49 protein-coding genes (1 of these 49 cut by a window edge) are annotated in these 44,810 nt (G+C 71.7%); 18 read left to right on the forward strand and 31 right to left on the reverse strand.

Annotated features, from left to right (window positions below; genetic code table 11):
• Both ACTMTF_RS37000 and ACTMTF_RS37005 read right to left on the reverse strand, forming a co-directional pair.
• Positions 1 to 282: the 5' portion of an ATP-binding protein gene (locus tag ACTMTF_RS37000; RefSeq protein WP_441114828.1), read on the reverse strand. The gene continues 2,721 nt to the left of window position 1, outside the view; the window shows 282 of its 3,003 coding nt (coding positions 1-282); the start codon lies at positions 280 to 282; the stop codon falls past the left edge of the window.
• An 81-nt stretch (positions 283 to 363) separates the two neighbouring features.
• Positions 364 to 2,352: a hypothetical protein gene (locus tag ACTMTF_RS37005; protein ID WP_441114829.1), complete on the reverse strand. Its 1,989-nt coding sequence runs from the start codon at positions 2,350 to 2,352 to the stop codon at positions 364 to 366.
• A 167-nt stretch (positions 2,353 to 2,519) separates the two neighbouring features.
• Here ACTMTF_RS37005 and ACTMTF_RS37010 point away from each other — a divergent pair, with 167 nt between their 5' ends.
• Genes ACTMTF_RS37010 through ACTMTF_RS37020 form a run of 3 tightly spaced genes read left to right on the forward strand, consistent with a single transcriptional unit; the run spans position 2,520 to position 4,813 of the window.
• Positions 2,520 to 3,176, forward strand: a complete 657-nt coding sequence (locus ACTMTF_RS37010) for a hypothetical protein (RefSeq protein ID WP_441114830.1) — start codon at positions 2,520 to 2,522, stop codon at positions 3,174 to 3,176.
• A complete protein-coding gene (locus ACTMTF_RS37015) occupies positions 3,176 to 3,823 on the forward strand; it encodes a hypothetical protein (protein ID WP_441114831.1) in 648 nt (215 codons plus the stop codon). The genes ACTMTF_RS37010 and ACTMTF_RS37015 overlap by 1 nt, the downstream gene beginning before the upstream one ends.
• Positions 3,824 to 3,826: 3 nt before the next feature.
• On the forward strand, positions 3,827 to 4,813 hold the full coding sequence (locus tag ACTMTF_RS37020; protein ID WP_441114832.1) for a hypothetical protein: 987 nt from the start codon (positions 3,827 to 3,829) through the stop codon (positions 4,811 to 4,813).
• Here the strand turns inward: ACTMTF_RS37020 and ACTMTF_RS37025 are convergent.
• Together ACTMTF_RS37025 and ACTMTF_RS37030 are read right to left on the reverse strand one after the other, a co-directional pair.
• Positions 4,803 to 6,062 (reverse strand): hypothetical protein, encoded by a 1,260-nt coding sequence (locus ACTMTF_RS37025; protein WP_441114833.1) that lies wholly within the window; start codon positions 6,060 to 6,062, stop codon positions 4,803 to 4,805. The genes ACTMTF_RS37020 and ACTMTF_RS37025 overlap by 11 nt on opposite strands.
• Positions 6,063 to 6,177: 115 nt before the next feature.
• On the reverse strand, positions 6,178 to 7,107 hold the full coding sequence (locus ACTMTF_RS37030) for an ADP-ribosylglycohydrolase family protein (RefSeq protein ID WP_441114834.1): 930 nt from the start codon (positions 7,105 to 7,107) through the stop codon (positions 6,178 to 6,180).
• Positions 7,108 to 7,307: 200 nt separating this feature from the next.
• Between ACTMTF_RS37030 and ACTMTF_RS37035 the strand changes: the two genes are divergently transcribed.
• Complete coding sequence (locus ACTMTF_RS37035) at positions 7,308 to 7,895, forward strand: helix-turn-helix domain-containing protein (protein ID WP_441114835.1); 588 nt, start codon at positions 7,308 to 7,310, stop codon at positions 7,893 to 7,895.
• 3 nt (positions 7,896 to 7,898) lie between these two features.
• On the opposite strand, the gene ACTMTF_RS37040 is transcribed toward ACTMTF_RS37035, so the two are convergent.
• The 11 genes from ACTMTF_RS37040 to ACTMTF_RS37090 form a co-directional block, all read right to left on the reverse strand.
• Positions 7,899 to 8,678: a methylated-DNA--[protein]-cysteine S-methyltransferase gene (locus ACTMTF_RS37040; RefSeq protein ID WP_441114836.1), complete on the reverse strand. Its 780-nt coding sequence runs from the start codon at positions 8,676 to 8,678 to the stop codon at positions 7,899 to 7,901.
• Positions 8,675 to 9,226, reverse strand: a complete 552-nt coding sequence (locus ACTMTF_RS37045; protein ID WP_397010977.1) for an RNA polymerase sigma factor — start codon at positions 9,224 to 9,226, stop codon at positions 8,675 to 8,677. The genes ACTMTF_RS37040 and ACTMTF_RS37045 overlap by 4 nt, the downstream gene beginning before the upstream one ends.
• A gap of 94 nt (positions 9,227 to 9,320) precedes the next feature.
• Positions 9,321 to 9,620: a DUF1416 domain-containing protein gene (locus ACTMTF_RS37050; RefSeq protein WP_397010979.1), complete on the reverse strand. Its 300-nt coding sequence runs from the start codon at positions 9,618 to 9,620 to the stop codon at positions 9,321 to 9,323.
• Positions 9,620 to 10,459 (reverse strand): sulfurtransferase, encoded by an 840-nt coding sequence (locus tag ACTMTF_RS37055; protein ID WP_397010981.1) that lies wholly within the window; start codon positions 10,457 to 10,459, stop codon positions 9,620 to 9,622. Before ACTMTF_RS37055 ends, ACTMTF_RS37050 begins: the two co-directional genes overlap by 1 nt.
• Positions 10,456 to 10,869, reverse strand: a complete 414-nt coding sequence (locus ACTMTF_RS37060; RefSeq protein WP_397010983.1) for a DUF4395 domain-containing protein — start codon at positions 10,867 to 10,869, stop codon at positions 10,456 to 10,458. Before ACTMTF_RS37060 ends, ACTMTF_RS37055 begins: the two co-directional genes overlap by 4 nt.
• Before the next feature lie 61 nt (positions 10,870 to 10,930).
• A complete protein-coding gene (locus tag ACTMTF_RS37065) occupies positions 10,931 to 11,014 on the reverse strand; it encodes a putative leader peptide (protein ID WP_350668905.1) in 84 nt (27 codons plus the stop codon).
• Between the two features lie 32 nt (positions 11,015 to 11,046).
• On the reverse strand, positions 11,047 to 11,424 hold the full coding sequence (locus tag ACTMTF_RS37070) for a TlpA family protein disulfide reductase (RefSeq protein ID WP_441114837.1): 378 nt from the start codon (positions 11,422 to 11,424) through the stop codon (positions 11,047 to 11,049).
• A gap of 363 nt (positions 11,425 to 11,787) precedes the next feature.
• Positions 11,788 to 12,654 carry a zf-HC2 domain-containing protein gene (locus tag ACTMTF_RS37075; protein ID WP_441114870.1) on the reverse strand — a complete coding sequence of 289 codons (867 nt, stop codon included), beginning with the start codon at positions 12,652 to 12,654 and terminating at the stop codon, positions 11,788 to 11,790.
• Entirely contained in the window at positions 12,654 to 13,166 is a 513-nt protein-coding gene (locus tag ACTMTF_RS37080; protein WP_441114838.1) for a sigma-70 family RNA polymerase sigma factor, read from the reverse strand. Before ACTMTF_RS37080 ends, ACTMTF_RS37075 begins: the two co-directional genes overlap by 1 nt.
• An 88-nt stretch (positions 13,167 to 13,254) precedes the next feature.
• Complete coding sequence (locus ACTMTF_RS37085) at positions 13,255 to 13,920, reverse strand: LmeA family phospholipid-binding protein (RefSeq protein ID WP_441114839.1); 666 nt, start codon at positions 13,918 to 13,920, stop codon at positions 13,255 to 13,257.
• 76 nt (positions 13,921 to 13,996) lie between these two features.
• A complete protein-coding gene (locus tag ACTMTF_RS37090; RefSeq protein WP_441114840.1) occupies positions 13,997 to 14,248 on the reverse strand; it encodes a MoaD/ThiS family protein in 252 nt (83 codons plus the stop codon).
• A 175-nt stretch (positions 14,249 to 14,423) separates the two neighbouring features.
• Between ACTMTF_RS37090 and ACTMTF_RS37095 the strand changes: the two genes are divergently transcribed.
• From ACTMTF_RS37095 to ACTMTF_RS37110, 4 genes are all read left to right on the forward strand, one after another.
• Entirely contained in the window at positions 14,424 to 15,116 is a 693-nt protein-coding gene (locus tag ACTMTF_RS37095) for a response regulator transcription factor (RefSeq protein WP_397010993.1), read from the forward strand.
• Between the two features lie 134 nt (positions 15,117 to 15,250).
• Positions 15,251 to 18,703, forward strand: a complete 3,453-nt coding sequence (locus tag ACTMTF_RS37100; RefSeq protein WP_441114841.1) for a tetratricopeptide repeat protein — start codon at positions 15,251 to 15,253, stop codon at positions 18,701 to 18,703.
• Positions 18,704 to 18,785: 82 nt separating this feature from the next.
• The gene (locus tag ACTMTF_RS37105) at positions 18,786 to 19,154 is read left to right on the forward strand and encodes a hypothetical protein (RefSeq protein ID WP_441114842.1); all 369 of its coding nucleotides are present in this window, start codon (positions 18,786 to 18,788) and stop codon (positions 19,152 to 19,154) included.
• Between the two features lie 27 nt (positions 19,155 to 19,181).
• On the forward strand, positions 19,182 to 19,781 hold the full coding sequence (locus ACTMTF_RS37110) for a dienelactone hydrolase family protein (protein WP_441114843.1): 600 nt from the start codon (positions 19,182 to 19,184) through the stop codon (positions 19,779 to 19,781).
• Here ACTMTF_RS37110 and ACTMTF_RS37115 read toward each other — a convergent pair.
• Together ACTMTF_RS37115 and ACTMTF_RS37120 are read right to left on the reverse strand one after the other, a co-directional pair.
• Entirely contained in the window at positions 19,765 to 20,310 is a 546-nt protein-coding gene (locus tag ACTMTF_RS37115; RefSeq protein WP_441114844.1) for an N-acetyltransferase family protein, read from the reverse strand. The genes ACTMTF_RS37110 and ACTMTF_RS37115 overlap by 17 nt on opposite strands.
• 11 nt (positions 20,311 to 20,321) lie before the next feature.
• Positions 20,322 to 20,954: a DedA family protein gene (locus ACTMTF_RS37120; protein ID WP_441114845.1), complete on the reverse strand. Its 633-nt coding sequence runs from the start codon at positions 20,952 to 20,954 to the stop codon at positions 20,322 to 20,324.
• Positions 20,955 to 21,149: 195 nt separating this feature from the next.
• On the opposite strand from ACTMTF_RS37120, the gene ACTMTF_RS37125 reads away from it, so the two are divergent.
• From ACTMTF_RS37125 to ACTMTF_RS37145, 5 genes are read left to right on the forward strand one after another with little or no spacing between them, the layout of a single operon-like run.
• A complete protein-coding gene (locus ACTMTF_RS37125) occupies positions 21,150 to 21,749 on the forward strand; it encodes a biotin transporter BioY (RefSeq protein WP_441114846.1) in 600 nt (199 codons plus the stop codon).
• Positions 21,750 to 21,756: 7 nt separating this feature from the next.
• Complete coding sequence (locus tag ACTMTF_RS37130; RefSeq protein WP_441114847.1) at positions 21,757 to 23,256, forward strand: class I adenylate-forming enzyme family protein; 1,500 nt, start codon at positions 21,757 to 21,759, stop codon at positions 23,254 to 23,256.
• Between the two features lie 43 nt (positions 23,257 to 23,299).
• On the forward strand, positions 23,300 to 24,424 hold the full coding sequence (locus tag ACTMTF_RS37135; protein WP_441114848.1) for a thiolase family protein: 1,125 nt from the start codon (positions 23,300 to 23,302) through the stop codon (positions 24,422 to 24,424).
• 35 nt (positions 24,425 to 24,459) lie between these two features.
• Positions 24,460 to 25,134 (forward strand): energy-coupling factor ABC transporter ATP-binding protein, encoded by a 675-nt coding sequence (locus tag ACTMTF_RS37140; RefSeq protein ID WP_441114849.1) that lies wholly within the window; start codon positions 24,460 to 24,462, stop codon positions 25,132 to 25,134.
• Positions 25,135 to 25,170: 36 nt separating this feature from the next.
• Positions 25,171 to 25,788 carry an energy-coupling factor transporter transmembrane component T family protein gene (locus tag ACTMTF_RS37145; RefSeq protein WP_441114850.1) on the forward strand — a complete coding sequence of 206 codons (618 nt, stop codon included), beginning with the start codon at positions 25,171 to 25,173 and terminating at the stop codon, positions 25,786 to 25,788.
• Between the two features lie 21 nt (positions 25,789 to 25,809).
• Here ACTMTF_RS37145 and ACTMTF_RS37150 read toward each other — a convergent pair whose 3' ends face one another.
• The gene (locus tag ACTMTF_RS37150; RefSeq protein ID WP_441114851.1) at positions 25,810 to 26,310 is read right to left on the reverse strand and encodes a MarR family winged helix-turn-helix transcriptional regulator; all 501 of its coding nucleotides are present in this window, start codon (positions 26,308 to 26,310) and stop codon (positions 25,810 to 25,812) included.
• A gap of 105 nt (positions 26,311 to 26,415) precedes the next feature.
• On the opposite strand from ACTMTF_RS37150, the gene ACTMTF_RS37155 reads away from it, so the two are divergent.
• Complete coding sequence (locus ACTMTF_RS37155) at positions 26,416 to 27,291, forward strand: EamA family transporter (RefSeq protein WP_441114852.1); 876 nt, start codon at positions 26,416 to 26,418, stop codon at positions 27,289 to 27,291.
• Between the two features lie 89 nt (positions 27,292 to 27,380).
• Here the strand turns inward: ACTMTF_RS37155 and ACTMTF_RS37160 are convergent, their stop codons facing one another.
• Positions 27,381 to 27,941 (reverse strand): LuxR C-terminal-related transcriptional regulator, encoded by a 561-nt coding sequence (locus ACTMTF_RS37160; protein WP_441114853.1) that lies wholly within the window; start codon positions 27,939 to 27,941, stop codon positions 27,381 to 27,383.
• The gene (locus ACTMTF_RS37165) at positions 27,938 to 28,435 is read right to left on the reverse strand and encodes a hypothetical protein (RefSeq protein WP_441114854.1); all 498 of its coding nucleotides are present in this window, start codon (positions 28,433 to 28,435) and stop codon (positions 27,938 to 27,940) included. Before ACTMTF_RS37165 ends, ACTMTF_RS37160 begins: the two co-directional genes overlap by 4 nt.
• Before the next feature lie 660 nt (positions 28,436 to 29,095).
• On the opposite strand from ACTMTF_RS37165, the gene ACTMTF_RS37170 reads away from it, so the two are divergent.
• A complete protein-coding gene (locus ACTMTF_RS37170) occupies positions 29,096 to 29,611 on the forward strand; it encodes a hypothetical protein (RefSeq protein ID WP_441114855.1) in 516 nt (171 codons plus the stop codon).
• Here the strand turns inward: ACTMTF_RS37170 and ACTMTF_RS37175 are convergent, their stop codons facing one another.
• Complete coding sequence (locus tag ACTMTF_RS37175; RefSeq protein WP_441114856.1) at positions 29,612 to 30,556, reverse strand: DNA polymerase domain-containing protein; 945 nt, start codon at positions 30,554 to 30,556, stop codon at positions 29,612 to 29,614.
• Positions 30,557 to 30,634: 78 nt separating this feature from the next.
• Here ACTMTF_RS37175 and ACTMTF_RS37180 point away from each other — a divergent pair, with 78 nt between their 5' ends.
• The gene (locus tag ACTMTF_RS37180) at positions 30,635 to 31,438 is read left to right on the forward strand and encodes a class I SAM-dependent methyltransferase (protein ID WP_441114857.1); all 804 of its coding nucleotides are present in this window, start codon (positions 30,635 to 30,637) and stop codon (positions 31,436 to 31,438) included.
• Position 31,439: 1 nt separating this feature from the next.
• On the opposite strand, the gene ACTMTF_RS37185 is transcribed toward ACTMTF_RS37180, so the two are convergent.
• The 9 genes from ACTMTF_RS37185 to ACTMTF_RS37225 all read right to left on the reverse strand — a co-directional run bounded on the left by ACTMTF_RS37185 (position 31,440) and on the right by ACTMTF_RS37225 (position 39,251).
• Positions 31,440 to 31,991, reverse strand: coding sequence for a DUF2690 domain-containing protein (locus ACTMTF_RS37185; protein WP_441114858.1), 552 nt, complete (start codon positions 31,989 to 31,991; stop codon positions 31,440 to 31,442).
• Positions 31,992 to 32,085: 94 nt separating this feature from the next.
• A complete protein-coding gene (locus ACTMTF_RS37190) occupies positions 32,086 to 33,267 on the reverse strand; it encodes a sensor histidine kinase (protein WP_441114859.1) in 1,182 nt (393 codons plus the stop codon).
• Entirely contained in the window at positions 33,264 to 33,908 is a 645-nt protein-coding gene (locus tag ACTMTF_RS37195; protein ID WP_441114860.1) for a LuxR C-terminal-related transcriptional regulator, read from the reverse strand. The genes ACTMTF_RS37190 and ACTMTF_RS37195 overlap by 4 nt, the downstream gene beginning before the upstream one ends.
• A gap of 164 nt (positions 33,909 to 34,072) precedes the next feature.
• Complete coding sequence (locus ACTMTF_RS37200; RefSeq protein ID WP_441114861.1) at positions 34,073 to 34,732, reverse strand: response regulator; 660 nt, start codon at positions 34,730 to 34,732, stop codon at positions 34,073 to 34,075.
• Complete coding sequence (locus ACTMTF_RS37205) at positions 34,729 to 35,220, reverse strand: sensor histidine kinase (protein WP_441114862.1); 492 nt, start codon at positions 35,218 to 35,220, stop codon at positions 34,729 to 34,731. The genes ACTMTF_RS37200 and ACTMTF_RS37205 overlap by 4 nt, the downstream gene beginning before the upstream one ends.
• Positions 35,221 to 35,344: 124 nt before the next feature.
• Positions 35,345 to 37,471 (reverse strand): carbon starvation CstA family protein, encoded by a 2,127-nt coding sequence (locus ACTMTF_RS37210; protein WP_441114863.1) that lies wholly within the window; start codon positions 37,469 to 37,471, stop codon positions 35,345 to 35,347.
• A 3-nt stretch (positions 37,472 to 37,474) separates the two neighbouring features.
• The gene (locus ACTMTF_RS37215) at positions 37,475 to 37,801 is read right to left on the reverse strand and encodes a hypothetical protein (protein ID WP_397011041.1); all 327 of its coding nucleotides are present in this window, start codon (positions 37,799 to 37,801) and stop codon (positions 37,475 to 37,477) included.
• 75 nt (positions 37,802 to 37,876) lie between these two features.
• Entirely contained in the window at positions 37,877 to 38,455 is a 579-nt protein-coding gene (locus ACTMTF_RS37220) for a hypothetical protein (RefSeq protein WP_441114864.1), read from the reverse strand.
• Between the two features lie 79 nt (positions 38,456 to 38,534).
• On the reverse strand, positions 38,535 to 39,251 hold the full coding sequence (locus ACTMTF_RS37225; protein ID WP_441114865.1) for a spermidine synthase: 717 nt from the start codon (positions 39,249 to 39,251) through the stop codon (positions 38,535 to 38,537).
• 132 nt (positions 39,252 to 39,383) lie between these two features.
• On the opposite strand from ACTMTF_RS37225, the gene ACTMTF_RS37230 reads away from it, so the two are divergent.
• Together ACTMTF_RS37230 and ACTMTF_RS37235 are read left to right on the forward strand one after the other, a co-directional pair.
• A complete protein-coding gene (locus ACTMTF_RS37230) occupies positions 39,384 to 40,967 on the forward strand; it encodes a peptide chain release factor 3 (protein ID WP_441114866.1) in 1,584 nt (527 codons plus the stop codon).
• 58 nt (positions 40,968 to 41,025) lie between these two features.
• Positions 41,026 to 41,619, forward strand: coding sequence for a DUF305 domain-containing protein (locus ACTMTF_RS37235; RefSeq protein ID WP_441114867.1), 594 nt, complete (start codon positions 41,026 to 41,028; stop codon positions 41,617 to 41,619).
• A gap of 3 nt (positions 41,620 to 41,622) precedes the next feature.
• On the opposite strand, the gene ACTMTF_RS37240 is transcribed toward ACTMTF_RS37235, so the two are convergent.
• Entirely contained in the window at positions 41,623 to 44,619 is a 2,997-nt protein-coding gene (locus ACTMTF_RS37240) for an MGH1-like glycoside hydrolase domain-containing protein (protein WP_441114868.1), read from the reverse strand.
• Positions 44,620 to 44,810 lie beyond the last annotated feature (191 nt).

The raw sequence follows: 44,810 nt of genomic DNA on the forward strand, positions 1-44,810 counted from the left end.
GGGGAAGAGCAACGGCTGCGGGCCGCCCGGCCGGCCGGGCGCGTCGTGCGCCCGGCGCGGCTGGCGCGGCGGTGACAGCGGCCCCGCGTTGGTGATCAGTTCGAGCGGCGCGCCGGAGCCCCGGGAGAGCCAGCCGATGACGAACGGCCGGTCGCGCTGCGCGGCCGAGAGCACGGCGGGCAGCACGGTGACGAAATCCCACTCTGCCGACGAGCTACGCGAGGGTGCGGCGATCGACTGGATTCGGTACCAGGGACCGCTCAGCGACACACTCGACTGCATTTCATCCCCCCACAGACGGTTGTTAGTAAAACTCCGCCGCCCGTCAGCGCATCACCTCGACATTGACCATTTCATTGACCGTCATTGCCTGTCCTTGCGCCAGTCCAGGCGTGGCGGTGGTGGCCCGAGGTTCGGCGGGGGGTCCGCGTCGCCGCTGCCGGCCGCACCGCCGGCCGCACTGCCGGCGCCGTTGCCGGCTGCGCGCTCGACGGCGGTGCGGGCTTCGCGGACGTCGTCCAGCTCACCGAGCGTGGTCTTGGGGAAGGTCAGTATGGCCGGGTTCGCGTCGGCCAGGCGGACCCGCCTGCCCTCCGCGGTGGCGTCGGTGACGATCACGGACGTGGTGGGCAGCTGCTGGAGCTGGTGCGGCTCGACGAGGAACTCCCGCGAGCGCTGCAGCACCCGCTCCTTCTCGGAGATCTTGTCGGCGGTCCGGCCCCACTCGGTCGACTCGGTGATGTCCTCGGCCAGGTCGGCATGGCTCTCGGCGCGCTGTTCTGCGGAGTCGTCGAGCTGGTCGATGGTGGAGGTGTAGCCGCCGTCGAGGCCGGGCAGCGACTCGCTGATCGTCTCGGTGAGCTGGGCGAGCTCCAGCCGGTGCTCGGTGCCGACGTGCTCGCTGGCGACCCGGGCGTCCTCGGCGTTGCCCAGGCGCATGAAGGCGACCGCGGCGTGGCCCCTGCCGAGCCGCTCGCGGACGGTCGGGGTGAGCGACCGGTAGGTCAGCACGAGCCCCGTCCTGGAGGTCTCACAGGCGTCCATCAGCCGGTCCAGCACGTCGCCGCGGAGCTTGTCCGCGCCCGCCACGATGATCGTGTGGTACCAGGGCCGGTCGGAGGCGGGCGACTGGCGCAGGATGTGGGTCAGGGCCGTCGCGACGTACGTGCCGAGCACCCGATTGCCGAACACGCCGGCCTGCCGGTCCATGCTGACGACCCGGAGCCTGGCGGGCGGCAGGCGGACGGCCTGCGTGCCGAGCGTCTCCAGTTTGCGCAGCTGCGACTCCAGCGCCCAGGCCCGCTCGATCACCACCCGGTCGCTCACGCCGCGCCCGAACAGGGTGCCGATCCGCTCCAGCTGGCTGGCGGTGATCAGGCCGAACCGCAGGTCCTCGCGCGGGTCGCCGACCTGCGCCAGCGCCCGGAGCGCGGCGGTGACCTGACTGATCGTGGCGTTGTCGCCGAGCACCTCCAGCACCCGCTCCAGGATGGCGTTGTCGAAGCTGAGGTCGCGGGTGCTGCGGTGCTCCTCGCTGACGCTGACCACGTGCGCGAGGACGTCGGCGAACGCCTCGGGCTTGAGCGTGGCGCCCAGGTCGAGCCTGGGCAGGTCGACCGGCAGCACCCACACGAGCGGATCGTCCCCGCCCTTACGGGCCAGCTCGATCAGGTCCTTGGCGATCGCGCCCTCCGACAGGTCGAGCACGGTCAGGTGGCCGCCGCTGTAGAGCCGGGTGGCGCCGAGCAGCGTGATCAGCGCCGACCAGCCGGGCAGCGTGCCCCCGGCCACGTCGATGCGGTCGATGTCGTCGGGCACCGCGACGGCGTACCAGGTGAGCTGGCGGTCGTGGCGCTCCTTGACCTCCTGCCACTCCCGGTAGCGCTGCGCGTGCTCCTCCTGGGCGCGGAACAGCTCCTTGTCACGTTCCTGACGCTGTCTGTCATCCCTCGCCTGCTGCTCGTGGACCCGGTGCTTGACCGCCCGGTCGCCCTGCAGCAGGGCGTAGCTGCAGATGGCCGCCACGCCGCCGGTCGCCAGCATGCCGATGAGCGCGAAGGACCAGCCGAGATAGTCCGTCATGGCCAGCGTGAGCAGGAACAGGGTGAGCAGGAGCATGAACATCCGGACCCGCCGCACCGGCCGGTTGAGCATGTCCTCCTGCAGGCGCTCGCGGCGCAGCAGCTCGGCCTGTTGCTCCGCGTCCGTGTCGCCCTTGACGGAGTCGCTCTCCTCGGCGGGCGACGGCCGCTTCGGGGGAGGCCCCGGGTCGGGGTGCACCAGGATGTACTGCCAGCCCAGGTAGATACGGTCAGCCTGCAGCTGTGCGTGATCGGGATGCACGTCCGCCACGTGACCCCCTCCGGCTGCGCTGTGTCGTCAGTAGGGTCGGTGTCCCTCCGCTCCGTGACAGCGTATGAGTTACAACCCCTGCTGCGGCAGGGTTCTCGGCAATTCGACCAGCACAATGGGCGCATTGGGGTGAGTGGGACAAGTGTGACCTATTACCATCGATACCCATGACGGAACCCTCCGGCGGCAGCGACAGGCACAGACGCCCCGTAGTGGTGCCCGTGCTCGCCCTGGTGACCCTCACCGCCGTCGGCGTCGTCGCTCTGCTGGGCGGCCTCGACGAGCGCCCCGAAACCCCGCCACCACAGCTCAAGGCCGGGCAGAGCGTGGACCTGGGCCAGTTCGACGCCCAGTTCATCGAGTCCACGATGACGATCGAGCCGGCCGCGAACCAGTTCGCCAAGGAGAAGCGCTTCCTCGACGTGGTGTTCAAGGTGACGAACAAGACCGACAAGACCCTCCTCGTGGGCAGCCTGCCGACCGACAAGAGCTCCGGCTACAGCTTCGGCGGGGCCCTGCTGAAGATGACCCCGCAGATCAAGAGCGAGGTCGGGGGCCGGTTGTTCGTCCTGTCCAAGGGCGTACAGTCCTCGCAGTTGCATCCTGACGTCGCCGCGACCGTGATCGCCCGCTATGAGCTGGACGGTACGGCCACCCCGCCGGAGCAGGTGACCTACGACGTGGCCGCGTACGAGGAGATGGAGAACCCGCTGACCGGTGTCGTCACCTGGCTGGTGCCGTCCGAGGGGGGATTCGTCGGCAAGGCGGAGGTGAAGAAGGTGGCCGCGACCGTCACCCTGCCCGTGAAGCAGGAGGGGACGTGATGACGACCACCGACGAGGTGCGCACCGGGCCCCCGCCCGGGGCGCGGCGGGAGCGCCCGCGCCGCCGGGCGGCCGCCACGGTGGTCAACACCCTGGTCGGCCTGGTCCTGGTCGCCGGCGCCGTGGCCGTGCAGTCGCGGGAGATGTCCCAGGCGGAGATGGACGCGCCGCTCACCTACGTGGGCGCGAAGGACGAGGCGGTCGACGCCGGCCGGTTCGCGGTGCGCGTGAAGAAGGTGTCCACGGCCAGGACGGTCAAGAGCCGGGACAAGATCGTGGAAACCGAGCAGGTGTTCCTGGTGATCGAGGCGGAGGCCACCGTGCCCAAGGACCCGGTACACCTGGCGCCGCCCACCCTGCTCGCCGCCGACGGCAAGAAGTTCGTCGCCACCGACAAGGTCGACGAGAGCCAGACGCTGGTCAACCCGTGGATCCAGCCGGGCTGGTGGGCGTCGGGCAGATTCGTCTTCGAGGTGCCGCCCGCCGCGCTGCCGGGCGCGCAGGCCGTGTTCCAGTTGCCGACCGGCGGCTTCTACGTCGAGCCGCTGCCGCCGGAGGCGCAGGTGGACCTCGGCATCGACGAGGCCGCCGCCAAGAAGCTCAGCTCCGCGCCCGCGGACGTCGTCGACCTGGACGAGAAGAAGTAGGCCATGAGCACGAACGATTCGGAGCGCGACTGGTTCGCCCCACCGCCCAGCCAGCCCACCCAGCCACCGCAGCCCGCACCACCGCCCCGGGACCCGCAGGCGCCCCAGGCACCCCAGGCACCCCAGGGGCCGGCTCGGCCGCGCCGGGGCCAGCATCGGCAGCCGGGCGGTCAGCCCTTCTCGCCCGGCGCTCCGCCCCGGCGGCCCCGTGGCACGGCCCCGTTCCCGGACCAGCAGGTGTGGCCGCCGCCGCGGAAGCAGTCGGTCAGCGCCGCGACCCAGCCGATCCCGGCCATCACGAGCGCCGGGCCGCTGCCGTCCTCGGCCCCACCCCCCTCACCGCCGCCTCCGCAAGAGCCGGCGCCCGAGCCGACGCCCGAACCGGCGCCTGCCTCCGAGCCCGCCGCCGCCGTTCGGCCGCCCGCCCGGCGGGGCCGGACGCTGCTGCTGGGAGTCGGCGCGGTGGTCGCCTTCACGCTGGGCATGGGCCTGCCGACGGCCGACCGCTACCTGTTCTACAAGAGCGGCCAGCCGGGCGAGACCGTGCACGTGGTGCCGGTCGGACAGCAGGTGACGTACGAGCACGTGACGTGGCTGACCGTGGTCGAGCCGACGCCGCCGCCGGCGGGCACCACCCACAACACCCCCGACAAGCAGTGGCTCAAAATCACCGTCACCCGCAAGGCCGCCGACGAGGCCGGCACCGTCCTCACCGGCAGGCCCGAGCTGACCGTACGGGACAAGCGCGAGCGCACCTGGCAGGTGGAGATCATCGAGGACAACCTGCCCACCGACAAGCACGAGGTACACCGGGCCTACGACTACACCGCGCTGGCCGTGGTGCCCAAGGCGGTGGCCGACGAGGTGGAGCTGCACCTGGAGCCGAACATCACCTACCGCTCGGACACGCCCACCGAGAAGCTCCTGGAGGTCAAGCCGGAGGACGAGGAGAAGGCCGCCAGGAACGACGTGCTGATCTTCAGGCGGTGATGTCCTCGCCCCGCAGCCGTGCCCTGGTGGCCGCGATGTCGAACGCCGCGGCCAGCACGCTGAAGGACAGGGCGGTCACCAGCAGGTCCAGGACGAACCCGATGGGATGGCCGACGAACAGCCACATGAACGGCACGTCCGAGCCGATCAGCGTGTAGATGGCCCGCGTCAGATAGTCGACGCCCACGTGGAGGCCCGTGTACAGCAGGCACACGAGGCCGAACAGCGTCGCGCCGCCCTTCACCGTGATCCTGAAGGCGTTGACCACGGGCACCCAGCGCTCCACGAAGCCGCCCACGACCCGGTCCACGGCCCGCTGGGTGATCGAGTGGCTGCCCTCCAGCTTGTCGACGCCCTTCTCCAGCTTCGTGCCGCGCACCGCCCTGCGCATGTCGTCCACGGAGGCGCCGAAGACCAGCACGGCCACCGCCAGCCAGGTGAGCGGCACGGCGAGCGCGTCCACCGCGTACGGCCACACGTCGGCGACCCAGGCCCAGAACGCCTCCCAGCCGGGGACGCTCTCCTTGGCCTGCTCCCAGGCGTCCGTCGCGCCGCCCACGACGGCTCGCTGACCGGCCCAGTCGCCCCGCAGCGCCGACAGGTTGTAGAGGGCGTTCAGCGCGCAGAACACGAAGGAGAACTCCGCAAAGGCGGCGGCGACGCCGGTGGCCCCGCCCTTGCCGTTCTCCACCATGCGCGAGAACAGCGCGCGCAGCCCGAAGGTGACGGCCATCGCCGCGAGCGAGACCCGCCAGTCCAGACTGACCAGACCCACGCCGTACGTGACCGCCTCGTTCGTGCCGTTGGCCGCGTTGTTCAGGATGGGCGTGTAGAAGTTGTCGTCGAGGTTGTGGAGCAGGTCCATCTGCTGAAAGTCGGCCGCGTCCTCGATGTGCAGCGACCAGGCCATGTAGATGACCGCGAAGGCCGGCGCCACCCGGTTGAGCGAACGCCACAGCTTCTCCGGCGGCTGCCCGTCCGCCTGGCGCGCCTGGGTCTCCCAGAGCACGCGGCGCAGCGACAGGAACATGCCCGTGATCATCGTCATCGAGATCAGGATCACCACGGTCAGCAGCACGTAGGCGGCGACCAGGCGCGCCTGGTAGAAATCGCCGTGCTGGATCTCCGAGGCCAGGTAGAGCGTGGCCCAGCGAGCCAGCTCACCCGCCGAGAACCAGAGGATCAACGGCAGCGCGCATCGCCCCGCAAGCCTGAGGGCGTGCAGGGGCAACGAGAAGGGGGACGGCATCTTCTGAGCCGGTATAGGCCCAGGTCGGGGAGGTGCCATCACACCTGACGATCCGGACATCTGCTGAATCGTATCGTTCTGCTCCATCTGGCGCAGCAGCAACGTGCACAGCCCGCTAGGCGCGGCTCTCCAGGCGCCGGGCCAGATCCACCAGCTCCGGCAGGCGCAGCACCCGACCCCCCGCCCCCGGCAGAGGCACGTGCAGCGGCTCGGTCCAGCGCGCCGGGATCGCCGCGAAACCGTAGACCGCCCCCGCCAGGCCACCGGTCACCGCGCCCACCGTGTCGGTGTCGCCGCCCAGGTCGACCGCGGCCCGCAGCGCCTCCTCCAGCCCCGACGTGCCGCGCAACGCCCACACGGCCGAACCGAGGCAGGGCCAGATCGCGCCGTTGAACTCGGTGGCCTGCTCGGGGTGCCAGTCCGGCGCCAGCACGACGGCGTAGCGCTCCCGGTGCTGCGCGGGGACGTGCGTGAGCACGTCGGGCACGGCTTCGACGGGATCGCCGCCGTCGAGCGCCACCCGCAGCAGCTCGTGGTAGACGGCCGTGCCCGCCCAGGCGGCCGGGTCGCCGTGGGTCAGCGCCGCGATGCGCCGGGCGGCGTCCATGGTCGCCTCACGCCCGTCGGCGGCGAAGTAGACGGCCGAGGTGGTGGCCCGCATGAGCGAGCCGTTACCGGCGGCGCGGCGCGTGCTCTGGAAGTGGAAGCCCGCCGCCAGGTCCCACGGCATGCCGTTGGTGAGCACTTCCTCGGTCTGCAGGCCGATGTCCTTGGGATCGTCGGCGGCCCACCGCTGGAACCGGGCGAAGACATCGGGCAGGTCCAGCCCGCCGCACTCCAGCAGCGACTCGGCCAGGTGCACGGCCATCTGGGTGTCGTCGGTGGCCTCTCCAGGCTCCCAGCCGCCGCCACCGCACATCTCCCCGCCTCCGGCGGGGAACCGGCCGCTGAACGCGCCGGCGGGCCCGAACTCGAAGGGGGCTCCCAGCGCGTCACCCACGGCCGATCCCACGACCGCGCCCACGGCACGTTCCCTACGGTCCATCTCTGCAGCGTATCGACGCCCCGCCGACCTCCTCACAGCGGTTCCGCCCCACCGCTTCCAGCGCGATCGAGGCGCGGCGGCGGCAGGATGCGGGATCGGCGTACAGCGCCGGGACAGCAGCGAGCGGGATGGGAGTACGGTGCCGGGATCGGTGCGGGCGTGGGCTCCCGATCCGGGCGTGGGTACGGCACGATGGCGGGATGAAGCCGCCCGCACTGGACACCGACCCGCGCGTGGTCGGCCAACGGGTCCGGCAACTGCGCCAGGCGCGCGGGGTCTCGCTGTCGGAGCTCGCCAGACGAGCGGGCATCGGCAAGGCCACGCTCTCCGGCGTGGAGACCGGCACCCGCAACCCCACGCTGGAGACGCTCTGGGCCATCACCGCCCAGCTCGGGGTGCCGATCGGGGCGATCCTCGACGCACCTCCCGAGCCGCGGATCGTGCGGGGCACGGCCGTCGAGGCGGCGCTGCTGGAGGTGTTCGAGGACGACACGGTCACCTACGAGCTCTATCGCCTGCGCGTGCCGCCCGGCATCACCCAGACCTCCCCGGCCCATCTCGCGGGCGCCAGCGAGCACATCACGGTCTTCAACGGCACCCTGACGGCGGGCCCGCTGGACGCGCCCCTGACGGCCGGCCCCGGCGACCACATCTGCTGGCGCTCCGACGTGCCCCACAGCTACCGCGCCACCGGCGCCGAGGTCGTCCACGCCACCCTCCTCATGCGCTATGCCGCCACCCCCGGACGCCCTCACCCCGCCCCGCCCGCGGACCTCCAGGCCTACTGACGGTCAGGCGGCGGCGGGCCGGCAGGTGCGGCAGGGCCTGTAGCCGGCCGTGCGGGCCTGGCCGAGGGTGCGGAAGCCGTGGCGGTGCGCGGGGGTGATGCGGCGGGCGTTGTGGCAGGTCGGGAAGCAGACCACGCCTGTGGTGTCGCTGGCCAGGTAGAAGACCCGCTCGCGGGCCAGGGCGCGGAGGCGGTCGAGGTCCACGCCCTCGGCTGCGAGAAGCCGTTCCTTAGCGGCCGGGCCGAAGACGTACTCCCCTACGCCCCCGTCGGAGCGGGTCACCCGGTGACAGGGGATGAGCAGCGGTACCGGGTTGCCCGCCAGGGCCGTGCCCACCGCTCGGACCGCCCTCGGCCTGCCGATCCGCTGGGCGATCCAGGCGTAGGGCCGTACCTCGCCTCTGGGGATGGCGCGGGCGGCGAGCAGCACGTCACGCTGGAAGTCGCTCAGCCCGCGCAGGTCCAGCGACAGCCCTGCGGCGCGGCCGGTGCGCAGGGCCGGCACCAGGCCCGCCGGTGGCCTGGCGGCGGGCAGCAGCGGGCGGCCGAACCGCTTTCTGAACGACTCGGCGAACCCGTCCACGCCCTCGTGCACGTACACGATCCCGTGGTCGGTGAAGGCCACGTCGACCTCCCCGATCGGCCCCGGCACGCGCACCCGGCGCGCCGCGATCCGGTCGAGCAGCTCTTCGGGCGCGTCGGTGGCCAACGCCGCCAGCCCGGCGAGCAACGGGTCGCGATCCTCGCCGGTCGTCGGGTCCGGGGTTGTCGGTCGCGGGGTCATCGGGTGCCTCCCAGTGCGCGCAGCCGCTTCAGGCCGCGCGATACGTGCGACTTCACGGTCCCTTGCGGGATCTTGAGTACCGTGGCGATCTCGCTCACCGGCAGGTCGACGACGTGCCGGAGGACGACCGCCGCTCGCTGCTCCGCCGGCAGCAGGCCGAGCAGTGCCTGCAGCTCGTCGCCCGTCTCGCGGCGCACGGCCGCGTCCTCGACGCTCTCGCGGGGGTCGGCTGTCTCGACGGGGACCTCGTGCAGGTCGGGGGGCGGTTTACGGGATCTGGTCCGGGCGCAGTTGCGCCAGAGGTTCATCAGGATCGTCATCAGCCAGGCTCTCGGCTGCAACTCGGCGATGCGGTCGCGATCGTATCCGGCCAGCGCCCGGTAGGCCCGCAGGAACGCCTCCGCGGTCAGGTCCTCCGCGTCGGCCCACCGGCCGCTGAGGCGCAGCGCGGTGGTGAACACGAGCCCGCGGTGCGCGGCGAACAGCTCGGCGAACCCCTCGTCGAGGTCGTCCAGCAGCGCCTTGCGCACGGGATCGAGACAGTCCATGTGGCTCACATCAGGTACAACACCGCGCGCCTCGATCTCGTTGCACGCGAAAGGCCCGCGTCCGGAGAACGCGGGCCTTTCACTGAAGAACGGGTCAGACGGCCACAGCCAGCTCGGACACTTCGCCGAGCTTGGCCTCCACCTGGACGTCCCTGGTGACGCCGCCGCCCGCGATGATGCGGACGGTCCAGTCGCCGGGGCCGGCGAAGAAGCGGAAGACGCCCTCGTCGGACACGACCACCTCGCCGGTGAACTCACCGGTGTGGTCCAGCAGCCGCGCGTAGGCGGTGCCGGCGCCGGTGACCCGGCCCTGGATCACGGCCTGGTTGGAAAGATCGATTCCGGCCGGCAGCGCGATCGTCTGCTCCGGCGCTCCGCAACCCTGTGCAGTCATCAGCGGGCCTCTCCCAGCTCGATCGGCACGCCCACGAGCGAGCCGTATTCGGTCCATGAACCGTCATAGTTGGTCACGTTCGCCTGGTCGAGCAGCTCGTGCAGCACGAACCAGGTGTGCGCGGACCGCTCGCCGATGCGGCAGTAGGCGATCGTGTCCTTGGCGAAGTCGACGCCGGCCGCCTCGTAGAGGCTGCGCAGGTCGTCGTCGGACTTGAAGGTGCCGTCGTCGTTGGCCGCCTTGGACCACGGGATGTTGCGGGCGGTGGGCACGTGGCCGCCGCGCTGCGCGGACTCCTGCGGCAGGTGGGCCGGGGCGAGCAGCTTGCCGGTGAACTCGTCGGGCGAGCGGACGTCGACCAGGTTGAGCTTGCCGATCGCGGCCACCACGTCATCGCGGAAGGCGCGGATGCTGGTGTCCTCGCCGGAGACGACGTACTGGGTCTTGTCGCGCTGCGGCACGTCCTTGACCAGCTGGCGGGAGTCGAGCTCCCACTTCTTACGGCCACCGTCGAGCAGCTTCACCTGGTCGTGGCCGTACAGCTTGAAGTACCAGTAGGCGTAGGCGGCGAACCAGTTGTTGTTGCCGCCGTAGAGGACGACGGTGTCGTCGTTGGAGATGCCGCGCTCGGAGAGCAGGGCCTCGAATCCCGTCTTGTCGACGAAGTCACGGCGGACCGGGTCCTGCAGGTCCTGCTTCCAGTCGATCTTCACGGCACCACGGATGTGGCCCTTGTCATAGGCGCTGGTGTCCTCGTCGACCTCGACGAGCACGATCCCGGGCGTGTCGAGGTTGGACTCGACCCATTCGGCATCTACCAGGACGGCAGAGCGGCTCATTGGGAAACCTCCATTTTGGCGGCGGGTAGTAGACGGCGAATCAGCAGGTACAGCTCGCAGCCAAGGCAGAATCCGAAGGCTGCGTTGAGGAATGCGGCGAGGAGAGCCGCAGCCGTGGCCACCATGGCCAGCGGTGTGATCCCCAGGGCGTATCCGGCCAGCCCCGCGACCGCGAAGACGAGCCCCACCCCCTGCGCGAAGCGCGGCGGGCGGGCGTCCTCGGTCTCCTTCGGGACGCTCCTGACGAGCGCCTTGAAGAGCATTCCGTACGGCGAGCGGCCGGTCGTGCCGAGTGCGAACACCACCGTCTGGGCGGCGAGCAGCCAAGCGCTGCCCGTCACCAGGACGAGGGCGAGGATCGCGGTGGTCAAGGCCGCGCCGAAGCGCAACGCTCTAGGGTCGGTACGCATCGTGGGATGCTCCCTGAAGGGGTCGGATTGGGGCGGATCGAATATCCGCGCGAGACCGTCCTCAGGCAGCGCGACAGAGCGCGGTGGCCACGCGGCAGAAATCAACCGCGCGCCGCTTCGTCAGCAGCTCTGTCGATGGGTTCATGGTGACGACAGTACTCGTCGTCTCGGCATCTGTCACATCTCGTCCGAGTCCTGAGACGTGCCATGAGACGGGTCGTACGGGCGGTTCTGTGGAGGGGCGGCGGGGACGGCCTGGGCGAGCGCGTTCAGCACGTCGGCCTTGCGTGGCTGGCCCGAGGCCTTTTTCATGATATTTCCGGAACTGTCGAGGACGAACACCGTCGGCGTGCGCAGCACGTCGAGCCGCCGCACCAGGTCCAGGCGGGACTCGGCGTCGACCTCCACGTGCGCGACCCCGGGCACCAGAGCGCTCACGTCGGCCAGCACCCGGCGTGTCGCCCGGCACGGCTGACAGAAGGCGCTGGAGAACTGCACCAGCGTGGCCCGCTCTCCCAGCGGCGCCCCCAGATCACCCCCGGTGAGCCGGCTCACCGACCCCCCTCCATCCGGCGAACCACCGCCCGAGCCCCCCGCATCACCCGAACCACCGCCCGAGCCCCCCGCATCACCCGAACCACCGCCCGAGCTCCCCGCATCACCCGAACCCCCGTCCAAGCCACCACTAGCTCGGTCAGCCGAACCGCCCGCCATCCGCTCACCGTCCTCATCGGCCGGAACACCCACAGACCGGGTCGAGGCCCACCGGGAGGACCCCACAGGCCCGCGCCGGGCGGTGAAGTCGCGCAGTCGCCCGTCGCGGCGGAGCCGTACCAGCCCGATCACCGACCCCAGCGCCAGCGTCACCAGCACCACCCACAAACCCGTCATCTCCGGTGCAACCACCCAGAGCGCCGTTTACTTCCGCACGGGCACCGTGACGAGCGTCCTGCCGGTCGCGTCGACGACCTCGAACCGGACGATCGACTCCATCGGGATCCGCGTCGAACGCGGGAAGACGGCCTTGTCCTCGTAGGTCTTGCGGCTGATCGTCCATGACTGGGTGCGCTCCCGCTGCCCGTCCGCGCCGACGACCAGGAGCCTCAAGGTCGTGCCCACGGGCACGCCGTCGATCCGTACCAGGAGATCCGTCCCCCCACCCGCCGGGCTCGCGGACACCGTGGCGCGGTAGCCGGCGGCCTCGTCGGCCCCGGCGAACTCCTCGCCCTCCACCGTCCGCAGCAGACTGGGCGCTTCGGACCGGCTCGGGGTCGGCTTCGGGCTCGCACTCGGGAGCGCCCTCTTGGCCTCGACGGACGAGTCGGCCTCGTCGGACGCGCTCGCATCGTCCTCGGCGCTCCTGTCCTCCGAGGCGACGTACGGCGCGGCCTCCCGCTGAGGGCTGTCGGCCACGGGCGCCGAGGCGCCGCTCTGCGCGCCCCCGCCCTGCTGGGTGACGGTCCACACCGTGCCGCCGACGACCAGCACCGCCGCGGAGGCCGCCACGGCGATCAGCAGCCGCCCGCGCCTGTGCCGCCTGGCGCGGTCCCGCAGCAGCCGGTCGAGCAGCAGCCGATCGAGCACCTGCCGCGGCGGGCTGGCCACCAGCACGACGTCCGCCTCGGAGACCTTGCCCAGGAACCCCGCGACCCCTTCGAGGTCCAGCAGTTCCGCGCCGCACTCCTCGCAGGTGGCCACATGGGTGTCGATCTCCTCGGCCTCTTCGGGCTCCAGCGCGCCGAGCGCGTGCGCGCCCAGCGCCAGCCGGACCTCCTCACACGTCATCACGGCGCGAGCCCCCGCTCCTGCAGCGCGAGCTTGAGCGCCCGCAGCGCGTAGTAGGTGCGCGACTTGACGGTGCCCGGCGGGATGCCGAGCTTCGCCGACGCCTCCCTCACCGATCTCCCCCGGTAGTAGACCTCCATGAGCACGTCCCGATGCTCGGGCCGTAAGGCCGCGAGCGCCTCCGCCACGGCCCACGACTCGACCGCGCGCTCCAGCTCGTCGTCGGCGGGCAGCACGGCCAGCGCCTCGTCACCGGTCTCCGGTGGCCGCGCCTTGCGCGCCCGGTGCTGGTCGACGACGATGTTGCGCGCCACTGTGAACAGCCACGCGCGGATGGGGCGGTCGGCGAGCGCGTCAGGGTGCCGCCAGGCCCGCAGCAGCGTCTCCTGCACGACGTCCTCCGCCCGTCCCGAGTCACCCGTCAGTCGCAGCACGTATCCGTACAGTGGCCCGGCGTGCTCGTCGAACAGGGTCCTCACGAGTTCCTCGTCGGCGGTGTCAGCTGGGCTCACACCCTCATGACGTACGGCACGGCGTCCCGGTTCGATGTCAGCCACAGATGTCATCCACGGGGTCATCCACGGTGGTCATCCACAGCGGTCATCCACGCAGCGGCACGTCGGTCGCCTCGGCGGTGAACTCCAGGCCGTCGGCCACGTTCCGCACGCCGGTCACCTTCACGTCGAAGGGCAGCTTGCCCTGGAACGGGATCGTGTAGTTGACGAAGCCCGCGACCTGGTCGGGCACGCCCTCGATCTTCTCCGCCTGGAGCCTGATGCCGCCGTCGACGAGCTCCACCCGCATCTCGGCGTCGAACTTCACCTTGTTCGCGCCGACCGTCAGCTCGCCGGAGGCGACGAGCCGCTCGCCGTTCCCGGTGATCTTCACGCCCTTCGGGGCGTGCGCGTCGATCGTCGCCCTGCTCAGGGTGCCTCGTACGGTCAGCCGCTCGGCCCTGATGTCGGCCCGGTTCTGCAGGACGTCGGCCAGCGGGGCGGTGACGCCGTAGGCGGCGCCGCGCAGGCCGCTGACCGGCACGTCACCGTAGCGAACCGTGCCGAGGTCGAACCGCACCTCCGGATAGTGCCCGGAGACGGCCTGGGTGAGGAAGGGGATGCCTTCGATGGTGACGGTGGGGGCGTTGTCGAGGTCGGCCGACGCAGCGATCCTGTTGGCGAGGTCACGTTGCACGCCGGCGACGGCGACACGGTCGACGACGACGAGAAGGACGATCAACACCATCAGGAATACGAGCAGCTTGCGCATCGGGCTCCCTGTCTCATGCGGGGGTCATGAGCTTATCGACCAGACTCAAGCCTCATTCCCCACCAAAGCGGCCGTTTCACCCGCCCGCGAACGGCGGCAGCACCTCCACCGTCACCCCGTCGCCGAGAATCACCTCGTCATGCGGTCGTTTTCCCACCGGAGAACCGTCGATCAGAAACGAGGATCTGGTCACGACACGCGCGAGCTCTGGGCGGTTTTCTGTGATTTGCGTCATGAGTTCGCCCAGTGTGGCGGCGTGGAACGACTCCTCGGCGACTCCGGCCGCTTCCTTCGCCGCCGCCCAATATCGCACTTTTCCCATGGCCATAGGCTCCTCACCCTCGCTCAGGAACCATTGTGCGTCGCGATTAACCTGACCGTTTCACGGTAGGTGCTGTTCACTCGGTGGACGCGCAATGGACTCCGGTTACTCGTGGGATATCCTCGCCTACGGGACCTGGGCGATGTAGCCCCCGGGTCCTTGCGTGTTTGAGGAGGCCGATATGAGCAACCTGCTCCTGCTGACCAACGCCCTCGAGCCGTCCGCTGAGGTGCTGCCGGCGCTGGGGTTGCTGCTCCACTCGGTCCGCGTCGCGCCGGCCGAGGCGTCCGCGCTCATCGACGCGCCACCCTCCGACGCCGTCGTGGTCGACGCCCGTAAGGAGCTGGCGCATGCCAAGAGCCTGTGCCGGCTGATCCGCACCACCGGCATCGACTGCCCCCTGCTGGTGATCGTCACCGAGGGCGGGCTGGCGGCGATGACCGCCGAGTGGGGGGTCGACGACGTGCTGCTCGACAGCGCGGGCCCGGCCGAGGTGGAGGCGCGGCTGCGGATGGCCATCGGCCGCATCTCGCAGGCGGCCGCGGAGGACGTGCCCGACGAGATCCGCAGCGGTGACCTGTCGATCGACGAGGCCACCTACACCGCCCGGCTGCGCGGCCGGGTGCTCGACCTCACGTTCAAGGAGTTCGAGCTGCTCAAGTACCTCGCCCAGCACCCCGGCCGGGTGTTCACCCGCGCCCAGCTGCTGCAGGAGGTCTGGGGCTACGACTACTTCGGCGGCACCAGGACCGTGGACGTGCACGTGCGGCGGCTGCGCGCCAAGCTCGGCACGGAGTACGAAGCGCTCATCGGCACCGTGCGCAACGTCGGCTACCGGTTCGTGCCCGACCGCGCCGAGCAGGCCCACGTGTGAGAGCCGCCGGCGATATTGACAGGCGCCTCCGTCCGGAGTGCACTGTTGTGACAGATCTTCCGTAGATCTGTCATGTGACTGTCGCGTCGCGGACACCGCCGTCCCGGGGATTGACCGGAGACTGGGTGGTGTCGGTGGATCTGTTCAGGTCGCTCGTCGACGAGGGCGCCCGCCCCCGGGTCTATCGGCGTAACGAGTACATCTGCTCGCCGCTGCGCGCCGCCAACCGCGTCTACCTGCTCGACTACGGCTACGCGCGGGAGTACGTACCGGCCGGGGACCGTGAGGTCATCCACGACCTGCGCGCCGGCGGGGATCTCGTCGGCGAGCTGGCGTTCTGGAACGCCGGCGAGCGGGTGCGGATCGACGCGCTGACCGAGGTGCGGGCCTGGCCCATCGACATGCGGCGGCTGCGCGAGCACGTCGCGGCGGCCCCCGGCGTGGCGACCGCCCTGGTGCAGGAGCTGTTCGCCAGGAACCTGACCGCCCGCAGGCATGAGGCGCTGGCGCGGGCGCCGGTGGCGGCGCGGCTGGCCGTGTGGCTGCTGAACCTGGACGAGCGTTACGGGCTGGCCTCCGAGAGCGCGCCGCCGCTGTCCATGGAGACGCTGGCCGACCTGGTCGGCAGCTCTCCCGACGTGGTGCAGCGGCAGCTCGCCCAGTGGGCGCGGCGCGGCTGGGTGGTGCGGCCGGGGTACCGGCGGCTGCGGATCGCCGACCCCGTCGCGCTACGCGGCGCCGCGGGGAGCTGGGAACATCTGGCCGCCCGATGGGAGGGGCGGATCACCGCGTTCCTCAGCAAACCCGGCGCGCCCGCCGAGCCGATGCTCGCCGGCGAGGTGCCGCGCCCCGCTCAGTTGCCCGCCGACCTGCCGGACTTCACCGGGCGGCAGCAGAGCCTGGACCAGCTGACCGGCTGGCTGGAGCGGCCCCGCAGGACGAACACGATGGTGGTCCAGGGCCTGCCGGGAGTGGGGAAGACGGCGTTGGTCACCCACTGGGGGCACGTGCACGCCGACCGGTTCCCCGACGGGCAGATCGTCATCGACCTGCGCGGCCAGTCGCCCAGCCAGCCGCCGATGACCCCGGCCGAGGCGCTCGGGCAGATCCTGCGCTCGCTCGGCGTGGGCGAGCACATGCCCGCCGCCGACGAGGCCGAGCTGATGCTGCTCTACCGGAGCAGGCTCGCCGGTCGCAAGCTGCTGCTCATCCTGGACAACGCCGCCGACCCGGCGCAGGTGCGGGCGCTGCTGCCGGGCAGCAAGGACTGCGTGGTGGTGGTGACGAGCAGGACCAGGATGGCGCCGCTGCGCGCCACCGGGCACGCCGACCTGATGGACCTGCCGGTGCTCGATCCGGGCAACGCGGTGGCGCTGCTGGTGGCCCTGCTGGGCGAGGACTCGCCACGGGCGGCCGACCGTGACGGGCTGGCCGAGCTGGCCCGCGTCTGCTCCTACCATCCGTTCGCGCTGCGCATCTCGGCGGCCAAGCTGGCCGAGCATCCGGAGCTCAGCGTGGCCTCCAGGGTGCAGGAGCTACGCCGGCCGGATCGGCACCAGACGTTCTCCGGCGACCCGGAGGAGGCCTTCCGCTCGGCGCTCGACCTGGCCTACGAGTCGCTCAACCCGCCGCAGCGCCGCGCCTTCCGGCATGTCGGACTGCTGCCGGGCGGCCCCTTCGCGCCGGAGGTGCTGGCCGCCGCGCTGGGCGTGCCGGTGAGCGAGGCGGTCATGGCGGTGGAGGGACTGCACCGGGCGTATCTGGTCGAGCCGATGCCGGGGCCCCGCTACCGGGTGCACGACCTGGTCAAACGGCTCGCCAGGGAGCTGGGCAGGCACGCCGAGGCGGGGGTGCGCGAGGCGCGGGTGCGGCTGCTCGACCACTACCTGACGGTCGCCGCCGCCGCTGACACGCCGGTCGAGTGGTTCGAGGCCGAGCGACGGGCGCTGGTCTCGGTGGTGCGGCTGGCGGAGGAGTCGGGCGCGCACGGCCTCGCCTGGCAGCTCGCCGAGGCGGTGTTCGAGCCGTTCAGGCGGCTGCGCTACTACGAGAACAACCTGGAGATCCAGCAGACCGGGCTCCGCTCCGCGCAGCGGATCGGCAACCGGCGGGCCATCGCGCGCATGCGCAGCCACCTCGGCTCGATCCACCGCGACATCGGCCCGTCGACCACCGCCGCCCGGCACATCGGCGAGGCGCTGGCCGACTTCGCCACGCTCGGCGACCGCGAGGGGCGGGCGCGCGCGCTCAACGACCTCGCCGACGTGCACGGCATCGCGGGCAACAGCGAGGACGCGCTCACCTGCGCGGCCGAGGCGCTGGAGCTCTACCGGGAGATCGGCGACCCGGCCGGCGTCGCCGGGAGCCTGCACACGCTCTCCCGGCTGCACCTGTCGCAGGAGCGGCACGAGCTCGCGCTGGAGCACGCCGGGCAGGCCCTGGAGCTCTACCGGGAGATCGGCGACCTGGCCGGGATCGCGCAGAGCCAGATCATCCTGGCCAGGGTGCGGCAGAGCCTCGGCGAGCCGAACGCCGCGCTGTCTGAGGGGCTGGACGCGCTGTCCATCTGCCACCGGCTCGGCGACGAGCACGCCGAGGCCGAGACACTGCTCTGCCTGGCCGAGATCTACGACTCGCTGCGGCTGCCGCAGGACGCCCAGCGGGACGCCGAGCGGGCGCTGGCCGGCTACACGGCCACCGGTGACCAGCACGGATGCGGACGCGCCCTGTGCACGCTGGGCCGCATCGCGCGCAACGGCTCCCGCTACGACGAGGCCCTGGACCACTACGAGCAGGCGCTGGCCGTACAACTTGAGCTGCACCATGAGCAGGGCAAGGCCGAGACGCTGGGGGACATCGGGCTGGTGCACTGGCGGCTGGCCGACTACCTGCGCGCGGACGACTACCTGAACCAGGCGCTGGCGATCAGCCGGGTGATCCGTGACCTGCCCGTCGAGGCGCGCATGCTGAACCGGCTGGCGCGGGTGCGGCGGCGGCAGGGGCTGCCGCAGGTGGGGTTCGTGTACGCGCTGGAGGCGCTGGACATCGTGCAGGGCATCGGCAACCGCCGGGCCGAGGCGGACGTCCAGGAGACGCTGGCGTACACGTACCTCTCGCTGAACCTGCACGGCGACGCGCTGCGGGCGGCCAAGGCGTCGCTGGCGCTGCGGGAGGAGGCCCGCGACAACAGGGCCAGCGCGCTGCTGTCGGTCGCGCAGGCGCTGCACCTGGCGGGCCGGACGGCGGAGGCGGTCGGGTACGCCAGGCGGACGGTCGAGTCGCAGCACCGGAGCGGCACGCGGGATCGGTGGGCGGCCGCGCTCACCACGCTCGCCATGATCCTGCTGGACCTCGACCGGCCGGACGAGGCGTACGTGCTCGCCTCCCAGGCCCGGGAGGTGCACCTGGACTGCGGCACCCGCCGTGACCTGGGCTGTGCGCTGCGGGCGCTGGGCCTGATCCAGTGGCGGCGCGGCGACGCGGCCTCGGCGGTACGCCACCTGGGCGAGGCGGTGCGGATCCTGGACGAGGTGGGCGATGTGTTCGAGTCGCGGAAGGCCGCCGCAGAACTCCGCGAAATGTCGTGATTTTCTAAGTCTTAGGTCGCAGATCTTCTCCGGCATCTCCCGTTAGCTGGCGTCACAGCAACGTCAAGCGGAGGTGATCCGGATGCTCAGAAATTCTCTGCGTCGAGACCTGTGGTCGCTCAAGCGGCAGGCCAGTAAGGACAGGTGGATCACGCTCGCGCTGCTCGCCGGGGTGCCCGCCGCCTGGCTGCGCCAGCTCTCCCCCGGCGACGCGATGCCCGTCTCCGGGCTGCTCTTCGCCCTGTCCGGCGCGCTGCTCGCCGGCTCGGCCACGGCCTGGCTGATGTCGGCGTACTTCCTGGCCCGCTCGGCACGGCGGCGGCGCGAGCCGGTCGAGACGCTGCGCCTGGTCTCCAGGGCCTCCCTGGCCAAGGAGTGGGCGTTCACCGCGCTCGGCTGCTACGGCTCCTGGCATGTCCTGCAGTTCGTGACCGCGCTGTTCCTGGGGTAGGAGCCTGGTGACGGGGAGGTGCGGCAGATGGTCGTCGAGGTCTCGGGGCAGCTGGTGGTGCCCGATCAGGCGCGGGGCGTGGTGCTGTTCGTGCACGGCAGCGGGAGCAGCAGCCGCAGTCCGCGCAACCGGTACGTGGCCGGCGCGCTCAACGAGGCGGGGCTGGGCACGCTGCTGTTCGACCTGCTGACACCGGAGGAGGAGGCCGACCGGGCCAACGTGTTCGACATCGAACTGCTGGCCGGCCGGCTGCTCCAGGCGACGGACCGGGTACGGGAGGAGCCGACGGCGGCGGGGCTGCCGATCGGCTACTTCGGCGCCAGCACCGGCGCCGGCGCCGCGCTGTGGGCGGCGGCCGAGCCGGGCGTGGAGGTCGCCGCGATCGTCTCCAGAGGCGGGCGGCCCGACCTGGCCGGGGCGCGGCTGGCGGACGTACGGGCGCCCACGCTGCTCATCGTCGGCGGCCACGACGAGCAGGTGGTCGAGCTCAACCAGGAGGCGCGGCGCCACCTGCGCTGCGAGAGCCGGCTGGAGATCGTGCCGGGGGCCACCCACCTGTTCGAGGAGCCGGGCGCGCTGGAGCGGGTCGCGGGGCTCGCCGGCGACTGGTTCACCGATCGCCTGTGACCTCCTGTACGGCGGCCGGGCTCCAGGTGTACTCCAGCATGTCCAGGTCGAACCCGGCGTGGAAGCGCTCCACGTACGCCTTGCCGGCGCTGCCTCCCATGCGCTCGTAGAAGGCCCGCGCCGGGGTGTTGTCCCGCAGCACGTCGAGGTAGACCGGCTGGTCCGGGTGGTGCTCGGCCGCCCAGCCGAGGCCGCGGAGCATCAGGCGGCGCCCGATGCCCGAGCGCTTGCTGCCGGGCCGTACGTGCAGGTTGTCGAGCAGGATCCGCTCGTCCCGCTGCGGGGTGAGGTAGGCGAAGGCGGTGATGTCCTGGTCGTCGCCCTCGGCCACCAGGAGGCAGGAGGGCGGCCCGCCGTTGAGGTAGCGCTCGCTGTCGACCCTGGCCTGCCACAGCTCCAGGTTGATCGCGAGCAGCGGGCCGTCGAGATAGTCGGCCGGCATGATGCCGGCATAGGCCGCTCGCCAGCTCTCGGTGTGCAGCTCCGCGATCGATTCCACATCGTCCGCGGCGCCTGGTCGGATGGTCACGAACGCCCAGGTTACCCCTGGGGCGCCTTGCGCCTCTCCGACAGCCGCTTCCACACGAACACCCCGACGGCCAGCACCACCAGCCCGATCACCACGTACGTGATGACGCCGACGTAGGTCTCCACCAGCGACCACTGCTCGCCGAGCAGGTAGCCGCCCATGACCAGCAACGTGTTCCAGATGAAGCTGCCCATCGCGGTGAACACCACGAACGTGACCAGCGGCATGCGCTCCACCCCCGCCGGGATGGAGATCAGGCTCCTGAAGATCGGGATCATGCGCCCGAAGAAGACCGTCTTGCGGCCATGATCGGCGAACCAGGCCTCGGTCTTCCGCACGTCCTCGGACTTGACCAGCGGGACCTTGGCGACCAGGGCGTGCATGCGGTCCCGGCCCAGCAGCGCGCCGAGGCCGTAGAGCACCAGCGCCCCGACCACCGAGCCCACCGTCGTCCAGAGCAGCACCTGCCACAGGACCAGGTCGCCCTTGCTCACCGTGAACCCCGCCAGGGGCAGGATGACCTCGCTGGGCAGCGGAGGGAACAAGTTCTCCAACGCCACCGCGATGCCCGCGCCAGGAGCGCCCAGCGTCTCCATCAGCCCCGTCGCCCACTCGGCGATCCCGCCAAGACCGCTGGATGCCATCGCCGTCCTCTCGTCGCAGGTATCTCTAGCCAGGACGGGCCCATCTATGCCTGCGCGCCCGCATCGATCTCCGGGCGCCCCCATCCGCCTGCGACATCTCTGACAAAGGAACGTTGTGGCAACCCGCTATGCATGTACCCGGGCGTAGTGGTGTGGGATCGGATCCGCACCCCGAACGCGGATCGAGGAGATGGAATGCCCCACTTCCGGCTGTTGACCGCCGCTGACGTGGCCCGGGTCGCCGTCTTCGCGGCGCTGATCGCCGTACTCGGCCTGCCCGGCGCCCTGAACGTCTTCGGCAGCGCGGTGCCGATCACCCTCCAGACGCTGGGCGTCATGCTCGCCGGCGCCATCCTCGGCTCATGGCGGGCCGCCCTCGCCGTGGCCGTGCTGATCGCGCTGGTGGCGGTGGGGCTGCCGCTGCTGGCCGGCGGGCGGGGCGGGCTGGCGGTGTTCGCGACGCCGACGGTGGGCTTCCTGCTGGGCTGGCTGCCCGGCGCGGCCCTCACCGGCTGGATCGTCGAGCGCGGCGGCCGCAGCCCGAGCTTCGTCCGGCTGCTGGTAGCCTGCCTGGCCGGTGGCATCGGGGCGGTCTACCTCGTCGGAGTGCCGATGTGGGCGGTCGTCGGAGGGGTCACGCTGGGCCAGGCCGCCCTGCTGACCGCGGCCTTCCTCCCCGGCGACCTCGCCAAGGCGGTGCTCGCCACGATCGTGGCCAGAGGAACCCAGCGGGCCTACCCCGACGCCGTCCCAGCTGTGTACTACGACCGCCTCAGAGCCGGCAAGGAGAACTGAACCGGGCATGCCAGTCGCAGCGCAGGTCATGTGGCACGCCGCCACCCACCCCGACCGCCCCGCCGTGCGCGGTCCCCGGGAGGAGCTGACCTATGCCGCACTCGCCCGCCGGATCCACCGCACGGCCGCCCACCTGGCCACCCGCTTCCCCGGCCCCGGCGCACTCGCGGCGATCACCCTGACCGACCCGGTCGGCCAGCTCACCGCCGCCCTCGCCATCGACCTCCTCGGCGGCACCCCACTCCTCTGCGACCCCACACACCTGAAGACCCTCCTGGCCACCCCTCTCGGCGACACCCCCCAGCCCCACACCCCGGCCCGGATCGGCGCCCTGGGGGACACACCACGGCCGCACGCCCCGGTCTCCGCCGACGCTCTCGGGGGCAGGCCGCTGCTGGATGACGCCGGGCGGGGTCTCGTCGGTCTGGTCGTCGATGCGCTGCCTTCCGCGGCGGCAGGGCGCGACGTGCCGATGCACCGGCCCGCGCCCGGCGATCTGGCCTGGGCGTGCTTCAGCTCCGGCAGCACCGGCCGCCCGCGCGCCGTCGTCCGTACCCGGGGGTCGTGGACCGGCTCCTTCGCGCCGCTGAGCGAGCTCACCGGGATCGGCGGCGGCGACGTCGTGCTGGTGCCCGGTCCCCTGCTTTCCTCCCTGTACGGTTTCGCCGCCGTGCACGCGCTGGCCGTCGGCGCGACCGTCCTGGCACCGGGCCGCTGGTCCCCCGGCTCCCTGCCGGGCCTGCTGCGCCGGGCGACCGCCGTGCACCTGGTGCCGCACCACCTGCCCGAACTGCTGGAGGCGCTGCCCGACGGCGCCCCGCTGCGGACGGCGGTGATCGGCGGCGCCGCCCTGGCTCCGGGGCTGCGTGAGCGCGCGGCGACCGCGGGCGTGCACGTGGTGTCCTACTACGGCGCCACCGAGCTGTCCTTCGTGGCCGTGGACGCCGACGGCCGGGGGCTGCGGCCGTTCCCCGGTGTGGAGATCGAGGTCAGAACGCCACCCGGCGGACCACTCGGCGAGGTGTGGGCGCGCTCCCCCTGGCTGGCCGAGGGCTACCTGGCCGGCGCGGCGGGTCCGCTGCTGGCCGACGGCGACGGCTGGATGAGCGTCGGCGACGTGGCCGCCCCCTACCTGCCCGGTGAGGTGCTGCGGCTGCGTGGCCGGGGCGGTGGCGCCATCCAGACGGGTGGAGCCACCGTCGTGCCGGAGGACGTGGAGGCCGTGTTCAGGAGCGTGGCGGGCGTCGGCGACATCGTGGTGGTCGGCTCACCGCACCCGGACCTGGGCGCGGTCGTCACCGCGATCGTGGAAGCAGCCGCCGACGGCCCGCCCGTGAGAGCGGCCCTGGAGGCGATCGCCCGCGGCGGCCTGGACGCGGCGCAGCGCCCCCGCCGCTGGTACACGATCAACGCCCTCCCCCGCACCCCCTCAGGCAAGCCCGCCCGCGATCTCGTAGCCGCCCGCCTCGCCGACGGCGACGACCCCAACCTCCGCAGACTCCCATGACCCGCCACACCACCACCCTGGGCGGGTCGTCATGACGCGCGACATGCCTGTCGTCGTGGCGGCTCGGCGGACTGCGGTCGGCACGGCGGGGCATGCGTTCAAGTCGGTGACGGCGGACCGGCTGGCTTCGCCTGTCATCGCCGCGGTCGCCCGGGATGTGGCGGGCTCGGGGCTGCCCGTCGACGATGTGGTGCTGGGTAACTGCATGGGGCCCGGCGGGAATCTGGCGCGGGTATCAGCGCTCGGGGCGGGGCTGGATTCGTCCGTGCCGGGGGTCACGATCGACCGGCAGTGCGGGAGCGGGCTGGCCGCCGTCCTCCTCGCGGGGCAGGCCGTACGCAGTGGTGAGATGGATCTGGTCATCGCCGGAGGGGCCGAGAGCGCCTCCACCGCACCGGTGCGCGCGTATCGGGGCGGTGAGCCGTACGAGCGGGCGGCCTTCACCCCGGCGGGACATCCGGACCCGGACATGGGCGCGGCGGCCGAGGCGCTCGGCGTCGCGCGCGGCGTGCGGCGGGACCGGCAGGACGACTACGCGTGCGCCAGCCACGCCAAGGCGGTGGCGGCCCGTGAGGCGGGCCGGTTCGACGAGGAGATCGTCCCGGTGGCGGGCCGCGACCGGGATCAGCGGCCGCGTCCGCTGCGCCCGGCGTCGCTGGCGCGGCTGCCAGGAGCGTTCGTGCCCGGAGGCGCGGTGACGGCGGGCAACTCCGCCCCGAACAGCGACGGCGCGGCGGCGGTCGCCGTGCTGCCCGAGCGGCTGCGGGCCGGGCTGCCAGGGCTGCGGCTGCTGGCAGGCGCGGTGGTGGGCTCCGATCCGGAGTTGCCCGGCTGGGGGCCGGTGCCCGCCGTGAGACGCCTGCTGGAGCGTACGGGAGTGAGCATGGAGCGGATCGAGGCGGTGGAGATCGTGGAGGCGTTCGCGGCGCAGACGCTGGCGGTGACCGACGCGCTCGGGCTCGACCCGCTGGAGGCGGACGGCGCGCGGGTGTGCGCCGACGGCGGGGCGCTGGCGCTCGGTCATCCGTGGGGGGCGAGCGGCGCGGTCGTGGTGACGCGGCTGTTCAGCAGGCTCGTGCGCGGGGGCGCGCCGAAGGGGACGCTGGGGCTGGCGACGGCAGCGGTCGGCGGCGGCCTCGGCGTCGCCGCCCTGTTCGAGGTGGCCTAAGTGATCGGGCTGGTGGACGTGTCGAGGGGGCGTGCGTGATCGAGCTGGTGGACGTACGGGTGCGGCTGGGGCAGCGGGACGTGTTGCGGGGCGTCAGCGCGTCGCTGTCCGAGCGGCGGGTCGGCGTGGTCGGCGCCAACGGCTCCGGCAAGAGCACGCTGGCGCGGCTGTTCAACGGGCTGGCCCTGCCGACCTCGGGCAGCGTCACGGTGTTCGGCGAGGACACGCGGCGGCGGGCGGCCAAGATCCGGCGGCGGGTCGGGTTCCTGTTCACCGACCCGGACGCGCAGATCGTGATGCCGACCGTGGCCGAGGACGTCGCCTTCTCGCTGCGGCGCCGGAAGCTGTCCGGTGATGAGGTGCGGGGCAGGGTCGAGGAGGTGCTGGCCCGCCACGGCCTGGCGGGGCACGCCGATCACCCCGCCCACCAGCTGTCCGGCGGTCAGAAGCAGCTGCTCGCGCTCTGCTCGGTGCTGGTGCTCGAGCCGGAGATCCTGGTCATGGACGAGCCCACGACGCTGCTTGACCTGCGCCATTCGCGGCAGGTCGCCGAGGCGCTGCGCGACCTGCCGATGCAGGTGATCGTGGTCACCCACGACCTGCCTCTGCTGGCGGGGTTCGACCGGGTGCTCGTGCTGGACGAGGGCCAGATCGTGGCGGACGGCACGCCGGAGTCGGCCATCGGCCACTACAGGAAGCTCATGACGTGAGTGGACGTGAGTCGGCGTGAACGGGCCCGAGGGGGTGTGAACGGGGTGAACGGGCTCGCCGGTGCCTACGTGCCGGGTGACTCGCCGTTGCACCGGCTGCCGGTCGGCGTCAAGTTGCTGGGGCTGGCGGCGGCCTGCACGGTGCTTGTCCTGTTGCGCTCGCCGTGGGCGATGGCGGTCGCCGCGGGCGTGGTCGGGCTGCTGTTCGCGGTGGCGCGGGTGGGGGTCGCGGCGGCCTGGGCGCAGGTCCGCCCGGTCCGGTGGTTCGCCGTGGCGTTGTTCGGCATGCAGCTGGTCTTCGCCGACGTGCCGAGCGCGGTGCTGATCACGTCCAGGGTGGTGCTGGCGGTGGCGCTGGCCGGGCTGATCACGCTGACCACCAGGACCTCCGCGATGATGGCGGCCCTGGAGCGCGGCCTGTCGCCGCTGCGCCGGGTGGGGCTGGATCCGTTCCGGCTGTCGCTCTTGCTCTCCCTCACCATCCGCAGCGTGCCGGTCATCGCGGGCCTGGCGGCACGCGTCCGTGAGGCGCAGCGCGCGCGTGGGGTCGAGTGGAGCATGCGCGCCTTCGCCGTGCCGCTGGTGGTCAGCGCGCTACGGCACGCCGACGCGCTGGGTGAGGCCCTGAGCGCGCGCGGGCTGGACGACGACTGAGGCGATCACTCCAGCGCCGTGTCACTCCAGCGCCGTGTCGCCGAGGGATTCCAGGAGGCCGCGCAGCAGCACCACGAGGTGGTCGCGGTCGGCGGGGGCGAGGCCGGACAGCAGCCGCGCCTCGTTCGCCACGTGCGCCGTGAGCAGCTCGTCGATGAGCTCCAGGCCGCGCTCGGTGAGCCGGATGCGCACGGTCCTGCGGTCGCCGCTGTCGCGGACGCGCTGGACCAGGCCCTTCGCCTCCAGCTTGTCGATCCTGTTGGTGATCGCGCCCGAGGTGACCATGGCCGCCTTGAGCAGCGCCCCCGCCGTCAGCTCGTACGGCGCGCCGGAGCGGCGGAGCGTGGCCAGCACGTCGAACTCGAAGCTCTCCAGCCCGTGCTCGGCGAACAGGTCCCGGAGCCCGCGCTCCAGCAGGCGCGACAGCCGTGAGACACGGCCGACGACCTCCATCGGCCACACGTCCACGTCGGGCCGCTCCCGCCGCCACTGCGCGGTCAGCGCGTCCACCGCATCGCTCATCGGCCGTCCTCTCAGCATTGACTATCTCAACATTAAGATATTTGACACGCATAGACTGGCCATGGTCTTATCTCAACGTTAAGATTATCAATGCAAAGGCATCCCATGACCACCCTTGCCGCACCCCCGCGCACCCGGACGACCGACCTCCTGTTAGCGGCACTGGCACCGGTGAGCTGGGGCACCACCTACGTGGTCACCACCACCCTGCTCCCCCCGGACCGGCCGCTGCTCGCCGCCACCCTGCGCGCCCTGCCCGCCGGCCTGGTGCTGCTCGCGGCCACCCGCAGCCTGCCCTCCGGATCGTGGTGGTGGAAGTCGGCGGTGCTCGGCCTGCTCAACTTCGGCGCCTTCTTCCCGTTGCTCTTCTTCGCCGCCTACCGGCTGCCGGGCGGAGTCGCCGCCACCATCGGCTCGGTCCAGCCGCTGATCGTGGCGTTGCTGTCGGTGCTGATCCTGGGGCTCGTGCCGGGCCGGGCCATGCTGTACGCGGCGCTGGCGGGCACCGGTGGCGTCGCCCTGCTGACCCTGACCTCCGAGGCCCGGCTGGACCCGCTCGGCATCGCCGCCATGCTCGCCGCCACCTCGCTCATGGGCATGGCCATGGTGCTGGCCAAGAAGTGGGGCCGCCCCGCGTCACCGCTCAAGATGACCGGCTGGCAGCTGACCATCGGCGGCCTGGTGCTGGTCCCCATCACCCTCGCCGCCGAAGGCGTGCCCACCTCCCTCACCGCCACGAACGTCCTCGGCTTCGCCTACCTGGGCGTCTTCGGCACCGCCCTCGCCTACGCCCTGTGGTTCCGCGGGATCGACCGGCTGACCCCCACCTCGGTCTCACTGCTCGGCCTCACCAACCCGCTCGTCGCCACCATCGCCGGGCTCGTCGTCCTCGGGCAGACCCTCACCGGCTGGCAGATCGCCGGTTTCACCATCGCGCTCGGCGCCCTCGTCGCCGGCCAGACGTTCTCCAGAAAGGCATGAGGCCGAGCAGGTCGGCTCTTGCGGGCATGCATTCAGGTGGGGCTGGACCCCGTTCCGCCGGCGCGCGTACGTGACGCGCGGCGCGCGGGCTACAGCGGCGGATTCGTCCCTGGCCGGACGATCCCGCTCTCGTAGGCGAAGATCGCGATCTGCACGCGGTCGCGAAGGCCGAGCTTGTTCAGGATCCGTCCGACGTGGATCTTGACGGTGCCCTGGGTCACTCCCAGCACGGCGGCGATCTCGGCGTTGGAGTGGCCACGGGCGACCTCGCCCAGGACGTCGCGTTCGCGATCGGTGAGCCGGGCCAGCCGATCGCCGGCCGCGGACCGGCCGGTCGCAGGGTCGGGCAGGTGCGCGGCACAGACCTCCAGCAGTCGACGGGTGACGGCCGGGGAGATGACGCTGTCGCCGTCGACCACGGCCCTGATGCCGCTGAACAGGTCGGCAGGCGGGACGTTCTTCAGCAAGAACCCGCCGGCCCCGGCGCGGAGCCCGGCGAAGACGTACTCGTCAAGGTTGAAGGTCGTCAGGAGGAGCACCCGTGCCTCCGGAAGCTCCGCGACGATCTGACGGGTGGCCTCAAGGCCGCCGTCCATGACGGGCATGCGCACGTCCATCAGCACGACATCGGGCCGCAGCGCCCGGGTCATCGCCACCGCCTGTGCGCCGTCGCCCCCTCGCCGACCACGTCGAAGTCGGCTTGGCTGTCAAGCGCCATGCGCAGCCCCAGCCGCAGCTGGGAGGCCCGGATGCCCACGAGCGCGGCGAGGTAGGCCATGGTGATGACCGCGCCCGTCACCGCTCTGACGGTGTCACCGGTCAGCGCGCCGACCACCAGCACGGTCACCGCCGCCTGCGCCAGCCCGGCGCCCAGCACGAACGCGACGGCGCGGGACCGGGCGACAGCCTGGCGGCGGCCCACCGCCCACATGGCCGTCGCCACCGCCAGGGCGCCGTAGAGCACCGTCAGCGGCCAGGGGGCCGTCACCACCCCGGCCAGGATCTGCACTCCGAGCAGCACACCGGCGTACACCCCCGTCCCGGCGGCGACGTCCCGCCACGCGAAACCGTACTGCGCCGCCGGAACCGGCGTTCTCGGCAGATGCCTGGCCCCCGCCCAGACCAGCGCGGCCACGCCGAGCACGACGGCGAGGTGGATGACGAACGTGCCGCCGTCCTGGGCGCGGTCGTCCCCCCACAGCAGGAAACCTGGCCAGGCCCAGCCCTACGACGACGACCCCGAGGACCCACAACGCCCAGGCCGGCAGCCACGGCCGCCCGGCCTTCTTGGGGAAGAGCAGGTCCACGACGAGGACCGGGGTGATCATGGAGAACAGGCCGTGCCACGGCAGCAGGTAGGACATCAACGGGATACGCAGGCCGGCCATCAGCCCGTAGTCGGCGTAGGTCGGGTCGTGGGGGTCGAGTGGGTGGTACAGCGTCTCGGAGATCAGGCCTTCGTTGAACAGCCCATAGATCATGCCCAGGGCGTACAGCCCCAACAGGCCGTAGCCGCGCCGGACCGCGACCTCACGCAGGACGAGGATCGGCAGGCCGTACACGAAGATCATGAAGGCGAGGAACATACCAGGCTGCAGGAACATGGTCACCGGCATCGATCCGCTGAAGACCTCCGCCAGTAACGGCGCAAGAACCATCAAGGCCAGGATCGGCTTCCAGCCGTCTCGTTTCACTGTCACCTGATCGACGCTAGAAGGCGCCCACCCGCCGGACGACTACCTCCTGAGGCATAGGGGATCCTCCACAGGGACGAGCTCCCCGCACTGGGCATACATTGAGTCGGATGCGACGCGTACATGTGGTGGGCAACTCCGGCTCCGGCAAGTCCACGCTGGCCGCGTCGCTCAGCGGGCGGCTGGGGGTGCCGTGGCTGGAGCTCGACTCCGTCTTCCACATGCGCGACTGGACTCCTCGCCCGGTGGGGGAGTTCCGCGAGGAGGTGGACCGGTTCACGGCGGCCGGCGGCTGGGTGGTCGACGGCAATTACTCAGCCGTACGCGACATCGTCTGGGCTCGTGCCGACACCGTCGTCTGGATCGACCTGCCCAGGCACACGATCATGCGCCGGCTGCTGCGCAGGACGCTGCACCGGATGGCCACCGGGACGGAGCTGTGGAACGGCAACCGGGAGCGGTTCCGGTTCCTCTTCCAGAAGGACGAGTCGATCCTTCGCTGGGCGTGGATCCAGCACGAGAAGTACCGCGAGCGCTACCGCCAGGCGGCGGAGGATCCGGCCAACGCCCATCTGCGGTTCGTGCGCGTCACCTCCCGGGAGGACATCGGGCGGCTGCTGGGGTGATCAGTCGCCGCGCTTGGCGCGGGCGCGGCGCTTGCCCTCGTGCATGGCCTGGACGCGGGCGATCGGGATGGTGTGGCCCTCCTCGATCAGGTCGGCGGGCAGCGCCTGCGGCTCGGGCATGTGCTCCGCCCAGGGGTCGCCGTCGCCGAGCAGCCCCGGCGCGGTGCGGAGGGTGAAGTCGCCGGGCGTCACCCGGTCGAGGTCGTCCCACGACACGGGGAAGGACACCGGCGTGCCGGGCCGGATGCGCGGGCTGTACGCGGCCACCACGGTCGCCCCGCCGGCCCGCGTGGAGTCGAGGAAGACCTTGCCCTGGCGGTCCTCGCGGATGAAGGCGGTGGTGCCGAGCGCCGGATCGACGCGCTCGGCCCGCGCGGCGAGCGCCCGGGTGGCCGCCGCCAGATCGTCCATCGCGAGGCCGGCCACCACCGGCACGAACACGTGCACGCCCTTGGCCCCGCTGGTCTTGACCGCGCCCGCCAGCCCGGCGTCGTCCAGCGCCTGCCGCACCAGCCCGGCGGCCCGCACCACCAGCTCGAACGCCTCCCCCTCCGGCGGGTCGAGGTCGAGCACCAGGTGCGTGAAGTGGTCCCCGGCCACCAGCGCCGGGTGATACTCGACCGCCCGCTGGTTGGCGAACCACAGCAGCGTCCGGCGGTCGTCGCACAGCGCGTAGGTGACCCGCCGCTGGGACGCCTCCGCCCAGATGCTGACCGAACCGATCCAGGACGGGGCGTACTTGGGCAGGTTCTTCTGCATGAACGGCGCCTGGCCGGGCCGCACGCGCTGCACCGACAGCGGCCGGCCGCGCAGGACGGGGAGGATGCGGTCGCTGACCGCGTCCAGATAGTCGACCAGATCCCGTTTCGTGGCATCAGCGCCGTCGAAGAGCGGCTGATCGAGGTTGGTCAGCGGCACACCGTCCCGCGTCTCATCGCTGGTCACCCGGCCCACGATAGCCGGGGTTCGTGGGCATGTGCGGGCCTTGGGTGGGCATGCCTGGTTCCGGAAGGAGCGCTGAGCATGAGCGAACTCGAAGCCCTGAAGGAACGGCAGCGGAAGACGTGGGCCAGCGGCGACTACGCCAGGATCGCCTGGCTGACCGTCCCGCTGGCCGACGCCCTGTGCGACGCGGCGGAGCTGCGGCCGGGCTCCACCGTGCTCGACGTGGCGACCGGGACCGGGCACGTGGCGCTGGCCGCCGCCCGCCGGTTCTGCCACGTGACCGGCATCGACTACGTGCCCGCCCTGCTCGACCGCGCCCGCCGGCGGGCCGGGGCGGAGGACCTGGAGATCGACTTCCGCGAGGCGGACGCGGAGAACCTGCCCTTCCCCGACGCGTCGTTCGACTATGTGCTGTCGGCGATCGGGGTGATGTTCACCGCCGACCACCAGCGGGCGGCGGACGAGTTGCTGCGGGTGTGCAGGCGTGGGGGCCGGGTGGCCACGGCCAGTTGGACGCCTACCGGGTTCGTCGGCGGGATGCTCAAGGTCGTCGGCCGCTACGCGCCCCCGCCTCCCGGCGCCCTGCCGCCGACGCGCTGGGGCACCGAGGAGACGATGCTCGACCTGCTCGACGAGGGGTGCCAGGAAGTGACGTTCACGAACGCCACGGTGACCCAGCGGTTCCTCTCGCCGGAGCACTACGCCGACTTCTTCCTGGAGCACTACGGCCCGACGGTCAAGGCCGCCGAACGGCTCGGCGAGGAGGAGCGGCGGGCCTTCCACCGCGACCTGATCATCCTCGCCGAGCAGTCGAACCGCGCCACCGACGGGACCCTGGTGCACGACTGGGACTACCTGATCACCGTCGCCACCCGCGCCTGAGTCAGATGAACGCCGTGCAGACGGCGGACCTGCCCACGCTCGCGCCGCCCAGCGGGCGGACCGGGAGGGCCCGTTCCACGCACGCTCTCGCCGGGACGGCGGTGCCGACATAGACCTGATCGGAGTAGATGATCCCGGTGCCCTCGTCGCCGCCGGAGTAGCGGGTGCGTGTCTTGTCCTGACCGGCCTTGCCGGTGAACGCCGGGTCGCGCTCGACCCACACCCGGTAGGAGTCGCCCTGGCCGCGCTTGACGAACCGCGCCCAGTTAACCTCGCAGGTCCGCTTGCCGTTCACCAACCGGCCGGGACCGTAGTGCAGCTCGATCGTGCCGCCGTACGCGGGCACGGTGGCGTTCGCGATCCACGGGATGTACGCGCCGTAGGTGCAGCGGGTGGCGATCGGGTCCCTCCCGTCGCAGCGCTCGCCGTGGCAGTCGCCGCCCGCCACCCTCCCGGGTGGCGGCGAGGTGGCCCCGCTCGCCCCCGTGACAGGGAACAGGGCCAGGGACAGGGTCAGTCCCATCAGTACGGTCGGCAGCCGGTGGGGTCGCATCGATGCCTCCAAGGGGGTCGGCTGATTCCCGTTGATTGTGGACAGAGGTCCCCGTCCGGATCTGTCATGCGGCCTGTCGGCAATTGGGAGACGGTCATCCGTCCTGCGGGAGCGGGATCCGTACCGAGACGTGCGTACCCTCGCCGGGTTCGGCCTCGATCCGGGCGTCGCCGCCGGTCGCGCGGACCCGTTCGACGATGGAGCGGGCGATGCCGAGGCCGGTGGTGGGCGCCGTCGCGTCGAAGCCCCGGCCCTGGTCCAGCACGCTGAGGGTCACCGCGCCCGCGCGGCACTCGGCCCGGACGACGGCGTGGTCGACGCCCGCGTGCTTGCTGACGTTGGTCAGCGCCTCGCGCAGCACTCCGGTCAGCGCCTCCACGATCTCGGCCGGCATCCGCTCCCGCTCCGGCGCCGCGCGCAACCGGCCCGCGTTGAACTCCACCCGCAGCCCGCCGCCGACGGCCTGCCGTACGGTCTCCTCCAGGGCGGCGAGCACGTCGGTGGCCGGGTCGCGGTCGTCGCCGCGCAGGTAGGCGCGCAGCCACCGGGACTCCTCGGCGACCCGCGCCCGGACGCCCTCGTCGGCGATCCAGCCGTCGCGGGCCAGCGCCTCCATCGTCTGCAGGATGCGGTCGTGCAGGTTGCGCGCGGTCCGGCCGCGTTCGCGTTCGCGGGACAGCTGCGCCGAGCGCTGAAGCTCCTCGGCCCGCGCCAGGTCCAGGTCACGGGCGCTGCGGGTGAGCAGCCTGGTGACGTACCCGACCATGAACGCGTTGGTGGCCAGGCCCGCGACGTGCGGCAGCGCCTGCCACCAGGCCGGCTCCGCGAGCACGAAGCCGAGCAGCAGCGAGCCGCCCAGCGCGGCGGTCCAGGCCACGATCGCGGCCGGCGTGCGGAAGGTGATGCCGATGAGGATGGCCGTCAGGAGGGCGTACGGCAGGGCGGTGCCCGGCCAGCCGTTGGTCATCTCGTCGCCCGCCCACCACGCGATCGCCGGGACGGCCGCGGTCACGATCGCCAGGTCCACGGCGACCAGGCCGCGCGGCGGGAACGCGCCCGTGGCCAGGATCAGCGCGCAGACGCCCAGGCCGCTCAGCAGCATCGCGCCCAGCAGGTACGGCAGCGGCCCGATCGTCATCCAGCGCCAGTCGCCGAGCAGCTCGATGGATCCGCACAGGACCAGCGCGCCCACCTGGACGACGATCATGCTGACGGCGCGGGTCCGCTCGATCCCGGCGACGGCGGACGGCGGCGGGCGGACACCCGCCCCGGTCATCGCCCGTCCCGGCGTTCGAGGCGGTTCAGCGCGGCGCGGGTGAGCTGGGCCTTGTTGCCGACCTGGAGTTTGGCCCTGATCCGCTCGACGTAGGTGTCGACGGTGGCCTTGCTCACTCCCATCCTGCGGGCCACCTGGGCGTGGGTGAAGCCCTGGGCGATGTAGGAGAGCGTCTCCTCCTCCCTGGCCGACAGCTGGGGGTGCCCGGCACCGGGTTGCGCGGCGGGCGGCGCGGCGGCGTCGAGTTCGCTCTGCACGATGTCGGCCAGCCCGGCCGACAGGTAGAAGCCGCCGGACGCCACGGTACGGACGGCCGCGACGATGAGCTCGGCCGGAGCGTCCTTGGTGACGTAGCCGTTGGCGCCGGAACGGACGGCGGCGAGCACGTCGGCGGGCCGCCCGGAGGCGGAGACGACCAGGACGCGGGTGACGGCCGACAGCTCCCTGACCGCCTCGACGCAGGGCTCGTCGGTGGCGAGGTAGAGATCGAGGATCAGCACGTCGTAGTCGGCGTCGGGGCCGCGCAGGTCGCCGACGCTCGCGCCGCGCAGGACCACCTGGAGATCCTCGAACCGGTGGAGCAGGAACTCCAGCCCATGCCGGATCAGCTCATGATCGTCGATCACGGCGATCCGGATCACGTCTTGCTCCGTTGAACGCGGCGGCATGCCCCCCACGGTGTGCACCAGCGGGCATGACAGGCAAGTCCTGCGAAAGCTCTACAGAGCCGATGATAAATCGGCGACGGCCGCCCGGCTACGCGAACGTCGGCGCCGGACAGGCGCAGGCGGCTCCCCCTCCGGCCTCACCAGCCCGACGGGCGGACCAGCCCGCACTCGTACGCCAGCACGACCGCCTGCACCCGATCCCGCATCCCCAGCTTGGCGAACACGTGCGCCAGGTGGGTCTTGACCGTGGTCTCGGCCAGGAACAACCGGACGCCGATCTCGGCGTTGGTCGCTCCCGTGGCCAGCTCGCGGAGCACGTCGAGCTCACGCTTGGTGAGCTCACGCAGCGGCTCCGGCACCCCGGCGACCGGAGGCGGGCTCCGTACGAACGACTCGATCAGGCTGCGGGTGACGCGCGGGGAGAGCATCGCGTCTCCGGACAGCGCGCTGCGGACGGCGACGACCAGCTCCTCCGGGGAGATGTCCTTCAGCAGGAACCCGGTGGCCCCGGCACGGAGTGCGGCGTACACGTACTCGTCCGCGTCGAACGTGGTGAGCACGATGACCCGTGGCGGCTCCTCAGTGGCCATCAGCTCCTCGGTCGCCGTCAGCCCGTCCTGCCGGGGCATCCGGATGTCCATCAGCACCAGGTCCGGCCGCAGGTCGAGGGCCAGGCGCACCGCTTCCGTCCCGTCCGCCGCCACGCCCACCACCTCCACGTCCGGCTGCCTGTCCAGGATGGCGCGGAACCCGGCACGCACCAGCGCCTGATCGTCGGCCAGCAGCACCCGGATCAACGCGGCCCCTCGGCGGGGAAGGCGGCGTGCACCGCGAAGCCGGGCCCGTGCGGTCCGGCCCGTAGCCGGCCGCCGCACATGGCCACCCGCTCGTGCATGCCGATCAGCCCGTGGCCACCTCGGGGTGCGGGCTCCCGGACATCGCCGTGGCGCGGGCCCGAGTCCGTCACCGCGACCTCCAGGTGCGGCTCGGTGCTGACGCGCACGGTCACGTGGGTCTCGCCGGCGTGCCGCAGGGAGTTGGTCAGCGCCTCCTGCACGACCCGGTAGACCGCCAGTTCCCGGCCGGGGTCGGCCTCGGCGTGCTCGGGCAGCCGCAGATCGACCGTCAGTCCGGCCGAGCGCATGGAGGTGACGAGTGCGGGCAGGTCCGCCAGCCTCGGCGAGGGGTTCCCGGGCGGCGCGTGATCGTCGCCGGCCCGCAGCAGGTTGACCGTACGGCGCAACTCGCCCAGGACCTGCCAGCCGGTGGCCTCCACCGCGAGCATGAACTTTCCTCGATGACGGGCTCACCGAGATCGCGAGCCACTGGATCATGGCGCTGGCGGCCGGTGTGGCGGCGTACGGCCTCTGGCGGTCGCGCGTGCCCGAGCCGGCCCCGGCCGCCTGAGCTCAGCCGGTGTCCGACGAGGCCCTGGCCATCAGCTCACGCTCCTCACGGGTGGCGATGAGCCCGGCCGGCGCGTGGATCTTGGACTCGTGGAACGGCTCCTCCGTGCTCGGCATCGGCTCCCGTGTCCTGATCACCCTCACCCAGATGCGCGCGGCGTCCACCAGCACCACGATGATCAGGATCGCGAACAGCGCGGCGAGGATCCCGTCGATGGTGGAGTTGACCACGATCTGGCGCATCGCGTCGAACGACTTGGCCGGGGCGAGCAGCTCCCCCCGGTCCAGGGCGCTCTGGTAGCGGTCCCGCTGGGCGAAGAAGCCCAGGGTGGGATCGCTGGAGAAGATTTTCTGCCAGCTCGCGACCAGCGTGACGGCGACGTCCCAGGCCAGCGGCAGCGCCGTCACCCAGGCCCACTTCAGCCGCCCGCTCTTGATCAGCAGCGTGGTGGCCACGGTGAGCGCCACCGCGGCGAGCAGCTGGTTGGCGATGCCGAACAGCGGGAAGAGCTGGTTGATGCCGCCGAGCGGATCGTTGACCCCCTGGTAGAGGAAGTATCCCCAGGCCGCCACGACGACGGCGCTGGATGCCACCAGGCCGGGCCACCAGCTCACCCGCGCGATCGGCTTCCACAGGTTGCCCAGCGTGTCCTGCAGCATGAACCGGCCGACCCGGGTCCCGGCGTCGACCGTGGTGAGGATGAACAGCGCCTCGAACATGATCGCGAAGTGGTACCAGAAGGCCTGCAGCGCCGCGCCGCCGAGGAAGCCGGAGAAGATCTGCGAGATGCCGACGGCCAGCGTGGGCGCGCCTCCGGTCCGCGCGATCAGGGTCTCTTCCTGTACGGCGTCCGCGGCGGACTGCAGTTGTTCGGGCGTGATGACGAAGCCCAGGTTGGTGACCGCCTGGGAGGCGGACTCGACGGTGGCGCCGACGACGCCCGCCGGGGAGTTCATCGCGAAGTACAGGCCGGGGCTGAGCACCGAGGCCGCGGTGATGGCCATGACGGCGACGAACGACTCCATCAACATGGAGCCGTAGCCGATCATCCGGACCTGCGACTCCTTCTGGATCATCTTGGGCGTGGTGCCGGACGAGATGAGCGCGTGGAAGCCGGACAGCGCCCCGCAGGCGATGATGATGAACACGAACGGGAACAGCGACCCGGCGAAGACCGGCCCGTCGCCGGTGAAGGCGAACTCGGTGAAGGCGGTGTTGCGCAGCGGGGGCAGCGTGATGGCGATCCCGATGGCGATCAGTACGATCGTGCCGATCTTCATGAAGGTCGACAGATAGTCGCGCGGCGCGAGCAGCATCCACACGGGCAGCACGGCGGCGACGAAGCCGTACCCGATGAGCCAGAGCGCGAGGGCCGACGGGCTGAGCGTGAAGACCGACGCCCAGCTCGACTCCTGCACCCAGCCGCCGGCCGCGATGGCCAGCAGCAGCAGCGCCACCCCGATCGCGGTGGTCTCGACGACCCGGCCCGGCCGCAGCACCCGCAGGTAGAAGCCCATGAACAGGGCGATCGGAATGGTCATCGCGATCGAGAAGACGCCCCACGGGGATTCGGCCAGGGCGTTCACCACGACCAGGGCCAGCACCGCGAGCAGGATGATCATGATGGCGAAGACGGCGATCAGCGCCGCGGCCCCGCCCACCGGGCCGATCTCGTCACGCGCCATCTGCCCCAGGCTCTTGCCGTTGCGCCGCATGGAGAAGAACAGGACCACCATGTCCTGCACCGCCCCCGCGAAGATCACTCCGGCGACGATCCAGATGGTGCCGGGAAGGTAGCCCATCTGGGCGGCCAGCACCGGCCCCACCAGCGGCCCGGCTCCCGCGATGGCCGCGAAGTGGTGACCGAACAGGATCCGCCGGTCGGTCGGGTGATAGTCGATGCCGTTGTTGAGCCGTTCGGCCGGGGTGGCCCTGCGGTCGTCGGCCCCCAGCACCCTGCGCAGGATGAACCGGGCGTAGAACCGGTAGGCGATGGCGTAGGAGCCGAGGGCGGCGGCGAGCAGCCAGACGGCGTTGACGTTCTCGCCCCTCGACAGGGCGAGCACCCCCCACCCGGTGGCGCCGACGACCGCGACCAACGTCCACACGATGACGGAACGCACGTTCACTGATTACCTCCCGAACACGGGACGGCCCAGGCAGCAGCGCAGTCCCGCGTCCGGTGGCAGATCGGTCGTGAAGCGCCGCCAGCGCCAGAGCGGGCGACAGTCGATCGTCACTGGCAACTCGACCAGATGCGTCCAGGCAGTGGGGTGGGCGTACACCAGATCCGTCCCCAGCCGGCGGGCCCGCCGGGGCAGCTGGGACCGTCGCAGTGACCGGACTGAGAACTCCCCGGAGTCCGCGCAGCAGAGTCCGGTGACATGCCAGTCGAAAAAGATCACTTCGTCGGCGCGGAGCGCCTCACATGCGGCGGTCGTCAGCGTGATCCGGGACATTCTGGGCTCCTGAAAATGCTGGTAACCCAGAGTCAGCCTTCCCCTTGCCGTGCGTCTTAATCAGAAGCGGCTTAATCAGAAGCGGCGGCACTGGTCTTCCTTGTTGCCGCCGACGGCGTTGCGGCTCCCGGTCGGCCGCGGGCTGTTCTCCTTGCACTGCAGGTCGCCCTTGATCGAGTTGCGGTAGATCCGCACGCCGGCGCGGTTGGCCATCACCTGGACGTTGCCGCCGATCCGGTTGCCGCTGACCCGCTGGTAGCGGCGGTTGTCGTCGAGCTGGACGTCCTCGCCGACCCGGGACGAGGTCACCGTGGCGGCGCCGCCCTGCTTCACCTGCACGTTGCCGCGCACGTACGACTTGGCGGTCAGCGACACGGCGCGCGCGCCCTCGGCCTGCACGTTGCCGCCGACCTTCACCTTGCGGGCCACCAGGGTCGCGTTGCGCTCCACCTTGATGTCGCTCTTCACCCGGGTGCCGACGAGGATGCAGGTCGCCCCCTGCGGCACCCGCAGGCCGTCGACGGACACCGCGCCCATGGTCCCCCGGCAGGCCCGCTCGTCCGCGAGGGCCGGCGTCGCCACCACGAGCCCGCCGAGCCCGCCGAGCACGCTGCCGAGGACGGTGCCGGTGAGAGCCAGCTTGATCTTGTTCATGTCATGCCTTCCGTCGGGGTGTGACCAGAAGGATGTCCATCGGCGGTGAGGGGCCGGTGAGGCGAAGATGAGACGGTTCTCATGCCAGCGTGGCGACGTACACGGTGTTGGTCGCCGGGCGTCCCTGCAGGTGGTTCGGGAAGGTGACGACGTGCGCCTCCCCCGTGCTGAAGACCTGCCTCAGGCAGGCGTTGAACTCCTCGCTCGGCGGGTCGTTCGACCAGAGCGCGAAGACGCCGCCCGGGTGCAGGTGGCGGGCCAACCCGCGCAGCCCGTCGGGCCGGTAGAAGGCGGCGTGGCCGGGGTGCAGGACGTGGTCGGGGGCGTGGTCGATGTCGACCAGGATGGCGTGGAAGCGCCGCTGCGGGCTCTCGGGGTCGAGCCCGGCGGGGGTGGCGGCCATGGCGAAGAAGTCACCGTGCACGAACCGGCAGCGGGCGTCGCCCGTCAGGCCGGGGCCGAGCGGCAGCAGTCCGCGCTCGTGCCACTCGATGACCTCCGGCAGCGCGTCGATCACCACCAGGGAGCGCACCCGGGCGTCCTCCAGCACCGAGCGCGCGGTGTAGCCCAGGCCGAGCCCGCCCACGGCGACATCGAGCGCGTCCTGGTCCAGGGCGGCCAGGCCGAGCCGGGCGAGCTGGATCTCCGCCTCGGTGAACAGGCTGGACATCAGGAAGTCGTCGCCCAGCTTGATCTCGTGGACGTCCGTGCCGAGGGTCGGCTCGCGCCGCCGCCGCAGGCTCAGGTCACCGAGCGGGGTGGGCCGCCAGTCGAGCTCCTCGAATCTGACACTCATCGCGTTCTCCCCCGTGCCGTCGCGCCGACGCCGCGCAGTGTCGGCCCAGCGGTCAGGTTAGCGCGCCGAATCGTGCGTACCTCAACGTTGGGTACAGTGGCGTGCGCAGACCTACAGCGACGGAGTGACACGATGACGGACGTTGCCGGGGAGGCGAAACGGCGCAGGACGTTCGCTGTGATCAGTCACCCGGACGCGGGCAAGTCGACCATGACCGAGGCCCTGGCGCTGCACGCTTCCGCGATCACCCAGGCGGGCGCGGTGCACGGCAAGGCGGGGCGGCGTGGCGTCACCTCCGACTGGATGGAGCTGGAGCGCACCCGAGGGATCTCCATCACCTCGGCGGCCCTGCGCTTCGAGCACCGCGGCCACGTCTTCAACCTGGTCGACACGCCCGGCCACGCCGACTTCTCCGAGGACACCTACCGGGTGCTGGCCGCGGTCGACTGCGCGGTGATGCTGATCGACGCGGCCAAGGGCATGGAGCCCCAGACCATGAAGCTGTTCGAGGTCTGCCGCCACCGCCGCATCCCGGTCATCACCTTCGTCAACAAGTGGGACCGGCCCGGCCGCGAGGCCCTGCAGCTGCTCGACGAGATCGAGGAGCGCACCGGCCTGCGGCCGACCCCGATCACCTGGCCGATCGGCATCTCCGGCGACTTCCACGGCGTGGTCGACCGGGCCGAGCAGCGCCTCATCCGCTACCTGCGCACCCCGGGCGGTGCGACCAAGGCGCAGGAGGCCGATCTCACCGCCGAGCAGGCGGAGGCCGAGTGGGGCGGCGACTGGCTGCGGGCCGGCGAGGAGGTGGCGCTGCTCGACGAGATCGGCGCCGACCACGACCAGAAGGCCTTCGAGTCCCACGAGTCGACCCCCGTGCTGTTCGGCGCCGCGCTGACCAACTTCGGCGTCGGCCGGCTGCTCGACGCCCTGGCCGACCTCGCCCCCGCCCCCGGCCCCCGCGCCGACATCGACGATCGCCCGCGCGCGGTGGAGGCGCCCTTCTCCGGGCTGGTGTTCAAGGTCCAGGCCAACATGGACCCGGCGCACCGCGACAGGATCGCGTTCGTCCGCGTCTGCTCCGGCCGCTTCCAGCGCGGCATGGTGCTCACCCACGCGGCCACCGGCCGCCCCTTCGCCACCAAGTACGCCCAGGCGATGTTCGGCCAGGAGCGCGCCACCGTGGACGAGGCCTTCCCCGGCGACGTCGTCGGCCTGGTCAACGCCACCGCGCTGCGCCCCGGCGACACCCTGTACGACGGTGTGGCGGTGACGTACCCGCCGATCCCGAGCTTCGCGCCCGAGCACTTCGCCGTCGCCCGCGCCCGCAACAGCGGCAAGTCCAAGCAGTTCCGCCGCGGCATCGACCAGCTCGACGCCGAGGGCGTCATCCAGGTGCTGCGCTCCGACCTGCGCGGCGACCAGGCCCCGGTGCTGGCCGCGGTCGGGCCCATGCAGTTCGAGGTCGTCCAGCATCGGCTGGCCGCCGAGTTCGGCGCCGAGATCAGCCTGGACCACCTCGACTACACCCTCGCCCGGCGCACCGACAGCGCCTCGGCCGAGCTCATGGCCGGCCAGCGCGGCGCCGAGGTCCTCATGCGCGGCAGCGACCAGACGCTGCTGGCGGTCTTCACCGACCGCTGGCGGATGGGCTCCATCAAGTCCGACCACCCCGGCCTGGTGCTCGAACCTCTCATCGCCGACACAACCACCTGAACCTTCTCTTGTCGGACGGCGTATCTCCCAGTAGCCGTCCAGCAGAGAGGGGCGATCCATGCCACTGAGCGCCTGGTGTCCGCCACGTACGAGGCTCGCGGCGGTGGCCGTGGTGCTGTCCGTCCCGCTGTTCGCCGCCTGCGCGCCCGCCAGTGGAGACCCCATCCCGGCTGCTGCCGCCGCGGTGAACACCTCGACGTCCCACAACGACGCCGACGTCCGCTTCTCCCAGGAGATGATCCCCCACCACCAGCAGACCATCCAGATGGCCGAACTGGTGGCCACGCGGACCAGCAACGAGTACGTACTGGCCGTCAGCGAGCACCTGATCGACGACGAGCGGACCGAGATCAGGCAGATGACGAAGTGGCTGCAGTCCTGGAAGGCGCAGGTGCCGCAGGAGAACGCGAAGAGCACCCACAGCATGCCCGGCATGCTGTCCCAGCAGCAGATGGCCACGATGGCGCGGCAGTCCGGGGCCGAATTCGACCGCACCTGGCTGACCCTGCTCTCCACGCACCTCGGCCACGGCATCGTCATGGTGGAGAACGTCCAGGCCAAGGGTGAGCATCAGCCCACCCTCGACCTCGCGGGCAAGCTCCTCACCGGCCAGCGCCAGCAGATCGCCGAGATCGCCACCCACCTGGACTGATCGTCAGCGCCTCCTGCCCTCCACCGCGTCGATGCCGATCGTGCCGCTGGAGCCGCGCAGCCCGAAGCCGTACCGGTAGCCCTGCCTGGCCTGGGCGGTCGCGAGGGTGTCGCCGAGGTCGGCGGTACGCAGCTCCCGCCACCCGCCTCCGGTCTCGGCGTAGGAGGTGATGGCGGTACCCGTCAGGACCAGCGCGAAGCGGTCGCCGGGCTTCAGGGTCAGCGGTGCGTCGCCCGCCAGGGGCAGGAGGTCGCCGTTCACGCTGACGTTGAGGCCGGACACCTGGCGGGTGTGGTTGTACCAGGCGGTCACGTAAGTGGACGTGTCCTTCACCCAGCCCACGAACACGCTGTCCTCCGGCCGGCCGTGGCCCGCGAACGAGCCGGCGGTCAGCACGCTGACGGCGTCCCCGTCCGGTAGCGGTCCCGGTCCGGCCACCAGGGCGAAGTACGGTCCGGGGCCGGTCGCGGCGAACCGTCCGTCGCCGACGGCGATGTCCGGCTTCGCCTCCCCGCCGGACGGCTGGTAGGCGGTGTAGCTCGCGGAGGTGTCGGCGCCGAACGCGTCGGCGACGTCCACCTGCGGGAAGGCGGCCAGATCGAGGGGTACGGCGAACTGCTCGTAGGTGCTGGACACCCGCTTCGGACGGCCGGGCGACCCGTACCGGGCGAAGGCCCGCACCGGGTATCCGCCCGGTCGTACGCCCGCCGGAGGCCGTACCGTCCAGCGCACGGTCAGCTCGTCCCCGAGCCGCACCCGGGCCGCGCCCGCCGGTCCGTGCGGCCGGGCCGCCCAGCCGGGCGGCACCGCGAGGCTCACCCGCACGTTCGTGGCCGGGGTCGCCGCGGTGTTGGTGAAGACGGTGGTCACCTGTTCGCCAAGGGTCACGGTCAGCCGGGCGTCGTCGGTGGAGGGCGACCAGGCCTGCAGTTCGACGACCCCGACGTAGGCGTCCTGCGGGTTGTCGAACACCAGCCGGAGCCTGGTGGTCGTCAGCGCGGGGAAGGTGATCCGGTTCAGCGCGTTGCCGGCCGGCCGCTGAGGGGTGCGGAGCTGGCCGGGCACCTCCTGCCAGGCCGCGCCGTCCCAGTGTTCCAGCCGGTATCCGGCCGGCGCCCGTACGCCTCCGCCGTCGTCGTAGGGGTGGAAGCGCACGTCGCTGACCTCGGTGGGCACGCCGAAGTCCAGGCCGAGGTGGTCCTGGGCGTTCGGGGAGCGGTAGTTGGTCCACCGGCTGTGCGGGACGTCGTCGTAGTAGATCCGGCCGTCCACGGTGTCCCACACGCTGTCGATGCCGTTGGTGTACGACGCGAACGGCCGGGGGTAGCCGCTCCCGTGCGGGTTGGCCGCGTCGTTCACCATCGCCGGCGTCCCGTCGCCCGGGACGGAGGCGGGCATCGGCGCGGTGAGCTCGCCGAGGGTCGCCCGGGAGGCGATCCGCCGCCCGTCCACGTACAGCCGCAGGCCGGCGCCCTGCCCGTAGCGGGTGCCGTCGCGGTCCCACAGCACGGTGACGTTGTGTCCCCGGTAGGGGACGTTCTCCAGGGCGAAGTGGTCCCAGGAGGCCGGGGCCAGCGGGTTCACCACCAGCCGGTTCCCCGGCTGCGGGCGCAGGCCGATCAGGCCGCTGATCACCAGGTCGTTGTAGGTCGAGTGGTTGTAGTGCTCACTGTGCCCCCGGCCGTCGTAGATCCAGCGCGGCTCGTCCGGGTGGTGCGCCTCGGCGACGTACGGCCGGCCGTCCTTGTACTGGCTGCGCGCGTACCCGCGCAGCACCTGGTAGTAGTCGTCGTTGTCCACCACCGTCTGGTCGCGGTCGTTGAGCAGGTTGGCCATCCCGGTCAGCGTCTGCGAGGTGGCGAACGGCCAGCTCGGCCCGTTCCACCGGCAGCAGCCCTGCAGCGCGTCGTGCATGAACCACTGGCTGCGCCGCTCGGTCGTGGTCGGCCCGTACGGCGCGGCGAAGCCCTGCGGGTCGAGCAGCTGGCTCCACGCCTGCTCGGTCCCCGGGTCGGCCATGCCGAACATCCAGGGGACGAAGCCGATCTGCTCGCGGCTGGACACCAGCCGCTGCTGCGGGTCCAGATCGGCGCGGGCCTTGTGGTAGAAGAACTTCCGCTCCGGGTCCCACAGCCAGCGGTGCAGGGCGGTGCGCAGCTCCTCGGCCCGCCGCTCGAACCGGCGGGCGGTGGCGGTGTCGCCCTGGGCGCGGGCGATGGCGGCGATGGCCTTGGCGTCGCCGTACTGGTAGGCGTTCAGCGTCGGCCGGTATCCGTGCCCGCCGTGGTACGGGTCGGCCGGGTCGCTCTCGTAGGAGGAGGCGGTGTACTCCATCGCGTCCCACACGGGCACCGACCAGTACAGGCCGAGCTTCTCGTCGTACTGGTGGCCCCACTTGTCGTACTGGCGGATCAGGTCGGGGAGCAGGCTCTTGACGAGCTCGGTGTCGCCCGTGACGAGGGAGCGCTGGTAGGCCGCGTCCGCCGCCCAGAAGCCGTACTGGTGCGCCCAGTCGTCGGTGTCCTCGTTGAGGAAGTCCGTCTTGGGCTTGGGGCCCGCGCCGTGGCCGCGCAGCCAGTAGCGGAGGTAGTCGTCGACCGGCCGGCGGTCGCGCAGCCAGCGGCCCTCGTAGATGTGGTGACCGGCGGCGGCGACGATGCCGCCCAGCGGGGCGGAGTAGCCGGGGGCGTTGTGGAACTCGGTGAGGATGTGGCCCGTCGCGGTGTCGGTGTAGCGGAGGTGTCGTTTGTAGGTGCTCCACCGGTAGTAGTACACGTCCTGGATCTCCCGGTCCGGGACTTCCAGGAAGGGGATGTTGGCCTTGTACCACTCCGGCTCGGCGTGGCCGGCGAGCAGGGCGTCGTGATCCAGGATGTGGGTCCCCCGGCCCACCTCCGGATACGGGAGCCGTGCGCCGGTGGCCTCGGCGGGGGTCGTGATGGCGAGGGGGGTCATGGCCAGCACCACGACGGCGGCGAGCGCTGCGGCCCTGCTTCTCATGGTCACCTTCAGATGTTCGGTCACATCCGATCGCCAGTCCGACCGGATATGACTGTTTCCCACCAGATATTGACCAGTTTGGTTCGGTTTGGCAAGGGTTCTGGGCTAGCTGGGTGTGGTGCCGATCACATGCTGTGTGTGGATTCCTCCACAGTTGATCGCTGGGGTTCTCCGTAACGTTCGTGCTGTCG

It is taken from the genome of Nonomuraea sp. ZG12, from assembly GCF_052068115.1.
GTDB lineage: Bacteria > Actinomycetota > Actinomycetes > Streptosporangiales > Streptosporangiaceae > Nonomuraea.

Coding starts and splice junctions, on each gene's coding strand:
- ACTMTF_RS37010 (WP_441114830.1), top strand. CDS start 2,520: ATGACGGAACCCTCCGGCGGCAGCGACAGGCACAGACGCCCCGTAGTG.
- ACTMTF_RS37015 (WP_441114831.1), top strand. CDS start 3,176: ATGACGACCACCGACGAGGTGCGCACCGGGCCCCCGCCCGGGGCGCGG.
- ACTMTF_RS37020 (WP_441114832.1), top strand. CDS start 3,827: ATGAGCACGAACGATTCGGAGCGCGACTGGTTCGCCCCACCGCCCAGC.
- ACTMTF_RS37025 (WP_441114833.1), bottom strand. CDS start 6,062: ATGCCGTCCCCCTTCTCGTTGCCCCTGCACGCCCTCAGGCTTGCGGGG.
- ACTMTF_RS37030 (WP_441114834.1), bottom strand. CDS start 7,107: ATGGACCGTAGGGAACGTGCCGTGGGCGCGGTCGTGGGATCGGCCGTG.
- ACTMTF_RS37035 (WP_441114835.1), top strand. CDS start 7,308: ATGAAGCCGCCCGCACTGGACACCGACCCGCGCGTGGTCGGCCAACGG.
- ACTMTF_RS37040 (WP_441114836.1), bottom strand. CDS start 8,678: ATGACCCCGCGACCGACAACCCCGGACCCGACGACCGGCGAGGATCGC.
- ACTMTF_RS37045 (WP_397010977.1), bottom strand. CDS start 9,226: ATGGACTGTCTCGATCCCGTGCGCAAGGCGCTGCTGGACGACCTCGAC.
- ACTMTF_RS37050 (WP_397010979.1), bottom strand. CDS start 9,620: ATGACTGCACAGGGTTGCGGAGCGCCGGAGCAGACGATCGCGCTGCCG.
- ACTMTF_RS37055 (WP_397010981.1), bottom strand. CDS start 10,459: ATGAGCCGCTCTGCCGTCCTGGTAGATGCCGAATGGGTCGAGTCCAAC.
- ACTMTF_RS37060 (WP_397010983.1), bottom strand. CDS start 10,869: ATGCGTACCGACCCTAGAGCGTTGCGCTTCGGCGCGGCCTTGACCACC.
- ACTMTF_RS37065 (WP_350668905.1), bottom strand. CDS start 11,014: ATGAACCCATCGACAGAGCTGCTGACGAAGCGGCGCGCGGTTGATTTC.
- ACTMTF_RS37075 (WP_441114870.1), bottom strand. CDS start 12,654: ATGACGTGTGAGGAGGTCCGGCTGGCGCTGGGCGCGCACGCGCTCGGC.
- ACTMTF_RS37085 (WP_441114839.1), bottom strand. CDS start 13,920: ATGCGCAAGCTGCTCGTATTCCTGATGGTGTTGATCGTCCTTCTCGTC.
- ACTMTF_RS37090 (WP_441114840.1), bottom strand. CDS start 14,248: ATGGCCATGGGAAAAGTGCGATATTGGGCGGCGGCGAAGGAAGCGGCC.
- ACTMTF_RS37095 (WP_397010993.1), top strand. CDS start 14,424: ATGAGCAACCTGCTCCTGCTGACCAACGCCCTCGAGCCGTCCGCTGAG.
- ACTMTF_RS37105 (WP_441114842.1), top strand. CDS start 18,786: ATGCTCAGAAATTCTCTGCGTCGAGACCTGTGGTCGCTCAAGCGGCAG.
- ACTMTF_RS37110 (WP_441114843.1), top strand. CDS start 19,182: ATGGTCGTCGAGGTCTCGGGGCAGCTGGTGGTGCCCGATCAGGCGCGG.
- ACTMTF_RS37120 (WP_441114845.1), bottom strand. CDS start 20,954: ATGGCATCCAGCGGTCTTGGCGGGATCGCCGAGTGGGCGACGGGGCTG.
- ACTMTF_RS37125 (WP_441114846.1), top strand. CDS start 21,150: ATGCCCCACTTCCGGCTGTTGACCGCCGCTGACGTGGCCCGGGTCGCC.
- ACTMTF_RS37130 (WP_441114847.1), top strand. CDS start 21,757: ATGCCAGTCGCAGCGCAGGTCATGTGGCACGCCGCCACCCACCCCGAC.
- ACTMTF_RS37135 (WP_441114848.1), top strand. CDS start 23,300: ATGCCTGTCGTCGTGGCGGCTCGGCGGACTGCGGTCGGCACGGCGGGG.
- ACTMTF_RS37150 (WP_441114851.1), bottom strand. CDS start 26,310: ATGAGCGATGCGGTGGACGCGCTGACCGCGCAGTGGCGGCGGGAGCGG.
- ACTMTF_RS37155 (WP_441114852.1), top strand. CDS start 26,416: ATGACCACCCTTGCCGCACCCCCGCGCACCCGGACGACCGACCTCCTG.
- ACTMTF_RS37160 (WP_441114853.1), bottom strand. CDS start 27,941: ATGACCCGGGCGCTGCGGCCCGATGTCGTGCTGATGGACGTGCGCATG.
- ACTMTF_RS37170 (WP_441114855.1), top strand. CDS start 29,096: ATGCGACGCGTACATGTGGTGGGCAACTCCGGCTCCGGCAAGTCCACG.
- ACTMTF_RS37180 (WP_441114857.1), top strand. CDS start 30,635: ATGAGCGAACTCGAAGCCCTGAAGGAACGGCAGCGGAAGACGTGGGCC.
- ACTMTF_RS37185 (WP_441114858.1), bottom strand. CDS start 31,991: ATGCGACCCCACCGGCTGCCGACCGTACTGATGGGACTGACCCTGTCC.
- ACTMTF_RS37190 (WP_441114859.1), bottom strand. CDS start 33,267: ATGACCGGGGCGGGTGTCCGCCCGCCGCCGTCCGCCGTCGCCGGGATC.
- ACTMTF_RS37205 (WP_441114862.1), bottom strand. CDS start 35,220: ATGCTCGCGGTGGAGGCCACCGGCTGGCAGGTCCTGGGCGAGTTGCGC.
- ACTMTF_RS37215 (WP_397011041.1), bottom strand. CDS start 37,801: ATGTCCCGGATCACGCTGACGACCGCCGCATGTGAGGCGCTCCGCGCC.
- ACTMTF_RS37220 (WP_441114864.1), bottom strand. CDS start 38,455: ATGAACAAGATCAAGCTGGCTCTCACCGGCACCGTCCTCGGCAGCGTG.
- ACTMTF_RS37225 (WP_441114865.1), bottom strand. CDS start 39,251: ATGAGTGTCAGATTCGAGGAGCTCGACTGGCGGCCCACCCCGCTCGGT.
- ACTMTF_RS37230 (WP_441114866.1), top strand. CDS start 39,384: ATGACGGACGTTGCCGGGGAGGCGAAACGGCGCAGGACGTTCGCTGTG.
- ACTMTF_RS37235 (WP_441114867.1), top strand. CDS start 41,026: ATGCCACTGAGCGCCTGGTGTCCGCCACGTACGAGGCTCGCGGCGGTG.
- ACTMTF_RS37240 (WP_441114868.1), bottom strand. CDS start 44,619: ATGAGAAGCAGGGCCGCAGCGCTCGCCGCCGTCGTGGTGCTGGCCATG.